Genomic DNA, 57,671 nt, shown 5'->3' on the forward strand with positions numbered 1-57,671 from the left:
ACCCAGGCGCCCAGCGGCGTGATGTGCCCCGTCTCCTCGGCGAGAGCGATGAACTGGTCCGGCGGAACAGGATCGTGCTGCGGATGCGGCCAGCGGGCCAGGGCCTCGAATCCGACGACTTCGCCCGCGCTGATGTCGACGACTGGCTGGTAGCGCAGCGTGAACTCGGACCGCGCCACCGCGCCGTCGAGGCGTGCCTGCAGATCGTGGCGTTCCACCATCCGCACCCGAAGCCGCGGCTGGAACCGGCGCCACTGCCGTTTGCCCGCCGCCTTGGCCGCGTAGAGAGCCAGGTCGGCGTGACCGAGGAGTTCCTCGGCGTCCGTGCTGTCCCTGGCGGTGGCCACGCCCACGCTCGCGGACACGCTCACCGAGCCCTCCTGAAGGCTGAACGGCCTGCTCAGCGCCTGGATCACCTGCGCCGCCAGCAGTTCGGCGTCCAGCGGCTTCTTCGCGTCCTCCATGAGCACCGCGAACTCGTCGCCCCCGAGGCGGGCCGCCGTGTCCGTGCGGCGCAGGGCTCCCGACAGCCGCTCGCCCACGGCGGTCAGCAGGTGGTCGCCCGTCGAGTGCCCCATGGTGTCGTTGACCATCTTGAAGTCGTCGAGGTCGATGAAGAGCAGGCAGGTGAGCGTCGATCCCCGGCGGCTGCGCAACAGGGCGCGCTCGATCCGCTCGAGGAGCAGGGTCCGGTTGGGCAGACCGGTCAGCGGATCGTGGAACGCCCGCTCCGTCAGCTCGTGTTCCAGGCGTCGTTGCTCGGTCACGTCCCGCAGCGTGACGACCAGACCGCCCACTGTATGGTCCTTACGCAGGTCGCTGCACCGCACCTCGACCTCGATGCGGCCGCCGTCGCGCAGGACCCACCAGTGGTCGTGGGTCTCGGGCGCCCCCCCGGTCCGCATGGCCGCGAGCCCTTTGACGACCCTATGCCGGTCGCTGTAGTCCACCAGATCGGGCAGCGGTGCGCCGGTCAGCTCGGCCCCGCCGAAGACGGCTTGCGCGGACGGACTCGCGTACCGCACCGTGTTGTCCTCTTCGACGATGAGGATGACGTCCGAGGCGTTGCGCACCAGTGTGCGGAAGTACGCCTCGCTCTCCTTGCGGATGATCTCCAGGCGGAGCGCGATGCGCTCGACGGCCAGGCCGGCGTGCGAGGCCAGGATGTCCAACGAGCTCTGGATCTCGCTGAGTTGCTGCTCCGGACCCGCCGCCAGCAGCACGCCCGGCAGCTCTCCGGCGGGCTCGTCGGGCGGGATCATGGGGCACACCAGCGTGGTCGGCAGGCTGTCGAGCCTGCTCGCGATGTCCTCTCCGAGCGTGGCCGTGGACACGAGGTGGGAGCGGCGGGTCGCCAGTCCGCTCGCGTACTCGGCCGACAGGACGAGACTCCGGTGGGCGACCTTGGGCCCGAACAGTGCGCTGACCGTCGCGTCGCATGTCTGTGCGACATCCAGGGGCCGGGTCGCCGCGACGAGGGTGATGGCCGCTGTGCGCAGTGCCTGCTCGCGCGCCACGGCGTTGCGGTGGGCCCTGACCATCCCGGACAGCCGGAGGATCACCAGGAGGAAGAGCGCGGCGGAGAAGACCGCGATCACGGCAGCGTTCTCCGTGCTCCCGTGCCGCCCCTCGTACAGCAGAATGGCGGGCGCCACGAGGGTCGCCGCGGCGAGCATGAGCAGTCGACGCCGTGTGGGCCGCAGGGACTCCTGCCGCTCCACGGTCCGTGTCAGTTCCACCATCGAGGGGTGCAGTCCGGCGAGCCCCCAGGCCGTGTAGAAGACGATCCAGCCGGCGTCGAGCGCGGTCCCGGTCTGCCACAGCGTGTTGAGCTGGAGAATCCCGTACGCGATGTCGAAGACGAGCAGCGTCGTGGTTCCCAGCACGAGGAGTTGCAGGGAGCGGTTGCGGCCGGAGCCGGGGCTCGACGCCAGCAGGCGGGCCAGCATCGCCAGCACGAGCACGTCGCCCAGCGGGTAGGAGATGCTGATCGCGCGCTGCTGCCACGTCATGCCCTCCACGTGCGCGAGCGGCTGCACCAGGAAGACCCAGACCGGCAGTGCCAGAGCCAGGGCGAAGATCAGCGCGTCGAGCAGGCTCGGCAGGTCGTGTCCCGGCCAGCGGTACCGCACGAGGCCGTACAGCCCGGCGGCGAAGAGCGGATACACCGCGAGGTAGCAGGCGTCCGCGGGGGACGGGAACGGGTTGGAGAAGTTGAAGTACGACTCCATCACGTTGTAGGACGTGTCGCCCGCGGCGAAGGCCAGCAGCCCAGCCGCCAGCAGCCACCAGGGCCACCGGTGAGCGGGGCGGTGGACGTGGACTCCCGTGACTACGGCCGCGAAGCCGCCGAGTCCGATGAGGGCCCACAGGGGTGTACGGGTTGCCGGAACGGTCATGTAGACGACAGTGGCGACCGACACCAGCAGGGCGTACACGCCTGTGAGGCGAGGTGCCCGCAGCAAGCCGAACCGCCTCCCTACGTCGGACGGCACAGGACCGTTCGCCGGGTTCCGGGGCTGCGTTGATCGTACGGCCGGGCGGTGGCCCGGTGCATCTCCAGGGTGCGACGCGGCACGCGTGGGCGTCGGCGCCCGTGCGGGCCCGGACGGCCCCCTAGGGCTGTGTGAAACGGTCCAGCAGGGCGTCGAGCCCGGCGGCCAGGCCGTCCGGCCCGCCCCGGTCGGCCAGGGTCGCGGCGATCTCGCGGAGCCGGGGCAGTTCCTGGGGCGGCATCCGGTGCAGCCCCAGTCGAAAGGCGGGATCCGCCTCCTCGGGGTTGTCCACCATGGCGCGCAGTTCCACGGAGACATAGCCGAGAACCCAGCCGGTGAAGGCGCGGAAGACGGCCGCTGAGCGGGCCCGGTCGAGCCCGGCGCCCTCGAGCAGGGCGAGCACCCGCTCGTGCTCCTTGAGCACGGCGAGCGGCCGCCGGGCCAGCGGGACCGCGAGCATGCGGGTGGACAGCAGCGGCACGACCTGGGGGTGGGCGAGGCAGACCTCGTACATCGCACGCGCGATCCGGTGCAGTTCCGCGCGCCAGGAGGCCGGCTCGGACTCCCCGGACACGGCATCCGGTTCGGTACGGGCGGACAGGCGCTCCTCCAGTTCGAGGTAGAGGGCCTCGACCAGTCCGTCCAGCAGGGCGTCCTTGCCCTCCGCGTACCGGTAGAGCGCCATGGCCTCGACACCGAGCTGGGCGCCGAGCCGGCGCATGCTCAGCGCGGACAAGCCCTCCTGGTCCACCAGGTCGAGGGCGGCGGCGAGCACACGTTCCCGGCTCAGCCGGCCGTAGTGCCCCCTGTCGCTGGCGCGCCGCGCCGGTTTCGCGGCGGCCTCACTGTCCTTGCCTGGCGCCCGCTCCTTGGCCATGTCCTGCCTCCAGACGGCCCGCGCACTTCACATCCTGCTCGTGTTGACTCTATGCACTTACGGGGGCAGGGTGTATGTATATGGCGTAAATATACGCAATTCGGGCGAGTGGAACGTCGACATTTTCCCCGACAAAGCCGGTACCGGGAAGCACGGCATGACAGTCGATCAGATGCGGCCTCGCAATCAGCCGGGGGAGCCTGCCGGGCCTGCCCTGAACGGCGTGTCACACCTTGGTGCCGGTCCGCCGTCGCGCGCGGCGGAACCGGACGTCCCCTTCGCCGTGACCCGCATCAGCCCGGAAGCCCGGAGCGCGGCACAGCGTGTGCTCGCCTCGGGCTCGGTGACCACCGGCTACGAGACCGAGCGCTTCGAGCAGGAGTTCGCGGAGCACGTCGACGCGGACCACGCCGTCGCCGTCAGCTCCTGCACGGCGGCGCTGGAACTGGCCCTGCGCGCCCTCGGACTGCCGCCCGGCGGGAAGGTGCTGCTCCCGAGCGTGACGTTCTGCGGCGCGGCGCACGCCGTCCTGCACGCGGGACTTCAGCCCGTGCTGGTCGACGTCGATCCGCGCACCGCGATGCCGGACCCGGACACCGTCGCCCGCGCGGCGAGAGCCTGCGGATGTCCGCACGCGATGATGGCCCTGCACTACGCGGGTGCCCCGGCCCCGGTGGCCGAACTGGCCGAAGCCGCGCAGCTCCCGCTGACGCACGTGATCGAGGACGCCGCCCATGCCCTGGGCGCATCGGTGGGTGATCGGTCCGTGGGAAGTCTGTCGCGCGGGACCTGCTTCAGCTTCCACGCGACCAAGAACCTCCCCATCGGCGAAGGCGGCATGGTCACCACCGACGACCCGTCGTTCGCCGAGCGGATCCGGCGCGCGCGGTTCCACGGGATGTCCGCGGACGCCCGGCGCCGCGACATGCCGGGAGGCAACTGGCGGTACACCGTCGAGGGAGCCGGGCTGAAGGCCAACATGACGGATGTCCAGGCCGCCGTGGGACGCGCCCAGCTCCGCCACCTCGACGACTGGCAGCGCCGCCGCCACGCCCTCGCGCGGCGCTACGCGGAAGCGCTGGAAGCCGTCCCCGGTATCGAGCCCCTGGACGTCACGACCCCCGGCCAACACGCCCGCCACCTCTACGTGGTGCGGGTGTCGGAGGAGTACGGGAGGGGCCGGGACGAGCTGGTCGAGCTGCTCGCCGATCAGGGGATCGGCACTTCCGTCCACTTCATCCCGCTGCACCACATGCCGTACTTCCGGGGCACCACGACGACTCCGCCCGGCGGACTGCCGGGAGCCGACGCGCTCTTCCCCCGGCTGCTGTCCCTCCCCCTGCATCTCGACCTCACCAACAGCGCGGTCGACCGGGTCTGCGAGGGACTGGCCCGGTCGAGAGCCGGGAGTCCGCCGGCGTGACGGGCGGCCGGCCGGTCACCCGAGCCGACGGCAGGCCGGGCCGGGAAGCCCGTCTCCCGGCTCACCGCCCGCGGGATCGGAGTCCTCGCGGCGGACCGACGGCGGCTGGACGGCACCGACGGAACGGACGTGCGCGACGCGCACGTCCGGTACCGCCCGGTGGCCGTGGCCGACTGAGCGGCCCGGACCGACGTCGACGGGGCCGAGTCCCGCGAGGCGCGGGCGCTCCCCGTGAAACGGCCAAGGTCCGGCCGGCCCGGCCGAGGCCTCCCGGGCCCGCGCCACGATCCCGCCCTCGGCCTTCAGCCGCTTCGTACACACCGCGTTCCGCTGCGCTCGGAGTCCTGGCCCGGACCGCTAAGGACCAGGTCATAATGCGCATGCCGGCGCCGCGGTCGTATGCTGGAGAGGCGGCAACGTACACGACGGCGTAGTTCCGATCATGAATGCACCCATCGAGGACTACGCCCTCATCAGTGACCTGGAAACCGCTGCCATGGTCGGCAGGAACGGGTCCATCGACTGGCTGTGCCTGCCCCGGTTCGACTCGCCGGCCTGTCTGGCCGCGATGCTGGGCACGGACGACAACGGCTTCTGGCGGATCGCGCCGCTCTCACGCATGGCACGCGCTCCCTGCGCACGCCGTTCCTACCGGCCGGACACGCTCGTCCTGGAATCCGTCTGGGAGACCCCTACGGGCGCCGTGCGGGTCACCGACTTCATGCCCCCGCGCTCTCAACTGCCCTGCATCGTGCGCGTGGTGGACGGACTCCGGGGTGCCGTGACCATGCGCAGCGAACTGCGGCTGCGTTTCCACCAGGGCAGGATCGTGCCGTGGATCCAGGTCGGCGAGAACTGCACCGTCGCGGTCGCCGGGCCTGACGCCGTCTGGCTGAACACCGAGGGCCTGATGCGAGAACTCGACGGTGAGGATTCCACCGTCCACGACTTCACCGTCCGGGCCGGGCGGAGGACGACCCTGACGTTCGTGTGGGCACCGTCGTACGTGCCCGAGCCGCCCGCTCCGTTGTCCGTGCCGGCGGAGACGGTCCTCAAGGAAACCACTGACTTCTGGCTGCGCTGGACCGGTCAGTGCCGCTACGAGGGGCCGTGGCGGGATGCCGTGGTGCGGTCGCTGATCACTCTGAAGGCCCTCACCTACGCGCCCACCGGAGGCATCGTCGCGGCCCCGACCACCTCGCTGCCCGGCTGTATCGGGGGCGAACGCAACTGGGACCATCGTTTCTGCTGGTTGCGTGATTCCACTCTGACGCTGTCCTGTCTGCTGCGCTGTGGCTACCAGGACGAGGCGACGGCATGGCTGGGCTGGCTGGTACGGGCCATCGCGGGGGACCCCGCCGATCTGCAGACCGTGTACGGCGTCGGCGGACAGCGACTGCTCCCGGAGACGGAGGCGCCGTGGCTGCCCGGTTACGAGGGGTCGCGGCCGGTTCGCTTCGGGAACTCCGCGGTGAGCCAGTTCCAGCTGGATGTGTACGGCGAGGTTCTCGACACGCTCCTGCTGTCACTGCGAGCGGGGATCCCCATGCCGAGCCATGTGTGGAGTCTGGTGGAAGCCATGATGGGCCACCTAGGCCGCCACTGGCGTGACCCCGACCAGGGTCTGTGGCAAGTGCGCGGACCGGCACGCCAGTTCGTCCATTCCAAGGTCATGGCGTGGGTGGCGGCGGACCGCGCGCTGCGGATGGGTGAGCTGCTCGGCAGGAACGGGTCCTCGGACGTGTGGCGGGCCATGCGGGACGAGGTGCACCAGCAGGTGTGCCGGGAAGGATGGGACGCGGGGCGGCGGTCCTTCGTCCAGTCCTACGGTTCGTCGGCGCTGGACGCCTCGGCGCTGCTGATTCCCCGGCTGGGTTTCCTGCCCGCCGAGGACGGCAGGGTGCGCGGTACCGTACAGGCGATGCGGGAGCTGACCCATGGCGGGTTCGTGCGGCGGTACGCGCACAACGGCCAGGGCGTGCACAGTGTGGATGGCATGCACGGCAGTGAAGGCGCGTTCGTGGCGTGTTCCCTCTGGTACGCCGACGCGCTCGCCGCCACCGGACAGAGGAAGGCGGCCCGGGAAGCCTTCGAGCGAGTTCTGGCGGTCCGCAACGACGTCGGTCTGCTCTCGGAGCAGTGGGACCCCGACACCGGCCGTCAACTGGGCAACGCACCGCAGGCGTTCAGCCATATCGCGCTGGTGGAGACCGCGTTCATGCTGTCGGAACCGCAGCCGGGTCGCTGATGACATCGAGACCACCGGCCAGGATTCCGCCCCTCGCGCACTCCACGCCATTCGCCCCTCGCGCACTCCACGCCATTCGCCCCTCGCGCACTCCACGCCATTCGCCCCTCGCGCACTCCACTCCATCCGGCTCTCGCGCACCGCGAAGCGTCGTCCTGGCGGGTGGTCGGCGAAGCGGGCCGACAGTCCGTGCGGGCCATCGGTCCTTGGCGTTCGGGCAGTCCGGGCGGGCCGTCAGCCCTTGGAGTTCGGGCGCCGGGCGGAGCCGGCGTAACCGTGGGGATTGAGCTGCTGGAACCGCCACGCGTCCCGGCACATGTCGGACAGGTCCCGGGAAGGGTGCCAGCCCCAGGCACGCGCCACGGCCGTGGCGTCCGCCACGAGTTCGGCCACGTCGCCGGGGCGGCGCGGGACCATCTCGTAGGGAATGGGCATGCCGCACTCCCTGGAGAAGGCGGCGATCACGTCGAGGACCGAGCTTCCTGTGCCTATGCCGAGGTTGTACACCCGCATGCCCCGCTCGTCGGCGAGGTGGTCGAGGGCGACGCGGTGGGCCTCGACGGTGTCCATCACGTGCAGGTAGTCGCGGATCGCGGTCCCGTCCGGTGTCGGGTAGTCGTCGCCGAAGACGCGGAGGCGTTCCCGTCGCCCGACGGCCACCTGGGCCACGTTCGGCAGCAGGTTGTCCGGTGAGCCGCGGGGGTCCTCGCCGAGCAGCCCGCTGGGGTGGGCGCCCGCCGGGTTGAAGTACCGCAGACACAGCACGGTGTACTCGGGGCGCCGCCGGCAGACGTCGGCGAGGATCTGTTCGCAGGCGAGTTTGGAGGCCGCGTACGGATTGGTCGGGCCGGCCGGGGTGGACTCGTCGAGCGGTCCGTGGCCGGCATCGCCGTAGACGGAGCAGGAGGAGGAGAAGACGAGCTGGTGCACCCCGTGCTCGTGCATCGTGTTCAGCAGCGCGGTCGTTCCACCGACGTTGACGTCGTAGTACTCGATGGGCATCCGTGTCGACGTGCCCACGGCCTTGTGCGCGGCAAAGTGCACGACGGCGTCCACAGAGTGTCGGTCGAAGACGGCCGAAAGGGCGCGTCGATCACGGATGTCCAGCTCATAGACGGTGCCGAGGAAGCGGCCCGCGATGCGCTCCACGCGGGCGAAGACCTGCGGACTGCTGTTGGAGTAGTCGTCGACCACGATCAACTCGTAGCCGTGGTCGAGCAGTTCGACACAGGCGTGACTGCCGATGAATCCTGCGCCGCCCGTGACGAGAATGGTTGAGGGGGCGCTCATAGGCCCGGCTCCTTCGTGTGCGCGCGGGCGGCGGTAGGGAGGCGAGCGCCGCATCGGCACGGCAGACCAGGTGCCGGTGCCCGGGGGCGGGCCGGACGGTCTGTGCGTCCGGGACCCCGGCCGAGGTGGACCCGGCCTGTGAAGGTTCCGTGCGACTCGGTTCGCATGGCGCCATGGCGCGATCGCTCCTGAGTGAGAGAAGCAGGTGACGACGTATGTTTACGACGTATATGTACAACTCTGCGCCCGTATGTCTCATGCGTCAAGCGGCAACGCGTCCCGCCCGGGGGCCGCGCCCGTGACAGGGACCCGGTCCTCCGGCGGTGCGGCCGGACCTCGTCAGCCGGCCAGCTCCCGGGCGCGCTGGGCCGCCTCGCGCACCGGGGCGCGGTGCACGGGTCCGTGTCCGGGCAGCAGCACATCGGCGGCGAGGGCCTCGATGCGGTCGAGCGAGGCGAGTGCCCCGGCGCGCTCGGTGTCGAACATCTCGGGCAGCAGCTGCGGACCCTGTATCCGTGACGTGGGGTGGCCGCTCACCAGGGCGTCACCGGAGATGAGCACCCCGGCGTCCGGCAGGTGGTAGACGCAGTGGCCCGGCGTGTGGCCGGGGGTGTGCACCGGGACCGGCCGGCCGGGCAGGTCGAGCGGGCCCTCGTGCGGGAAGGCCTCGGGCTTCGTCATGCGCACGTCCGCCGTGCCGCCGGAGCGGATGGCGTGCACCGCCCAGGGCAGGACGCCGGGACGCCATGCCTGCCGCATCACCTGCCCGACGCTCACCTGGTGGAGGAACTCGCGGCGCGCGTGCGGCACTTCGGCCGTGTGCAGCTGGACCGGAGTGCCGTAGGTGCTGTTCAGGAACTCGGCGGAGCCGAGGTGGTCGGTGTGCGCGTGCGTGATGAGTACGGCGCTCACGGCCTCGGGCTCGTGGCCGAGAGCCTTCAGTGACGCCAGGAGCTCTTGGCGGTCGCCGGGATACCCCGTGTCGATGAGGGTGACGGAGTCGCCCTCGGTCAGCACCACCCAGTTCGTGTTGCTGCCGTGCACCAGATGAACTCCGGCGGCTGCCTCGACGATCGCTTCCTCGCGCATGTCCATCCCGATGGTGAAGGCCTGCTGGTGGCCCCAGGGGGCTCTGACAGGGCGAAGGTATCGCGAGGGCGCGCTTGTCGGCGTACGGCCGCGGCTCCGCGTCCCGTTCGTCCGCTCCCTCCCTCCTCCTTCCGTGACGTGATGCGCGGGCCGCATCACGTCAGGACGGGCCCGCCTCGGTCGAGAGCTGTCCGAGAGTGAACGGCCTTTTGTGGCAGGGGACTTGACGTGGCCCGGCCGAGGCGCTGCCATATGGCGAGTCGCGTTGACTTTTGTTCGAGTCTGCGAACAAATCCCCCAAGGGAGAGCCGCATGTCCCCGATTTCGAACACGCCGTTTCTCGTGCACCTCCTCAGACGCGCGGGCGTCCACTGCGTCGTCCTGCTGCTCGCCGTCGCCGGACTGACCGGTCTCGGCCGTTCGGCCGCGCCGCTCGGAACCGAGCCGACCGCGGTTGCCACCAGCCAGATCGGGGTCACCCCGGCCCCGATGGGCTGGGCGTCCTGGAACAGCTTCGCCAGCGACATCGACTACGCCACCATCAAGGCCCAGGCGGACGCCCTCGTCTCCTCCGGCATGGCCGCCGCCGGATACACATACGTCGACATCGACGAGGGCTGGTGGCAGGGCGCCCGCGACAGCGGCGGCAACATCAGCGTCGACACCACCCAGTGGCCGGGCGGCATGAAGGCCATCGCCGACTACATCCACGGCAAGGGACTCAAGGCCGGCATCTACACCGACGCGGGGAAGAACGGCTGCGGCTACTACTACCCGACGCCCTCCACCACGCCGGCCACCCCCGGCACCGGCCTGGAGGGCCACAACCAGCAGGACCTCCAGACCTTCCAGAACTGGGGCTTCGACTTCGTCAAGGTCGACTGGTGCGGCGGGGACGCCGAGGGCCTCGACCAGGAGACGACGTACAAGGCGATCCGCGACGCGAACGCCGCCGCCACCGCGGTCACCGGACGCCGGCTCGTCCTCTCACTGTGCGAATGGGGCACGGGCAATCCGTGGAACTGGGCCGCCGGCACCGGTGACCTGTGGCGCACCAGCACCGACATCGTCTACTGGCCCGACAACCCCTCGATGACCGCCGTCCTCGCGAACTTCGACAAGTCGCTGCACCCCGCCGCCCAGCACACCGGCTTCTACAACGACCCCGACATGATGACCGTCGGCATGACGGGTCTGAGCGCCGCCCAGAACCGCACCCACATGGGACTGTGGGCCATCTCCGGCGCGCCCCTGCTCGCGGGCAACAACCTGGCCACCATGAGCGCGTCGACCACGTCGGTCCTCACCAACTCCGAGGTCATCGCCATCGACCAGGATCCGCGCGGTCTCCAGGGCGTCGAGGTCGCCGAGGACACGGCGGGTCTTCAGGTCTACAGCAAGGTCCTCGCCGGAACCGGCAAGCGCGCGGTCCTGCTGCTGAACCGCACGTCCGCCGCCGCGAACATCACGGCCCGCTGGGCGGACATGGGCCTGACCACGGCCTCCGCCACGGTCCGCAACGTCTGGTCGGCCACCGACGCGGGTTCCTACGCGACGAGTTACACCACCGGCGTACCCGCGGGGGAGGCCGTCCTGCTCACCGTCGGCGGCACCGAGGGCTCCGGGACGACGTACGAGGACACCACCTCCGCCACCACACCGACCTTCACCGGCGTCAGCGCGGTCGCCGCCGGCACGAAGCTCGTCGACATCAGCTACGCCAACGGCGGCTCCACGGCGCGCAGGGCGACCTTCCGGGTCAACGACCAGTACGCCCAGACCCTCGCCTTCCCGCCCACCGGGTCGTCGGGCACGTACCGCACCGTCTCCGTCCTCGCCTCCCTGGCCAAGGGCTCCAACACACTGACCTTCGCGGCTGCTTCGGGCACCGCCCCCGACGTCGACGCCGTCGCGGTCCGCGCCCTCCCCGGAACCGACGGCACCGCGATCGTCGGCACCGGCTCCGGACGCTGCCTCGACTTCTTCAAGAGCGCCATCACCAACAACACCCAGGCCGAACTCTGGGACTGCGGCGGCGGCCAGAACCAGACGTTCACCGCCACCTCGCGCGGCGAACTCGTCGTCTACGGCAACAAGTGCCTGGACGCCTACAACAGCGGGACCGCCAACGGCACCCGGGTCGTCCTGTGGGACTGCAACGGCGGCACCAACCAGAAGTGGACCGTCAACGCGGCCGGCACGATCACCAACAGGGTCTCCGGTCTGTGCCTCGACGCGTCGGGCAACGGCGCGGCGAACGGAACACCGATCGTCCTGTGGGCGTGCAACGGGGGAACGAACCAGCAGTGGAGCCGCACCTGACGGACCGGTCGGCTGTCTGAACGGACCCCGGAAAACCCGATGCGCGGACCGCGCCCGGTTCCCTACACTCGCCACGGAATCACACGCCGCCCCTTCGGCGCCGTGTGTGTCGTGACGAACGAGGGGAGCCGGGCCGTGCGTTACCGCATCGCTGCCGTCGTTCCCCGGTCACAGTACGAGGTGATCCTCGTGTCTCCGCGGGCCCGGTACCGGCTGCGCGGCCGGAACCGGATGCCCGCGACGACCTTCTGACCTCCCGCCCCGCACGGTGGCGACCGGCACGCCCGGACGCCGCGCACCCTGCCTGCCGGAGGTCCTCCACCGCCTGATCACAGGCGTGTCGTCCGGGAATCGCGCCGACCCGATTCCGGATCGTCCGAAAGGCCCTGGGCCGTGCGTACCGACCTGCACCTCCACCTCACCGACTCCCTCGCCGCCGTCCGCAACCTGGGCATCCTCGCCCATGTCGACGCCGGGAAGACCACCGTCACCGAACGGATCCTCTACCTCACCGGGACCACCCACAAACGGGGCGAGGTCCATGACGGCACCACCGTCACCGACTTCGACTCCCAGGAGCGCGACCGTGGCATCACCATCTTCGCGGCGGCCGTCAGCTGTGCCTGGGACGGCCACCGGATCAACCTGATCGACACCCCGGGCCACGTCGACTTCTCCGACGAGGTGGAACGCTCGCTCCGTGTGCTCGACGGCGCCGTCGCGGTGTTCGACGCCGTGGCGGGCGTCGAGCCGCAGAGCGAGTCGGTGTGGCGGCGGGCCGACCGGCACGGCGTTCCGCGGATCGCCTTCGTGAACAAGATGGACCGTGCCGGTGCCGACCTCGACAGCGCGGTCGCGTCGATCCGGGAACGGCTGCATCCGGCGCCGCTGGTCGTCCAGTTGCCGATCGGCACGGAGGACGCCTTCACAGGAGTGGTCGACCTGCTGCGGATGCGCGCGCTGGTGTGGGCCGACGGCGCCGAGTCGGCCGAGGAGGGCCCGGTGCCGCAGGCGCTGCTGGAGGAGGCCCGACGGCGACGCCGGCTGCTGGAGGAAGCGGTGGCGGAACTCCACCCGGTGGCTCTGGAGGAGTTCTGCGCCCGCTCCACCGTCTCCGCGGCGACTCTTGCGGCAGCGCTGCGCGACCTGACCCGTACCGGTGAGGGAGTGGTGGTGCTGTGCGGCTCGGCCTACCGCAACCGTGGCGTCGAACCGCTGCTGGAGGCCGTGGTGGCCTATCTGCCCTCGCCGCTCGACGTACCGGCCGTGCGCGGCACGCACGCGGGCGCGGAACAGGAACGGGCGGCGGACCCGGCGGCGCCGTTCGCCGGGCTGGTGTTCAAGGTGAACGCCACCGCCACCGGACGGATGACGTATGTGCGGGTCTACGCGGGCACGGTGGAGAAGGGACAGGCGGTGGTGGACGTGGGCACGGGACGCACCGAGCGGATCGCGCGGATCCTGCGGGTCCGCGCCGACCGCCACGCGGAGCTGGAGCGCGCGGTGGCCGGTGACATCGTCGCCGTGATCGGGCCGAAGTCCGCCCGGGCCGGGGCGACCCTGTGCGCCCCAGCGGCGCCGTTGCTCCTCGAACCGCCGGCCGTCGCCGATCCGGTGGTGTCCGTGGCGGTCGAGGCGCGCAGGAGCACCGAGACCGACCGCCTGGTGTCGGCGCTGACGCGTCTGGTCGAGGAGGACCCCTCGCTGGTCGTCCGCACCGACCCCGAGACCGGGCAGACGCTGCTGTCGGGCATGGGAGAACTGCATCTGGAGGTGGCGGTGGAGAAGATCCGGCGCGCCCACGGACTCGACGTCGCCGTCGGGCGGCCGCGGGTGGCCTACCGCGAGACGGTGGCCCGCGGGGTGTCGGGCCTGGTGTACCGGCATGTCAAACAGGACGGCGGTGCAGGGCAGTTCGCCCATGTGGTGCTCGACGTGGAGCCGCTGGGGTCCGGCCCGGGCGGCGCCGACGGGAGTCCGGCGGGCTTCGTGTTCCGTTCGACGGTCGTCGGCGGCCGGGTACCGCAGGAGTACGTCCGTGCCGTGGAGGCGGGCTGCCGTGACGCGCTCGCCGAGGGTCCCCTCGGCGGTCATCCGGTGACCGGGGTGAGCGTCACCCTCACCGACGGGGCGACCCATGCCAAGGACTCCTCGGAGATGGCGTTCCGCACGGCCGGCCGGTTCGGGATGCGTGAGGCGCTGCGCGCCAGTGCCATGCTCCTGCTGGAACCGGTGGTCGAGGTCACCGTCACCGTGCCCGAGGACGCCGTGGGCGGGGTGCTCGGCGACCTCGCGGCCCGGCGTGGCCGGGTCTCGGGCTCGCTCACCCGGGTGGGTACGACGGTGATCACCGCCACCGTGCCGCTGGCCGAACTCTTCGGCTACGCGACCCGGTTGCGCAGCCGGACGCAGGGCCGGGGTGTCTTCACCACCCGGCCCACCGGCCTCGCACCGGCGCCCTCGCAAGGGGCACCGGCCCGGTAGCCGCGTGCGGACCCGCTCCTGAAGACGGCCCCGCCCTCATGGGGGCGGGGCCGTCGTCGTTCCGCGCGGGGCGGGGGTGTCCTCGCCGGGCGGGAAGCCACCGTCCGTGATCTCAACGCCGCCCGCGGGCGCGGGCCTCGCGGGGCGGACGGACGAACTGGAGCTCCAGCGCCGCCGGTGGCGCGGCGACGCCCGGCCCCCCGGCGGCGGCCCACGCCAGCAGCTCGTCCGTGCAGTCGTCGTCCATGGCGAAACCGATCCAGGTCGGCCGGCCGCCGTCGCGCCGGCCCTCGCCCGACGGCTGCACCACGATCACGTTCGCCTGGTCGCAGGGCCCGAGGCAATCCGTCGTCCGTACGGCGAAGCGCCCCCCGGACGACTCGGCGCCGGCCCGCAACCGCTCCAACTGCCAGGCGTGATCGCTGTCCGGGAACTTCCGGGGATCGCCGCAACAGCAGCCTCGGCAGATGACGAGGGTGCACGGCCGCGAACGGGCGGCACCGATCGCCGCCGTACGGACACGGTCGCGCGGGGCGTCGACGGGCACGGGATGAGGCCTTTCACGAGGAGATCGAGCGGCCCCGCGCGCGATTCCTCCCGAGCGGGGTGACCGGCGCGCGCGGACACGATGCCCCGGACGCCAATGATCACCGTACGAGACGCGCCCCGCGCGCGGGCCGCCGCCCTGTGTGTGGAGCGCTCAGCCCATCTGGTCCTCGTCCGAGAGGTGTTCGACCGTCCGGCCGGTCTCGGTGAACGTCCGGGTCACATGGCCCGAGGAGTACACCCACAGGATGCGCAGCGGGCCGTCGCCGATGTTCCGGAAGAGATGAGGGACGGGGGAGGGCACGTAGGTGGTGTCGAACCGCTCCAGTTTCGTCACCTCGCCGTCGACGACCACCTCCGCCTCGCCCTCGAGGATCGTCACGTGCTCGTCGCAGTTGTGCGCGTGCAAAGGCGCGCCGGAGCCGACCGGATACACGCTCATCCCGCTCGTGATCCGGTTCTCCCCGCCCGCGGACCGTGTCGTGATGAGCGGTGTCGTCACGACGGCACCGCCCCGGTCCAGCAGGGGCACGGACGCGGCTTTGATGATCGTGGCCATCCGGAGTTCCTCTCCCGTCAACGCTGTTGCGTCGACCGACGTTAGGTCGCGTCCCGGTGAATGGGTGCCCTCCGGCGTGCAGTTTTACCTTGCACTCCGAGAAGGGTGAGCTTCCCGCACCCGGCTGTACCGTCGGCTGGCATCGCACGGCTTCCCCGTACGTGCCTGAAACACGCCGGAAAGAAAAGGCAGGTATCAGCCACATGAGGCTCCCCGTTCTGACCGATGAGGACATGGATCCGCGCCAGCAGGAACTGGCCGCCCGCATCGCCGGCCGGCGCGGCGCCGTCCGTGGCCCCTTCCGGGTCTGGCTGCACAGCCCGGAGATGTGCGAGCGCGCCGAATCCCTCGGCGCCTTCGCCCGGTTCGACTGCAGTCTGCCCAAGCACCTTCGCGAACTCACCCTGCTCATGGCCGCCCGGAACTGGGACGCCCAGTACTCCTGGAACGCGCATGTGCACCAGGCGATCGAGGCCGGGATCCCGGAGGCTGCCGTCAAGGCCGTCGCCGAGAAGCGCGAGGCCGTCTTCGACGACGCGGCGGACCAGGCCTTCTACCAGTTCTGCCGGGAGATCCTCGAGGAGCACTTCGTCTCCGACGAGACCTTCGCCCGGGCGCTCGGGCACTTCGGCTCCAAGGGCCTGGTGGACACCATCGGCGCGCTCGGCAACTTCACGATGCTCGGGATGTGCCTGAACACCTTCCAGGTGGACCTCCAGGCCGACCGCGAGCCCCCCTTCCCCGACATCCGCGGTTACGGACGCGTCGGCCAGGACACCGACGGACCCCGGCCGTGACCGCTCTCACGGACCGGGACACGCAAGGAGGCGCCGCCGTGACCCCCAGCATTCCGACGCCGCCGGGCGACGGTGCCGGAACCCCGCACGATGCCGTGCTGCGCGTCCGCGGTGTCACCAAGAGCTTCGGCGGGGCGGCCGCGCTCACGAACGTGGACCTCGACCTGTACCCCGGGGAGGTCCACGCGCTGATGGGCATGAACGGTGCCGGAAAGTCGACGCTGGTGCAGATCCTCTCCGGGGTGCACCAGGCGGACGGCGGCACCCTCGAGGTCGGCGGGCACGTCCAGCACGGGCTGACCGTGCGCAGGGCCCGACGGCTCGGCATCGCCTCGGTTCCCCAGCGCCGCGAACTCGCGATGGGACTGACCGTCGCCGAGAACGTCATGCTGGGCGATCTGCCCACCCGGCACGGCGCCGTGCGCTGGAGGACGCTCAAGTCCGAGGCGAGGCACGCTCTTTCGGGGCTCGGCATCGACATCGACGTGGAGCGGACCGCGGGTTCGCTGACCGTCGCCGAGCAGACCATGGTGGAGGTGGCGCGGGAGGTACGGCGCGGCGGCCGGATCCTGATGCTCGACGAGCCGACCGCCTGTCTGAGCGCCGGGGCCGCCCAGCAGATCAGGGACCTGGTGCGCACCCTGCGCGACGAGGGCGTCGCCGTCGTCTACATCTCGCACTACATCGACGAGGTGATGGCCGTCGCCGACCGTCTCACCGTGCTGCGGGACGGAGCCGTGGTGCGCAGCGCACCGGTCGCCGAACTCGACCCGGCCTCGCTGGTGCGCAGCATGGTCGGCCGGGACGTCGTCTCGCGGAGGTCCGAACGCCCTGCCCCCAAGGACGAGATCGGCCTCGCGGTACGCGGTCTGCGCGACGGCCGGGCCGTCCGGGACCTCGACGTGGAGGTGCGCAAGGGGGAGATCGTCGCGGTCCTCGGACCGGCCGGCGACGCGCAGTCCCGCCTCTTCGACCTGCTCTCCGGCCGTCGCCGCCCCGACACCGGTGAACTCCTCGTCGACGGCGCCCCGGTGCCGTTCGGCCGGGTGCGCGCCTCGCTCGCCGGCGGTCTGCGCTGCGTCACCGGTGACCGACGGGCGCTCGGCCTGGTCCCGGGGATGTCCCTGGACGAGAACCTGATGCTCGCCGGTGACCGCTTCGCCCGCAGGCGACTGCACCGCCGTACCGAACTCGCCCGCCGCGCACAGCCGTTGCGGCGGAGCTACGGAGTGGTCTCCCTCGCCGGCAATCCGCCGGTCAGCGCCCTGTCCGGCGGCAACCAGCAGAAGGTGCTGCTGGCCAAGTGGCTGCAGACCGAGCCGGTCGCCTGCTTCCTCGAAGACCCCACGAACGGTGTGGACATCGCGGCCATGGCCGACATCCACACCCTGGTCGACGACCTCGCGTCGCGCGGCGTGGCCGTGCTGCTCGCCTCCTCGTCCGCCGAGGAGGTCATGCGGCTCGCCGACCGGGTGATCGTCGTCAGCGCGGGCCGCACGGTTGCCGAACACGACATCACCGCCATCACCCGCGACGAGCTCGTCGCCACCGCACTCGGAGGTCAACCCCAGTGAGCGTCAAGACACTTCCCGATGCCCCGGGGGTCGGCGGCCCGCACGACCGGAGGCGGCCGGGGAACCGGCTCGGCGCACTGCGCCGCGCTCCGCACACCGGCCTGACAGCCGTTCTCGTCGTCGTCGTGGTCGCCACCGCGCTGCGGACCGACGCGTTCGCCACCGACACCAACGTGATCAACATCCTGCGGCAGGTGAGCGTCACCGCCGTGATCGCCGCCGGTCTCACCCTGCTCATGACCGCGGGCGGCATGGACTTCTCCATGGGCAGCAATGTCTCCGTCACCACCGCCCTCGGGGCGCAGTTGCTGTCGCACGGTCATTCCACCCTCTTCACGGTGGTCGCCTCGATCCTGCTCGCGACGGTGATCGGCCTGGTCAACGGGCTCGTCGTGACATTCACCAACGTGGCCCCGTTCGTCGTCACCCTGGCCACCGCCACCCTGCTCGACGGCGTCGCGCTCCTGGTGCTCGACAGCGTCAGCGTCTCCATCGGCACCAGGATGTTCTCGCTCGGCAACGACAAGATCCTCGGCATTCCCTATCTGCTCGTTCTCGCCGTCCTGGTCCTTGTCGCGACGGCTCTGGTCATGCGGTTCACCGTGTTCGGCCGCGACGCCTACGCCATCGGCGGCAACGAACACGTGGCCCGGCTCAGCGGCATCAACGTCACCGCGCGCAAGCTCACGCTGTACGCCGTCACGGGCGCCCTGTCCGGTCTGGCCGGCCTGATGCTGCTGTCCCGGCTCGGTTCCAGCAGCCCCGGTACGGGCGGCCTCTCCCTTCAGCTGACCGCCGTGGCCGCGGTCGTCATCGGCGGTACCTCGCTGGCGGGCGGCCACGGCACCGTGATCGGCACCGTGCTCGGCGTCGTGCTGCTCGGTGTGGTGGCCAACGCGCTCAACCTCCTTCAGGTCTCCAGCAATTACCAGCAGGTCTCCGTGGGCGGCGTCCTGCTCGTCGCGGCCATCGCCAACGAGGTCCACAAGGCCCGCGTCGCACGGCATTGACGCGGCATCACGCCCGTTCCTCTTCTTCTCCCGCTTTCCGCAGGTGATTCGCCCTGCCCTCGGTCCGTCAAGAAAGGCAGTCCGCCATGAGACTTTCCGCCCGTTCCCGCCGTGCGCTGTTCGCCGCGGTCGCCGGCACCACCCTGGTGCTGAGCGGCTGTGGCAACGACGACAACGCCTCTACCGCCGGGGCGAGTTCCGGCGCCGTCACCCTCGGGTTCGTCAACGGCGCCGACACCGCGTTCCACACCTGTCTGCAGAAGGCCGTCGAGCAGACGGCGAAGTCGGAGGGGGCCAAGGTCTACACGGCCAACTCCCACCAGAATTCCGGAACCGAGCTGTCCAACATCGAGGACATGATCTCCCGCAAGGTGAGCGCGCTGATCGTGCAGACGGTCAACGTCGACGCGCTCGCGGGCGACATAGCCAAGGCCAAGGCCTCCGGCATCCCGATCTACCTGACCTCCGTGGTCCCCACGGACTCGGCCGACATCCTGGGCGCGGCCGTCGTCGACCTCCGCAAGGTGGGCTCCCTGGACGCGGACTGGATCGGGACCGACGCCGCGGGCAGGGACGTGAAGATCGGCGTGGTCGCGGGAGCACCCGGCGCGGCCTCCGACCTGCTCGTGGACGGCTTCACCAAGGAGCTGCCGGCCGGCGCGAAGGTCGTCGCGAACCAGCCCGGCATGTTCAACCCGGTCAAGGCGCAGGAAGTGGCCGAGAACATGATCCAGGCCCACCCCGACCTGGACTACGCCTTCGTCGCCAACGAGGAGATGGCCTTCGCCGTCCGCAAGGCGTTCGACGCGGCCGGTGCCGAGGACGTGAAGATCGTGACCGTCAACGGCACCGACGAGGGTCTGGCCGCCGTGAAGGAGGGCCGCTTCTCCGCCACGGTGGCCAACTCGGCGATGGTCATCGGCGAGACGGCGGTGAAGAGCACCGTCAGCCTGCTGGCCAAACCGAAGGTTGACAAGATTGCCAACATTCCTCTTCTCTTGGTCACCAAGGGCAACCTGACCAAGGCGCCGCAGTACTGCCCCACGTCATAGCCGCCCGCCCGATGAGCGGCGCCTTCCTCGGCGCGTCCTGAGCCACCCGTCCGTCGTCACTGGGATGTCCTGATAGAGCCGCTATGGGGACATTCCGGGCCGGCGCGACCCAGGCCCGCACCGCCGCGAGGCCCGTCCCCGGGACGGACGCCGCCCGCACACCCGAACAACCGGCAACGCCGCCGGGGCCCACCCCTGGCAGCCGTGGGCCTCCGGAGGGAAACATGGACCGCTTGCTCCTCATGCACAGCTTCGTCACCGTCGCGCAGGTCGGCAGCTTCAGCGGCGCGGCCAAGAAGCTGGGCTCCTCCGGCTCCCTGGTGTCGCGCCACGTGGCCGAGCTGGAACGGCAGGTGGGTGTCCGGCTGGTCAACCGCACGGCCCGTTCGGTCAGCCTCACCGAGCCGGGGCAGCGGTACGCCGACTTCGCCGCGCGCATCCTGGAGGAGATCGAGGCCGAGGACGCCGGAATCGCCCAGCTGCACGACCGTGCCGAGGGCACGCTCAGCATCATCTGCCCCAAATGGATCGGGAGTCTGGATCTCGGTGACGCGATAGCGGCCTTTTCCGCCTCCCACCCCAAAATCCAGGTCCGATTCGAACTGGGAGGCATGTCGGACCGGACCTACGATTTCCTCGACAGCGGATTCGACGTGGCATTCCACACCCGGGACCTACGGGACTCCAGCGTCCGCCTCAAGAAGATCGCGTCGCTGCCCTTCGTGCTGTGCGCCTCCGAGGACTACCTCGACCGCAACGGCCCGCTCACCGAGCCGAACGGAATCGCCGCCCACGAGTGCCTCGTGCACGTCAACGACCCGGTCTGGCGCATCGGCCACGGACACGCCTCCACCCTGCACAAGATCCGCAACGTCGCCTTCTCGTCCAACTCCTACATCGCCCTGCAGAAGGCGGCCGTGCACGGCCGCGGGATCGCCCTGCTGCCCCAGCGGTCGGCGTACGACGACCTCATCTCGGGAGCTCTCCAGGTGCTGCTGCCCGAACTGGCGGTTCCTGACCGCCCCTTGTACGCGATCTACGGCCCCGGACAGGGCACCCCGCGCAAGGTCAGCGTATTCCTGGACTTCCTCACCGCGTGGTTCTCCCAGAATCCCATTCCGGCCATCCGGTCGTAGCCGCAAGAAACGATTGCAGATTCCGTCGAGCCCGGACCGTTGAGGTCGCTGCCGCCCGATACCTACGCTCACAGGCGACCCGCGAAACGAGGAACCCATGGGAATCCAGAGAATCGAATCGGTCACCTACAGCATCGACGACCTCGGCCAATGCGTACGGTTCTTCGAGGACTTCGGGCTCTTCCTGCTGGAACGGACCGACGAGCACGCCGTGTTCGAGACCCGCACCGGCCAGACGCTCCACCTCGACACCGAACCCGGCCCGCTGCTCCCGCCACCGGTGGAAGCCGGACCCACCCTGCGCGAAGTGGTGTGGGGCGTCGACACCCCGCGCGAACTGGAGCGCCTCGTGGCCGCGGCCGGCCGTGACCGCTCCGTCCGGCAGGACGCCGCCGGGGTGTTCCACACGGTGGACGAGACGGGTTTCGGGGCCGGACTCACCCTGGCCCGGCCCCGGCCCGCCGACGTCACCCCCCGGCCCGCCAACGCGCTGGGCAGCGTCACCCGCTGGAACACCGCGCTGGAGGCCATCACCCGGGTACGCCCCCTGCGCATGTGCCATGTCGCGCTCAACATCCGCAAGGAGGGCCGCGAGGAGGCCGTCGCGTTCTACGTCGACCGCCTCGGCTTCCGGCCGACCGACGTCGTCGAGCCCATGGGCGTCTTCATGCAGGCACCGGGCGACGACGACCAGCACACCATGCTGCTCTGCCACCGTCCCGACAAGGCGGGGGTCAACCACATCGCCTACGAGGTCCCCGGCTTCGACGACGTCATCGAGGGCGGCAACCACATGATCGACCGGGGCTGGCGCGAGGCCCGCAGGCTCGGCCGCCACACCGTCGGCTCCAACGTCTTCCGCTTCGTGCACGCGCCCTGCGGCGGACGCGTCGAGTACGCCGCCGACATGGACCGGGTCGACGACTCGTACGAGACCCGCGTCCACGAGACCACCCCGCCGCACCACATCTGGGCGCTGCGCACCAACCGCGACCAGCAGGACGCCCCCGCGTCCTGACGGGCGCGCCGCACTCCGCACGCGGCGCCGCGCATTCCGTACCCCCGCGCTGGAATCCCCCCGCGCTTGCCCCACACCCCCGGCCTTCGCGCCGCGGGCCCCATTCGCCTCGTTCGCCGGCCTGAGAGGGCTCCCAGCCATGACCACCGACCACGGCTATCCCGCCGTCCGTATGCACATAGCGGGCGAGTGGTGCCCAGGCGGCACCGGACGTACCGCCCCGATCGTGAACCCGGCCACCGAAGAGGTGATCGGAGAAGTACCCCTCGCCACCACCGCCGACCTGGACCGCGCCCTCGACGCCGCGGCCGCGGGATTCGGGACCTGGCGCGACACCCCCGTCGCCCGCCGCACCGCGATCCTGCACACCGCCGCCGACCTGCTCACCGAGCGGGCCGGCGAGGTCGGCCGGATCATGACCCTCGAACAGGGCAAGCCCCTCGCCGAGGCCACCGGAGAGGCCCGCCGCGTCGCGGACACCCTGCGCTGGCACGCCGACGACGCCCGCCGCGCCTACGGCCGCATCATCCCCTCCGCCCCCGGCACCCTGCTGTCCGTACGCCGTGAACCGATCGGCCCCGTCGCCGCGTTCGTCCCCTGGAACTTCCCGGCCGGCGGACCGATGCGCAAGATCTCCTCGGCCCTCGCCGCGGGTTGCTCCATCGTCATCAAGGCGTCCGAGGAGACCCCGGCCACGGCCGCAGCCCTGGTCGGCTGCTTCGTGGACGCGGGCCTGCCGGCCGGTGTCCTCAACCTCGTCTTCGGCGAACCGGCCGAGGTGTCGGCCCACTTGATCGCCTCGCCGGTCATCCGTCTCGTCGCGTTCACCGGGTCGGTGCCCGTGGGCAAACTGCTGGCCGCGGCCGCCGGTGAGGTCATGAAGCCGTCTCTGATGGAGCTGGGCGGCCACGCCCCCGTGATCGTGTGCGCGGACGCCGACCCGGCCCGCGCCGCCCGGCGTGCCGCCCAGGCCAAGTTCGCCAACGCCGGCCAGGTCTGCACCTCGCCGAGCCGGTTCCTCGTCCACGAGAACCTAGTCGACGACTTCACCGCAGAGTTCGTGAAAGCGGCGGAGGCGGTCGTCGTCGGCGACGGCATGGCCGAGGGCACGACCATGGGGCCGCTCGCCAACGAACGCCGGCTCCGGGCGATGGAACGGCTGACCGCCGACGCCGTGCGCCGCGGCGCCACGGTGCGCACCGGCGGCGAACGGCTCGACCGCGCGGGCTACTTCTTCGCGCCGACCGTCCTCACCGACGTACCGCCGAACGCGGACCTGATGCGCGAGGAGCCGTTCGGGCCGCTCGCGCCCGTCACCGCGTTCAGCGACCTCGACGCGGCGCTGCGCACCGCGAACGAACTGCCCTACGGTCTCGCCGCGTACGCCTTCACCGAGTCCGCGGCCACCGCCGAGCACCTGGTGCGCGAACTGGAGGCGGGCATCCTCTCCGTCAACCACTGCGGTGGCTCGGTGAGCGAGGCACCCTCGGGGGGCGTCAAGGAGAGCGGCTACGGCAGGGAGGGCGGGCCCGAGGCGCTGGACGCCTACCTGGTCACCAAGCGCGTCTCCCATCTGCTGGCCGGCTGACGCCATGCGATACACCCGGGTGTCGGTCGGCGGACGAGCGGTGTGGGGCCGCGTGGGGGAGCGGGACGTCGAGCTGTTGTCCGGCTCGCCCCTGGACGCCACGCGGCGCGAGCCGCACGGCGAACGCGGTCCCACCGTCATCGGCGCCGTGCCGCGCGGCGAGGCGGTCTGGCTGCCGGTCGTCGTCCCGCCCGTGTTCTACGCCGTCGGCATGAACTACCCGCGGCACATCCAGCACGCCGGAGCCGAGGCCCCCACCCGTCCCGAAGTGGGCTACCGGGCCAACAACGCTCTGACCGGCCACGGCTCGCCGATCGTCAAACCGGCCGGGGTGACGGGGCGGTTCGAGGCCGAGCCGGAGCTCGTCGCGGTCATCGGCCGTACGCTGCGGCACGCGACGTACGAGGAAGCCCGCGAGGGCGTGTTCGGCTGGACGATCGGCAACGACGTCAGCGCCCGTGCCTGGCAGCACCAGGACCGCACGTTCTGGCGCAGCAAGAACAGCGACACGTTCAAGCCGATGGGTCCCTGGATCGAGACCGACGTCGACGCGCTGGCGCAGACGACCACGCTCCGGGTCAACGGCGAGGTCCGTGCCGCTTTCCGGACCGGCGACATGGTCTTCGACCCCTTCGACCACATCGTCGAGATCACCCGGCACATCACCATGCGTCCCGGTGACGTGCTGTGGATGGGCGCCGAGTCGACGTGCCAGATCGAGCCGGGGGACACCGTCGACGTCGAGATCAGCGGCATCGGCGTGCTCTCCAACCCCGTACACCCAGAAGGGAATTCCGCATGAGCAAGGCACCGCGCTACATCCACCACGTCAACTTCCCCACCACCGACCCCGACCGGACCGCCGAGTGGTACACGAAGGTCTTCGGGATGAAGCGCATCATGCCCAAGTCCAACACCCGGGTCGTTCTCATGACCCGCGGCAACTTCGACCTCCACTTCACCCCGGTCGAGGAGATGGAGCGCATGGCGCCCTACCACTTCGCCGTAGAGGTCGACGACTGGGACGAGTTCCTCGCCCACCTCAAGGACCTGGGCATCCGGCACACCCGCCCGATCGAACGCCCGGAGAACCAGTCCAAGTTCTGCTACATCCACGACCCCGACCACACCATGATCGAGCTGGTCTTCCACGGCAGGCGCCCCAACTGAGCGCGCGCGGACCGGAGTTCATTCCCCTGTACTGCTAGGAGTACCCTCCCATGCCCCTCGCCGACTCCGACGGCACCTCCATCTACTACGAACGTCACGGCAGCGGTCCGGCGATCCTCCTCGTGCACGGCAGCGGCGGCAACCACGCCGCCTGGTGGCAGCAAGTGGCCGCGCTGCGCGACGAGTTCACCGTCGTCACCATGGACCTCCGCGGCTTCGGCAACTCCGTCGCACCGGTCCCTCCGAACTCGTCCAGGCCCGAGTTCGACGGACAGGACTTCCCCGGCGACGTCCTCGCCGTCCTGGACGCCGAGGACCTCACCGACGTGATGCTGGTGGGCCAGTCCATCGGCTCGGTGGCCGCCCTGCGCGCCGGCCTGCTCCGCCCCGACCGGGTCGGCTCCGTCGTCCTCGGTCACTCCCTCGGCGGCATCAGCCACCCCGAACTGCGCGAACTGGCCGCCGCCGACCGCGCCGAGGCCGTCAAACTGCCCGTCATCGACCGGCTCCTCACCCGCCGCTTCCAGCAGGAGAGCGCCGACCGCACCTTCCTCTTCCAGCAGATGGGCACCTTCAACGTCGCGAGGATGGCCGACCTGCGCAACCTCGACACCGACGGGCCCTCCCTGCGGGACATCCAGGACTCGGGTGTCGAGATCGCCTTCCTGCTCGGCGAGAAGGACGCGGTGCTCAGCGTGAAGACCGTGACCCGCGCCCACGAACTGCTCCCCGGCTCCCGCCTGGAGATCGTGCCGGACGCCCCGCACTCCATGTACTGGGAGACGCCGGGCCCGTACAACCACGCCATCGCGCACCTGCGCCGCACTCTCGGACAGAAGGAAGCAGCATGAGCACCCTCACCCTCGACGCCGCCGAAGAGATCGTCGGCGCCGCCCTGAAGCGCGCCCAGGCGCTGGGAAAGGCGGTGAGCGTCGCCGTGGTGGACGCGGGCGGGTTCGTCATCAGCGTCCGCCGGTCCGACGGCGCGCGTCCCCTCACCCCGGACATCGCCCGCGCCAAGGCGTACACCGCGGCCGTGATGCAGCGCCCCGGCAAGATGCTGAAGAAGTGGCAGGAGAGCCAGCCGGTCTTCTTCGCGCAGCTCTCCCAACTGCCCGGCGCGGCCCTGCCCATCATGGCCACCGAGGGCAGCGTCACGATCAAGAAGGACGGCGAGATCATCGGCGGACTCGGCATCGCGGGCGGCACCGCGGACGAGGACCAGCAGGTCGCCGACGACGTCCTCGAATCCCTCGGTTACGAACTGGAGTTCGCTGCCTGGGGTGTCGCCGGCACCGCGGCTAGCGACGCCGCGAAGACCGAGAACTCCGAGAACTCCGAGAAGGTCGAGCAGACCGAGCAGACCGAGAAGGGTGCCTGAACCATGGCGGACACGTTCAACTACCGCATCGACCACCACGGCAGCCTGGTTCGCCCCGTCACCCTCACCGCCCCGGGCGACGACCCGGGTGCGCTGGACGACGCCGTCGCCGAGGCGGTGGCCTTCCAGCGGAAGGTGCGCTCGACCGTCGTCACCGACGGCGACTTCCCCCGCGAGGACTTCCGCGGAGCCGTCCTCGGCGCCGTCTCCGGCTTCCGCCGTACAGAGGACGCGGGGCCCGACGGGCTGTCCCGCTGGGTGGCCGAGTCCCTGCCCAAGGCCAACGGCCCGCTGCTGGCCGACCGGGCGGCCCGGCTCGCCGAGCTGACGGTGATCGCTCCGAAGGTGTCCCTGCCCTCTCCGGCCTACCTCGCCGCGACCACCTTCGACCCCGGCCTCGCGGCCTCCGGCGGCCCGGCCTCGGCCCGTGAACTCGGCGAGACCCTGGCGGAGATCATCCACGCGGAGATCGAGCTGCTCGTCTCCCGCGGCGTCCGCCTGATCCAGCTGAACAACCCGCTGCTCCTCGGCCACCTCGCCGCCGACCCGGCCGCGCCCGGCGCGCTGTCCTTCGCGGACACGCTCGCCGTGGAGGCCATGGCGGTGCGCCTGGAGGAACGGCCCGAGGGTGTACGGATCGGTGTCAGCCCCGGCTGGGAGGCACCGGGCGCGGTGGACGGGGCCAGGGCCGAGCGGCTGTACGGCGAGGTCCCCGCCGACCGCTGGATCCTCCCGTACGACCGGGGGACGGCGGGCGAGACCGCCCTGCTCAGGGCGCTGCCCGAGGACCGGGACGCGTGCCTCGGCGTCGTGGACGCGACCACGCCCGAGCTGGAGGAGATCGACACGGTGCTGGCGCGCATCGACGCCGCCGCCGAGATCAAGGACATCGAGGACATGGCCCTCGCGCCGTCCCGCGGCTTCGCCGACGTGGCGGCCCGGCCGCTGCTCGGCGCGGAGGACCAGCGCCGCAAACTGGTCCTGGTGGAGACGCTCGCCCGCTACTGCTGGGGCAACGAGTTCTGACCGCCGGCCGACGCCGGCCGGGAGACGCTGACCGCCTCCCGGCCGACGGCTCGGAGTACTTCGGCCGGCACGTCGGGCGCTCTCCCGGCCGACGGCTCGGAGCAGGCCGGCGAGCGCGCCGCACCTGCTTCCGGCCGACGGCTCGGCGCACGCCGGTGAACGCGCCCGGTCTCCCCGCCGACCGCTCAGAGCACCTCGGCGAACGTCACCGTGCGTTCCGTCAGCAGGGGAAGCACACACCCCACGATGAACTCCGTGAAGTGGTCCGCCGCCCGGTGCGCCTCGAAACCCGCGCGATCCGTGTACCGCTCGTAGAGCACGAACGACCCCGGCCGGCCGGCCTCCGCGTGGACCTCGTAGGCGAGGTTCGCGGGCTCGGTGGGCGTCAGTTCGCGCATCTTCAGCAGCGCGGCGCGCACGGTGGCCTCGTCGGCGGGTGCGCACCGGTAGTGGGCGACGACTGCGAAAGCCATGTCTTTCCTCCGGGTGGGGCGTGCTGTCGGGCCCGCCGATTCCAGCACGAATCCCCTGATGGGCGACCCGCGCGGAGCGAAAGCAATGTCTGCCGCCGCGGGGCTGGTCCGCCCGGCCCCCACTCGTGTGTTGTCGTTGCGGCCCCAGGGCCGTCCCATCGGTTGACCGCGGCCCCGCACCGCGGCGGACGAGAGAAGTGATCTTGATGCGTACCCTGGAAACCCTCTCCGGTGGGGAGTGGGTGGCGACCGGCGAGTGGATCGACGTCCACGACCCCGCGGATCTGCGTACCCCCGTGGCCCGCGTACCCGCACTGAGCGCCGCCGACGTCACCGACGCCTACGACCACGCCGAACAGGGCTTCGCCGTCTGGAAGCGCACCAGCCCCTTCGAACGCGCCCGGATCATGACCGACGCGGCCCGGCTGCTGCGCGAGCGCGTCGCCGGGATCGCCGAGGACCTCAGCACCGAGATGGGCAAGACCCTCGCCGAGGCGACCGGCGAGACTGTCAAGGCTGCCGACTTCCTGGAGTACTACGCGGGCATCGCCCGCCAGGGCTACGGCACGCTGGTGCACGACGTACGCCCCGACACCCGCACTCACCACCAGCGCGAGCCGATCGGCGTCGTCCTCGCCATCACCCCCTGGAACGACCCGCTGATCACCCCGGCCCGCAAGCTCGCCCCGTGCCTCGCGGCGGGCAACTCGGCGATCCTCAAGCCGGCCACCGACACCCCGCAGGCCGCCCTGCACTTCGCCCGCGCCCTGCACGACGCCGGCCTGCCCGCCGGCGTCCTCAACGTGGTCACCGGACGCGGCTCCCAGATCTCCGACGCCCTGCTCCGTGACCCACGTCTTTCCGCCCTCACCTTCACCGGAAGCAACGAGGTCGGCGAGGGCCTGCGGGCCGCGCTCGCCCACACGGGCGTCCGCTTCCAGGGCGAACTCGGCGGCAAGAACGCCACGGTGGTCCTCGCCGACGCCGATCTGCACGCCGCCGCCCAGGCCGTGGCCGCCGCGGGCTTCGCCCAGGCGGGACAGCGCTGCACCGCCACCAGCCGGGTGATCGTCGAGCGGCCCGTGTACGAGGAGTTCACCGCGCTGCTGCTCGCCGAGACCGCCGCCCTGCGCGTCGGACCGGGACTCGCCGCGGGCACCACCATGGGACCGCTGGTCAGCGCCCGGCAGCGCGACAGCGTCCTCTCCGACATCGAGCGCGCCGTGAAGCAGGGCGCGACGGTGCTCGCCGGCGGCGACCGGCCCACGGACGAGGCGCTGAGCCACGGCTGCTACGTCAACCCGACCGTGCTCGGCGAGGTGACCCCGGAGCTCGACATCTGGCGCGAGGAGGTGTTCGGGCCGGTCGTCGCGCTCTGCGCGGTGGACTCCTTCGACGAGGCGGTCGAGGCGGTCAACGACTCCGTCTTCGGTCTCGCCGCCGCCGTGTTCACCCAGGACCTCGGCGCCGCCCACCGGTTCGCGGACCAGGCCGAGTGCGGCCAGATCGCGGTGAACACCACCACCTCGGGCTGGGACGTCCACCACCCCTTCGGCGGCTTCCGGGACTCAGGTTCGCCGTTCAAGGAGCAGGGCGAGGAAGGGCTGCGCTTCTATACCCGGGTCAAGACCGTCGCCATTCACTTCGGTGTCTGACGGCGCCCCGAACGACAAAAGGAGGAAGCCGATGGCTGACGAGACGATCGGCATCGTCGGCGCCGGCATCGTGGGCCTCGCCACGGGCCGCGAGATCGCCCAGCGCCGCCCCGGCACAAGGGTCGTCGTGCTGGAGAAGGAACAGGAGGTCGCCGTCCACCAGACCGGGCACAACTCCGGCGTGGTGCACGCCGGCATCTACTACACGCCCGGCAGCCTCAAGGCCCGGCTGTGCACCAAGGGCATGGCGATGATCCGTGACTACTGCCGTGACCGGCGACTGCCCTACGACGAGTGCGGCAAGCTCGTCGTCGCCGTCACGGACGACGAAGTGCCGCGCCTGGAGGCCCTGTACGCCAAGTCCCTGGAGAACAAGGTGCCCGGCCTGCGCCGGGTCGACGCGAGCGAGATCCATGAGATCGAGCCGTACGCCGTGGGCCTGGCGGCCCTGCACTCACCGCGCACCGCCATCACCGACTACACCGCCGTCGCCCGGTCCTTCGCCCGGGACATCGTGGAGTCCGGCGGAGAGATACGGCTCGGCTTCCCGGTCACCCGCGTCGCGCGGCTGACCGGCGGCGGCATCGAGGTGGCGTCCGGCGCCGAGACCCTGCGGGTCGACCGCCTCGTACTCTGCGCGGGACTCCAGAGCGACCGCGTGGCCCGGCTCGCCGACGACGGGGACGAGCCGCGCATCATCCCCTTCCGCGGCGAGTACATGAAGGTCTCGCCGAGCAGGGCCCACATGGTCCGGGGCCTCATCTACCCCGTTCCCGACCCGCGTTACCCCTTCCTCGGCGTCCACTACACCCGGCGCGTGAACGGCGACGTCGAGGTCGGCCCCAACGCCGTCCTCGCCCTCTCCCGCGAGGGCTACCGCCGCTCGGACATCGACCTGCGCGAACTCGCCCGCATCGCCCGCTTCCCCGGCATGTGGCGGCTGGCCGGGCGACACTGGCGCACCGGCATCAAGGAGATGCACGGCTCCCTGTCGGTGGACGCCTACATGAAGGCCGCCAAGGCGTACGTCCCCGCCATCCACGCCGGTGACGTGGTGCGCGGCGGAGCCGGCGTACGCGCCCAGGCACTCGGCAGGGACGGCTCGTTGGTGGACGACTTCGTCATCAGTCAAGTCGGTGCGGTCACCGCCGTACGCAACGCGCCCTCGCCCGCCGCGACGTCCTCGATGGCGATCGCGGAACACATCGCGGACACCGTCTTCGGCGACAGCCGCGCAACCTGAACATGCCCTGCGCGCAGGGGACTTTCGCGCAAGAACTGCTTGCACTCCCAGCGCTCGGCAAAGGCCTTTCGCCGACCTAGCGTTCCATCCGCACCACCTCACCACCCCCTTCGCAGAGAAACGGCAGATGACATGTTCGTTGTCGACACCCAGATCCACATCTGGAAGGAAGAGACCCCGGACCGCCCCTGGGTCCCGGGCGCACGGGAGCGCATCCGCCTCAACGGACACCGAGAGGACCCCTTCTCCTACGACGAGGCCCTCGAGCTGATGGACGAGGCCGGCGTCAACCGGGCGCTGATCCTGCCCCCGTCGTGGGAGGGCAACCGCATCGACTACGCCCTCGAAGCCTGCGAGGCCCACCCGGACCGCTTCGGCATCATGGCCCGCGTCCCCCAGGACAACGCCGTCGAAGGCACCGCGATGCTGAAGGACTTCGCCCGGAACCCGCACATCAAGGGCACCCGGCTCACCTTCCACCGCCCGCAGGACCGTAACTGGATGATCGACGGCACCAACGACTGGTACTGGCCGATCGCCGAGGAACTCGGCATCCCCACCATGGTCCACGCCCCGATCTGGAAGCGCGAGCTCGGCGAGATCGCCGCCAAGCACCCCGGCCTGAAGATCATCATCGACCACATGGGCATCATGGCCCGCTGCGTGGACGACGCGATCGGCTACTGGGTCCAGGAGACCGCCGACCTGGCCGTCCACCCGAACATCTACGTCAAGGTCTCCGCGCTCCCCGGCTACTCGACGCAGCCCTTCCCGAACAAGAACATCGAGAAGTACGTGCGCGAGATGGTCGACAAGCTGGGCCCCCAGCGGTGCTTCTACGGCACCGACATCACCCGCCTGCTCGGCCACGGCATCACCTACACCGACACCATCGAGCAGTTCACCCAGCACTGGGACTTCACGCCCGACGAGCTGGAGTGGATCCTGGGCCGCGGCATCTCCGAGGTCCTCGACTGGCCGATCGAGGGCTGAGGACACACGAGAGATGACGGACACCGAGAACACACCGGGTGCCGACGGCGGTGAAGCCCTCGTATCGGCCTTCAACGCCGTCGGCGCCGACTACGTCTTCTGCTCGTCGGGCTCGGAATGGGCCCCGGTCTGGGAGTCCCTGGCCCGGCGCCACCGCGACGGCGAGCCCGCCCCCGAGTACCTGGACCTCACCCACGAGACCGTGGCGGTCGGCATGGCCACCGGCTACGGCCTGATCGCCCGGCGTCCGCAGGCCGTGCTCCTGCACGCGGCCCCCGGCCTGCTCCAGGGCTCCATGGCGATCCACGGAGCCCTGCTCGCCGGCGTCCCCATGGTGGTCGCCTCCTCCGAGTCGACCAGCTACGGCGACGGCCCCGGGCAGGACCCCGGCGGCCAGTGGTACCGCAACCTGTCCGTCGTGGGCGGACCGCACGGCATCGCCCAGCCGTTCACCAAGTGGTCCAACGAGGCCGCCGGGGTGCACACACTCCCCGCCATGGTCACGCGGGCGGCGGAGCTGGCCTGGCGGGCACCGGCCGGACCGGCCTACCTCAACATCCCGCTGGAGATCCTGCTGGAGGACTGGGACGGCCGCGAGGCCAAACCGATCGTCCCGCCGGGCTCGACCCACAGTTCGCCCGAAGAGGTCGACCGGGTCGCACAGATGATCCGCGAGGCGGCCGACCCGGTGATCGTCACCGAGACCGCGGGCCGTGAAGCGGGCGGCTTCGAAGCCCTGGTCGCCTTCGCCGAGGCCTGGAACCTCCCGGTCGTCGAACCCGACTCGGCGGTCTGCGGCAACTTCCCGCGCACCCACCCGCTGCACGCGGGCTCGGACATCGGCCCCTGGATGGACGAGGCCGACCTCATCCTCCTCGTCAACTGCCGTGCCCCCTTCTACCCGCCCTCCCGGCGCCCGTCGAAGGCACGCGTCGTCGTCATCGACGAGGTACCGCAACGCCCGCACATCGCCTACCAAGTCCTCTTCGCCGACCGCTACCTGGAAGGGAACGTCGCCAACACCCTGCGCCAGTTGGCCAAGCGTGCGGACGGGACACCGTCCGACCCGGCCGCACTGGCCGCCGTCACCGCGCGGCGCGCGGCGCACGAGGAGCGGCACGCGGACGAACAGGCCGCGATCGCGGCGGCCGAGGCGAAGGCGGCGCAGGCCGAGGGCGTCGACCCGGTGCTCGTCGCCGCCACCTTGCGGCGGCTGCTCGACGGGCAGGGCGCCATCGTCGTCGACGAGACCATCACGCACAGCCGCGTCGTCAAACGCCATACGCAGACCACCGACCCCGACTCGTACTTCTACGTGCAGGGTGGACTCGGCCAGGGCATCGCGGTCGCGCTCGGCGTCAAACTCGCCGCGCGGGAGCGACCGGTGGTGCTCACGATCGGCGACGGGGCCTTCACCTACAACCCGGTCATCCCGTCGTACGACGCCTCGAGCGCGTACGGACTGCCGCTGCTGATCGTGGTCTTCAACAACCGCGTCTACAAGTCGATGAACCTCAACCACCGCAGGTTCTACCCCGAGGGCGCGGCGGCCGACACCGGCGAGTGGCTCGGCACCGACCTGCGCCGGCTGCCCCGGCTCGCGCAGTTCGCCGAGCCGTTCGGCATGCACACCGAGACCGTCGACGCGCCGGACGCGCTCGCCCCCGCCCTGGAGCGCGCGCTCAAGGCCGTGGCGGAGGGCACCACCGCCGTCGTCGACGTTCTCGTCACCCGCTGATCCAGGAGGCATCCGCCACCATGACCGACACCCCAACGCCCAAGCCGGGCAAGGTACTCGTCCCCGCCGAGGAACTGCGCGGCTTCGCCGCGGCCCTCCTGGAGAAGGGCGGCCTGCGCCCCGAGCACGCCCGTACCACCGCCGACGTGTTCGTCTGGGCCGCGCTGCGCGGCGTCGACTCCCACGGCACCGCGCGCGTTCCCGCCTATCTGGAGCTGCTCGCCAAGGGGGTGGCCAACGCCCGTCCCGAGATCACGGTCGAGTCGGGCGCCGGGGCCGTCGCCGTCCTCGACGCCGACCGCGCGCCCGGCCCCGTGGCCCTCACCGCGGCCGCCGAGGAGGCGGTGACCCGGGCCAGGGCGAGCGGCATCGCGGCCGTCGGGGTGCGCCGCACCGTGCACACCGGTGCCATCGGCTACTACGTCTCGAGGATCGCCGAACAGGGCCTGATCGGCATCGCGTTCGTCGCCGGCATGCCCAACATGGGCTACACCGGGGTCAAGGGCGCCGCCGTCGCCACCAGCCCGCTCGCCGTCGCCGTACCGGCCGAGAGCCATGCCCCACTGCTCCTCGACATGGCCACCGCCACCATCGCCCTGGGGAAGATCCGGCAGGCCAGGGCGAGCGGAACCCCGTTGCCCGAGGGGGCCGCCGCCACCGACGACGGCACGCCCACCACGGACCCGGACAAGGCCGTCATGCCACTGCCGCTGGGCGGCGCCAAGGGGTCCGGCATGTCGCTCGCGTTCGAGCTGCTGACCAGCGTGCTCGTCGGAGCGCCCATCTTCGCCGCCTTCCACTCCGACGATCCCGCGGGACGCAAGCACCGCCAGAACGCCCTGCTGATCGCCATCGACCCGGCGGCCTTCGGCGACCCGGCCGCGTTCACGGCGGCGGTCGACGCCACGCTCGCCACCCTCAAGGCACTGACTCCGGCGGACGGCGCGCGGGGCGTGTTCTATCCGGGCGAGCGCAGCGCGTCGGTGGCGGAGCGGCGCGCGGGGGAGGGGGTGCCCGTGGCGGCCAAGGTGTGGCGCGAACTCACGGAGAGCGCGAGCAGGTTCGGCATCTCACCGCCCGAGATCCAGGTGTAGGACCTGGCACGGGCTCCACGAAGGGGAATGGAGGACCGGACGGCCGGGGTTCCCGCCTAGCCGAGAAGCCCGGTCCTCGTCACGTGGCGTCCGTGAGCCGCCTGGACCCGTGGTGTCACGCCGCCGTCGACACTCCACCGAGTCGATGAAGCCCCGCGAGCCGGATCTTCTGACCGGCCGCGAGGCACCCTGCGGTCAATCGGCCGCGCTCGCCACGGTGCCGACGGCCTGCCGCACATGCCGTGCGATCAGCGCGTAGATCTCCCGGGCCCGGCCGTCGTCCGTGCCGTCGTACCCGTGGTCCGCCTTCGGCACGTCGACGTGGTCCACCAGCGCGCCCGCCTTCCGCAGCCGTCCCGCGTAGCGTTCGCCCTCCGGTTTGAGGAGGTCGAACTCCGCGGTGACGAGGAGGGCGGGCGCGATGCCGTTCAGGTCACCGGTGTCGGACGGATGGGCCGGCGACACCAGCGGGTCGGAGCGCTCGCGCGGGTTGGGCACGTACGAGGAGTCGAAGATCTCGCCCATCCAGGGACGCAGCACCGGCCGGGGTATCGGGGCCGGTTTGTCCTTGACGCCGGTCACCAGGTCGAGCGGCGGGTAGTGCAGGACCTGAAGGGCGACAGCGGGTCCGCCCTCCGCCAGTGCCTGGCGGGCCACGGCCGCGGCGAGGCCGCCGCCCGCGCTCTGCCCGCCGATCGTGAGGCGGCTGCCGTCCCAGCCCTGTTCGGCACCGTGCTCGGCGATCCACCGCACGACCTCGAAGGCCTGCCGGGTCGGCGCCGGGAACGGGTGCTGCGGTGCGACGACATAGTCCACATTGACCACGACCACACCCGCCGAGGCGGCCAGGCAGCGGCACAGCGGGTCGTCCAGCTCGGTCAGCGGCATCACATAGCCCCCGCCGTGGAAGTTGACGTGCACCGGCGGCGGCCCCACGGACTCCGGCAGATACACCGTGGCGCGGGCCGGGGCGACCGTGGTCGGGATCGTCAACTCTCTTGTACGGCGCGGGAATTCAGGCAGCCGGGCGTGCGCGGCGGCGGCGGAACCACGTCCGGCCGGCCGCCGGTCCGCGAACAGGGCGAGACGCTGCAGGGACCTGGCGGCGAGGGCGGCCACCGCCGGACGGGCGAGGAGAGACATACGGGTCCGTTCGTCGGGCGTCCCCGGACATTACTGGAAGTCGCATCCGGGATCGGGGGCGTCCTCGGAGAGGGGTGCGCCGTGCGGCAGTACATAGAGGACGTCCAGGACCAGCGGCTTCGTGCCGAGGTTCCGTCCGATGTGGACGTTCGTGGGGCCGGGCGGCTCGGTGAGGGAGTCTCCGGCCCGGTAGCGGCCGTCGCGCGCGCACGTCGAGTCGAAGTGGCTGAGGGTGCCCTGCCGGACGTATCCGTACAGGGCGCCGTCGTGGTAGTGCCAGCCGGTCGCCTGGCCGGGCGGAACGGTGATCTCCCGGAGGATGTAGTCGGTGCCGCCGACGGTCCTCTGCGCAATGACCCTGCCACTCACCCCGGGGCCCGGGGGAGTCGCGTGAGCGGGAACGGCGACGAGGGACAGACACAGGGCCGCGGCCCCTGCCGACCCGGTGCGGAGCGAGGAGCGCATTCGGTAAGTCCCTTCACTCGAAGGTGAGTTGGCGTTCCGTTTTGGAGTGTGGCGCAGCCGCGCCCGGGGAGTCCCGGGGCTCGCGAGATCGGTGCACGGAGAGGTGCCGGCGACCGCCGGCCCTTCGGGCCACGGCGGTCGCAGTTCATGGTGAGGCCGCCACCCGTGCACCACAACCCGGTGACCGGATAGGCGTCACCCGTGCACCACACCCCGAAGGCCGGGGAGGTGTCACTCGCACACACCCCAGTGGCCGGAGCGTCCGCTGTGGCCGGAGAGACCGGAGAGAAGGGGAGCGCTCACCCGACGCGGCGAACACGCGCGTAGCGGCCGAAGCATGTCGGCAACATGCCGAACAAAATTGTTGACAATCTTGTTGGTCTAGATTTACGTTCGACAGGCACTCACTCAGGGAGGGCAGCAATGCAGAAGGAAGCCCGTCCAGGCACCGGCGAGCAGGCCAAGCAGCACGCGTTGGTGCAGCTGCGGCAGGCGATTCTGCGCGGAGAGATGGCACCGGCCCAGCGGCTGGTGGAGAACGAACTCGCCGAGCAGTTCGGTGTCACCCGGGCCAGCGCCCGCGCGGCGCTGATCGAGCTGGAGTCGGAGGGACTGGTCGAGCGGATCCGTAACCGCGGGTCGCGCGTCCGGGTGGTGACCGTGGAGGAAGCGGTCGCCATCACCGAGTGCCGTATGGCACTCGAAGGCCTCTGCGCCGCCAAGGCGGCCGCCCTGGCCACCGACGACCAGCTCGCCGAACTGGCGGACCTGGGCGCGGCCATGTCCAAGGCGGTCGCCGACGGCGAACCGGTGACCTACTCCGAGCTCAACCACGAAGTACACGCCCGGATCAGGGAGTTCTCCGGCCAGCAGACGGCCGTGGGACTCCTGGAGCGGCTCAACGCCCAACTGGTGCGCCACCGGTTCCAGTTGGCACTGCGCCCCGGTCGTGCGCAGCACTCCCTGAGTGAACACCTGGCCATGATCGAAGCGATCAGGGCCAGGGACCCGCAGGCGGCCGAAGCGGCCGTCCGCGCTCACCTCGGCAGTGTGATCGAAGCGCTGCGCGACTGACGTGTCGCGCGGCGACGCGCGGTACGACGGACAGCCGAGGCGGGCGCGCACCTGTCCACCAAGGAGATTGCTGCAATGACGCACGGCAACGCGCCCGCCGCCCCCGAACCCTCGGACCCGCCCGAGCCAGGGGGGCGCCCAGCACGGTCGACACTGGTCGTCACCGCGCACGCCGGAGACTTCGTGTGGCGAGCCGGGGGAGCCATCGCCCTGGCCGCCTCCCGGGGCGAGAAGGTCACCATCGCGTGCCTGACCTTCGGCGAGCGCGGCGAGTCCGCCAAGGCCTGGCGCGAGGGCAAGAAGCTCGACGAGATCAAGGCCATACGCCGCGAGGAGGCCGAGAAGGCCGCCGCCACGCTCGGCGCCGAGGTCCGCTTCTTCGACGCGGGCGACTACCCGCTGACCGCCACCGCCGAACTCACCGACCGCCTGGTGACGGTCTACCGCGAGACCCAGCCGGACGTCGTGCTCACCCACCCGACCGAGGACCCGTACAACGGCGACCACCCGGCCGCCAACCGCATGGCGCTGGAGGCCCGGGTCCTCGCCCAGGCCATCGGCTACCCCGGCGAGGGCGAGATCATCGGCGCCCCGCCCGTCTTCTACTTCGAGCCCCACCAGCCCGAGATGAGCGGCTTCCGGCCCGAGGTGCTGCTCGACATCACCGGGGTGTGGGAGACCAAGCGCAAGGCCATGGAATGCCTCGGCGCCCAGCAGCACCTGTGGGACTACTACACCGACCTCGCCGTGCGCCGCGGGGTCCAGCTCAAGCGCAACGCCGGCCCCAATCTGGGCCTGGCCCACAAGACCATGGCCGAGGCGTTCATGCGTCCCTACCCGCAGATCGCGAAGGAGCTGGCATGAGCGGCGTGATCGTCACCGGCCCGCCGAAGGCGGACGCGAAGGACGTCGAGGCGATCGCCGGATACGGCACCGCGACCGTGCACGAGGCGATGGGCCGCACCGGCCTGCTCGGCACGCGCCTGCGCCCCATCCAGCAGGGCACCCGTGTCGCGGGCACCGCGGTCACCGTCCTGTCCTGGCCCGGCGACAACCTCATGATCCACGCCGCCGTCGAGCAGTGCGGCGAGGGCGACATTCTGGTGGTCACCACCACCTCGCCCTCCACCGACGGCATGTTCGGTGAGCTGTTCGCCACCGCGCTGCACCGGCGCGGCGTGCGCGGTCTGGTCATCGACGCCGGCATCCGGGACACCGCCGAACTGCGGAAGATGGGCTTTCCCGCCTGGTCCGCCGCGGTCAGCCCGCAGGGCACCGTGAAGGCGACCGGCGGTTCCGTCAACGTACCGGTGGTCCTCGGCGGCCAGATCGTCCAGCCCGGCGACGTGATCCTCGCCGACGACGACGGCGTGGTGTGCGTGCCGCGCGAGGACGCCCGCCGGGTCGCCGAGGCGTCCGAGGCCCGCGAGCGGAAGGAGGCGCTGGCCCGCGCCGCCTTCCTCGAAGGCGAACTCGGCCTGGACCGCTACGGGTTGCGCGAGACCCTCGTACGCCTCGGTGTGACGTACACGTCCTACGACGAGTACGTGCGGGACGGAGCCGCGCCGTGAGCGGGCCGGAGGAGGTGCGCTGCATGCTCCTGCGCGGCGGTACCTCCAAGGGTGCCTACTTCCTGGCCGGGGACCTGCCCGCCGACGCCGTCGAACGCGACGACCTGCTGCTGCGCGTGATGGGCAGCCCCGACCCGCGTCAGATCGACGGCCTGGGCGGCGCCCACCCGCTGACCAGCAAGGTGGCCGTGGTCTCGGTCTCCGCCGACCCCGTGGCCGACGTCGACTACCTGTTCCTCCAAGTCGCCGTCGACCGGGCGGAGGTGTCGGATCGTCAGAACTGCGGCAACATCCTCGCCGGGGTCGGTCCGTTCGCCGTCGAACGCGGACTGGTCGAGCCGGGGGAGGGACGCACCTCGGTGCGCGTCCGCATGGTCAACTCCGGGGACCTCGCGGTCGCGAGCTTCCCCACCGAGGGCGGGTGCGTCATCTACACGGGCTCCGCCGAGATCTCCGGGGTGCCGGGGACGGCCGCCCCGGTGGTGATCGAATTCCCGCAGGGGAGCAGCCCGTTGCTGCCCACCGGCCACGCCCGGGACATCGTCGCCGACACCCCGGTGACCTGCGTGGACAACGGCATGCCGACCGTGCTGATCGCCGCTTCCTCGCTGGGCGTCACCGGGTACGAGGCACCCAAGGACCTCGAGGAGGATCTGGCGCTGGCCGACCGGCTCCGTGAGATCCGCCTGGAGGCGGGCAAGCTGATGGGCCTCGGGGACGTCGAGAACGCCACCGTGCCGAAGCTGACCCTGCTCGCTCCGCCACGCGACGGCGGTGCCGTGATGACCCGCACCTTCATCCCGGTGCGCTGCCACACCTCCATCGGCGTCCTCGGCGCGGCGAGCGTCGCCGCCGGGCTCCGCGTGGAGGGCGGCGTCGGACACGCCGTGGCGCGCCTGCCCGAACGGGGCGACCGGCTGCGTATCGAACACCCCACCGGATTCCTCGACATCGAAGCAGGTGTCGAGTACGGCCCCGGGGGCGCCGCGCCCGTGGCCCGGCGCACCGCCGTCGTCCGCACCGCACGCAAGATCTTCGACGGCACGGTCTTCCCCCGGCCGGCCGGAGCCGCACTTCAACCCTGAGGAGGCCCCCATGGCCCCGCCGCTCGGCGACATCGCCCACCTCGGGCACGTCGAACTGCTCACCCCCGACCTGGACGCCAGCGTCCGGTTCTTCACGGACTACCTCGGCCTGACCGAGAACGGCCGCTCCGGAGACTCCGTCTATCTGCGGACCTGGGACGACTACGAACACCACAGCCTGACCCTCACCGCCCACACGACCTCGGGCATCCGCCGCACCGCCCTGCGCGCCTCCAGCGAGGAGGCCCTCCAGCGCCGGGTCAAGGAGATCGAGAGCGCCGGCCGCGAGGGCCGCTGGGTGAACGACGAGCCGGGCCTCGGCCCGGTCTACGTCACCACCGACCCCGACGGCCATGAACTCGCCCTGTACTGGGAGAGCGAGTGGTATCAGGCGCCCGACCACCTCAAGCCCGGTCTGAAGAACCAGCCGCAGGCCAAGCCCGGCCACGGGGTCGGCGTGCGACGCCTGGACCACGTGAACTTCCTCGCCTCCGACGTCGCCTCCAACGGAGACTTCGTCCGTGACGCGCTCGGGGCCCGCCCGACCGAGCAGATCCAGCTTGACAGCGGCAGGATCGCCGCCCAGTGGCTGACCTTCAGCAGCAAGTCGTACGACATCGTGTACACGGAGGACTGGACGGGTTCGAGCGGGCGCCTGCACCACATCGCGTTCGCCACGGACACCCGTGAGGACATCCTGCGCGCGGCCGACCTCGCCATCGACACCGGTGTGTTCATCGAGACGGGCCCGCACAAGCACGCCATCCAGCAGACGTTCTTCCTGTACGTCTACGAACCCGGCGGCAACCGCATCGAGCTGTGCAACCCGCTCACCCGCCTCGTCCTCGCCCCCGACTGGCCCCTGGTCACGTGGACCGAGAACGAGCGGAAGAAGGGCCAGGCCTGGGGTCTGAAGACCATCGAGTCCTTCCACACCCATGGCACGCCGCCCATCGGCTGACCGGTCCCCTCGGCGGTCGTCCGTCGGCTGACCGGTCCCCTTGGCGGTCGCCTGTCGGCTGATCAACGCCTGCGGCGGCCGTGGGCCGGTGGGCCCGCGTCCGTGCCGGGTGCTCTCGGCTTGTCCCACCCCAGGCGGCTCCCCATCGGCCGGAGGCGCGGGTCACCGCTGCCCGTCGACCGATCGACCGAGCGGCCAGTTCCAGCCAGCACGGGCGCGGGCGGCACCGGACCGGGTGCCGCCCGCGCCCCTTTCACCTGCTTCTCAGCTGTCTGTGGGACGGTCCCGGAGGGTGGCCTGATTGTTTCCTGGATTGTTGACAAAAGCGTTGACACTCCGGGAGTTCACTCCTTAGCGTCTGTCGCATAATCGGGTCAGCCGCACGAGCCGCGTCGACCCGCATCCCCGATCCCCTTCCAGGGCCCACGCCTCCTGGACGAGAGGAAACAACGATGTCCTCCTCCCTCGCCCTGCCCGCTCGCGGCGGCAGCAGACTGGCCGCGATCGTCGTCGGCCTCTGCTGGCTGGTCGTCCTCTTCGACGGCCTCGACATGTTCATCTACGGCTCCGTGCTGCCGCACATGCTGGAGGCGAAGGCCCTCGGCATCGACCCCGGCAAGGCCGGCGACGTCGGCTCCTACGCCACCTTCGGCATGCTGATCGGCGCCCTGTCCTCCGGCACCGTCAGTGACTGGGTCGGCCGCAAGAAGACCATCGTCTGGTCGACCGCCGTGTTCTCGCTGGCCTCCGCGGTCTGCGCCTCCGCCTCGAGCCTGGGCGTCTTCAGCCTCGGCCGCTTCCTGGCCGGCCTCGGCCTCGGCGGCCTGCTGCCGAGCGCGATCACCATGGTCACCGAGTACGCCCCGCGAGGCCGCCGCGCCCTGATCGTGGGCTCGCTGATGACCGCCCACCAGGCCGGCGGCATCGTCGCCGGATTCGTGGCGCTCGGGACGGGCGACTGGCGGGTCTCCTTCTGGATCTGCGTGATACCGCTGTTCATCGGGGTGCCGCTGGCGGCCAGGTTCCTGCCGGAGTCGATGGCCTTCCTGCAGGCCAAGGGCCGCACCGACGAGGCCCAGGAGCTCGCCGACCGCTACGGCGTCGACCTGGCCGCCCGCGCCGAGAAGCGCCAGGCCCCGGCAGACCGCTTCAGCGCCCTCACCGCCCTGTTCCGCGGTGGCCGGTGGGCCCAGACCCTGCTGTTCTGGATCGCGTCCTTCGGCGGTCTCCTGCTCGTCTACGGCGTCTCGCAGTGGCTGCCCTCGCTGATGAAGGCGAACGGCTACAACCTCGGGTCCTCGATCGGCTTCGTCATCGTCATCAACCTCGGCGGCATCGTGGGCATGCTGGTCGGCGGCCGCCTCACCGACAAGTTCGGCGGCTCGCGCATCTCCGCCATCTGGTTCGGCGCCACCGCCATCGGGATCTACTCCCTCAGCTTCAAGATGCCGCTGCCCCTCACCTACACCGTCGTCTTCCTGACCGGCATGTTCCTCTTCAGCGCCCAGGCGATGATCTACGCCACCGTGGCGCACCGCTCCGAGGACGACAACCGCGCCACCGCGGTCGGCTGGACCTCCGGCATGGGCCGCTTCGGCGCCGTCTTCGGTCCCTGGCTCGGCGGCCAGCTGCTCGCCACCGGCTCGACCACCGCGGGCTTCACCGCCTTCGCCCTCGCGGGCGTCTTCTCCCTGGTGTTCGTCAGCCTGACCGGCCTGCGCCGCGTCCAGGTGACGCCCCCGAGTTCCGTGCGGCACCAGGAACTGACCGCCACCGGCTGATCGGGGCGGCGTGGAACCGGCGCCCGGGCGGGGCCTGACGAAGGGTCCGCCCGGGCGCTCTCGTGTCCGGGGGCCGCGGCGGCGGGGCGGGGGCACCCGTCACGGCAGGTGCCGGCTGCCGGGTCCCGGTGACCTTCCCGACCGCCGGAGGACCACTTATTCCCGTTGCCCCGTTCGTCCCGGGGTGCTGGAGTGAGCCCATGGATCACGTTGCGGTACTGGCCCTGTTCGACCGGGACATGCGGGAAAGCGCGCGACCCGACGCGCCGGGCGCCCGGGTGGAGCGCGTCGACAAGGTGGTGCGCCAGGTCGGCGCCGACAAGGGCTGGAACGGCGTGCTCTGGTCCGACCTGGACGAGACGAACGCCGACGCCGCCATCGCCGCGCAGGTGCGGTTCTTCTCCGGGCTCGGGGGAGGCTTCGAATGGAAGCTGTACGGCCACGACCGGCCGGAGGACCTGGGGCAGCGCCTGCGAGCGGCCGGCTTCACGGCCCAGCCCGAGGAGACGCTGATGATCGCCGAGCTGGGTGATCTGACCCTCGACGCCGAACCTCCCGAGGGCGTACGGCTGCTGCCGGTCACCGACCGCGCGGGCGTCGACCTCGTGGCCGACGTCCACGAGCAGGCCTTCGGCGGGGACAGCACCCGGCTGCGCCACCAACTGCTCGCCCAGCTCACGGGCGACACGGTCGTCGCCGTCGTGGCCCTCGCCGGCGACGTCCCCGTCAGCGCGGCCCGCATGGAACTCCCGCCGGGCGCCCGGTTCGCCGGACTGTGGGGCGGCGGCACCGTCGAGGCCTGGCGCGGCCGCGGCATCTACCGCGCCCTCGTCGCCCACCGCGCCCGTGTCGCCGCCGACCGCGGCTACCGCTACGTCCAGGTCGACGCCTCCAGCCAGAGCCGCCCCGTCCTCGCCCGGCTGGGCTTCCAGCCCCTCACCACGACGACACCGTACTTCTACGAGGAGTGACGCCGGTCCCCGGCCGCGCGCGGAGGCCGGGGCAGATGTCACATCCCCGCACGCGCGATCCGTCGCATCGGCATGACGACGAACCAGAGCATTCTCCTGGCCGGCGCGAGCGGTGTTCTCGGCCGGCACATCACCCGGGCCCTGACGGAAGCGGGCCACCGGGTCACCGGCCTCGGCCGGGGCCCCGCCAACGCAGTCCAGGCCGATCTGATGGACCGCGACGCGCTGCTCCGGGCCGTCGACGGACAGCGCTACGACACGGTCGTCCTGGCCGCGACCGCCCTGCGCAAGGCGCCCCTGCGCCACCGCGACATGCACGCGACCGACGCCCTGCGCACCGACGGCACCGCCCACCTCGTCGAGGCCGCGCGGGCCACCGGCGCACGCCGGCTGGTCGCCGAGTCGATGGTCTTCGGGTACGGATTCGGGGACCACGGGGACCATGTCGTCACCGAGGCCGACGCCTTCGGGCCGGAAGGGGCCACACCCGAACTGGAACGGCACATCGCCGCCATGCGCATCAAGGAGCGGCTCACCTTCGAGGCCCCTGGCCTGGAGGGGATCGCGCTCCGCTTCGGGCTCTTCTACGGCGCGGGCGGCACCGACGCCCTGCTGCCGATGCTGCGCAGGCGGCAGCTCCCCGTCGCCGACGACCACGGGCGGGTCCTGCCCTGGGTGGACCTCGCCGACGCGGCGCGCGCGGTGGCCGCCGCCGTGGAGCACGGCCGTCCCGGGGAGGCGTACAACGTGACCGACCGCACCCCGCTGGGCTTCGCGGCCCATGTCCGGGCCGTTGCCGGGGAGTTCGGCCTGCCGAAGCCGATGACCGTACCGCTGTGGATGATGAAGCCCCTGTCGTACGCGCACGTGATGATGCGGACGACGCTGCGGGTCTCCTCGGCGAAGGCGGAACGGGAGCTGGGCTGGACACCCGCGCACCCGTCCGCCTACGACGGTCTCGCCGCGCTCAAGGCGGCCGCCTGACCCTGACGGCCGCTCGGCGGCGGCACTCCGCTGAACGCGACCTCTCGCCGACGATGGCGAGAGGCGGAAGTCCGGCACCCCGCCGCGTCCCGGTTCCGGTTCCGGCTCCGGGCCAGCCCCGGGCACGCCGTGCCGCCCGGACTCCTCGCCTCGTCGTACATCTGCCCCGGACCCGGACCCGGACCCGGACCCGGACCTCAGAGGTCCAGTCGGTACTCCACCTCCCGATGGGTGGGCCGGTAGCCGAGCGTGTCGTTGATGGCGATCATGGGCGCGTTGCTCTCGGCCGTGTCCGTCAACAGGCCTTCGAGCTCCGGATACCGCAGTCGGGCCAGGCGGATCGACTCGGCCTTCATCCACAGCCCGAGGCCGTGGCCGCGGTGCTCGGGCAGGACTCCCGTTCCGTAGTGCTGGGCGTCGCCCCGGCCGTCGCCCGGCACGACGAGTTCCGAGAAGCCGGCGATCGAGCCGTCCGAGCGGTCCACCACGGCCACGGTGTGGAGCGCGTCGCCCCGCTCGAGAACGACCTCGGCCACCGCCACGACCCGTTCCACGTCCCAGACGTCGATCCCGTGATCGCTGTCTTCCATCGGCATGTCGTCCATGGCCCGCCGGGAGTCGGCGTAGGTGGGCGCCAGATCGGGTGGCACGACACCGTCCCAGTGCGTCAACTCGTAACCCTGGTGCGGGCGTTCGGTGATCTCGGTGACGGCAGGGAGGTCGAGCTCCGTCAGTGGGAGCCGTGCGTACGTCAGGGACAGCACCCGGCGGAACCCGCGCGCCGCGAGGAACCCGTCGCCGGGAGTGCCGACCGTGGCCCGGGACACCAGCGACCGTCGCCCCTCGCTTCGCGCGGCGGCCGCGGTGGCGTCCAGGAGGGCGCCGCCCACTCCCTCGCGCCGTTCGGAGGGATGTACGGCGATCTCCAGCTCGGCGAGGTGATCCAGACCCTCCCTGGCGAACAGCCGGAGGAAAGCCGAGCCGACCGGGACCCCTTCGGTGTCCGAGGCCAGCCAGGCCAGACGTCGGCTCGACGCGGTGGATTCGGGATCGGTCAACGGTGTGATGCGTGGCGGCAAGGTCTCTCCGTGGCGTCGGTCGTACGGGTGCGAAGCCCGCAGAACCTAGCCGCACGCGCCCGTGCCCCGCAACGGAATTCAACGGGCGCCGCCCCGCAAGGCATCCGGCACTCCGCGCCATGAGCCCCGACCTGTCGGCCGAGCTTCGATCCGTCAGCCGAGCCCCGGCCCGTCAGTGCAGGCCGCTCAGCGGCGCACCCTCGACCGGTCCAGTGCCGCGACGCCCAGGGCGGCGAGGCCGATCTGGATGAGCCACTCGATCCAGTCGACGCCCTTGGTGTCCGCGACGCCGAACGCGGCGGCGACCCCCGACCCGATGAACGCGGCCACGATGCCGACCGCGATCGTCCACAGGATGCCGATGCGCTGGCGGCCCGGCACCGCGAGCCGGCCCAGCACACCGATGATGATGCCGATGAGGATGGCACTGATGATGCCCGAGATCTCCATCTCCGCCCCTCTTGGTCGGTCCCCCGCTGCTATGTATCTGCCCCCTCCGGGCGGAGCCAGTCCGCTCCCGCGCGGCCACTCGTGACGGGCTTCTCCGCTCTCCCAGGCGGTGACCATCCCCTCGGGCTGCTCGGTGACCCTGAGCTTCCACCTGCACGTGGACACGGCCGAGACGACCACGAGCACGGCCTACGACACCCTCAAGGCCCAGGTCGTCAGCAGCGGCGGCACCGTGCTCTCGACCCTGGCCACGTACTCGAACCTGAACGCCGCGTCCGGGTACACACAGCGCACGTTCAGCCTCGGCACCACCTACGCCGGGCAGACGGTCACGATCAAGTTCACCGGCGTCGAGGGGTCCACCCTCCAGACGTCCTTCGTCGTCGACGACACCGCGCTCAACGTGAGCTGAGCACGACCCGGACGAGGGGCGGGCCCGGACGGGCCCGCCCCCCGTGCCGTTCCTACCGGGACCGGACCGTCCGTTCCGGCGTGTTCCACCCGGAGATCCGCACCCTGGGCGCGGCCCCGTGCAGATCGGCCGTCCGGTAGGTCGCCGTCAGCGTCACCGACTCGCCCGGCCACAGGCTCACCTGGTTGTCGGACCACCGCACCGGCAGCACCGGCCGGCCCTCGGCGTCGACGAGATGCGCGTCGGTCAGCAGCGCGGGCGTCCGCCCGGTCCCGTCGTTCCGCAGGGTGACCTTCGTCGTGGACGTCCCGCCGGGACCGGAGGATGTCGACACCGAGGCCGAGACCGGCACCCGCGCCATGGAGCCGAGCCCCTTGAGGTCCGCGTAGCTCGTCGTCGGTGTGTAGTACCAGTCGGTGTTCGCCCAGTCGAGGGTGTCCGGCCGGGTCGACAGCCAGTAGACGTTCCGGCTGACCTCCTTGCCCCCGGCGTCGCTCAGGACCAGCCGTGCCAGATACGTCGTCGGGAGACCGCTCACCGAGGAAGGCACCGTGAGCGCGGTGCTGCGCGCCCCGTCGCCGCTCACGCCCACACCGGTCGCCGTCCTGTCGTACTTCTGTGTGCCGTCGGTCCCGAAGAGCGTGACGCGTGCCGTGAGGCCGGACGCGGGCGCGTGCCGGTTGTTCACCACGACGACGGACCGGTTGTCGTACGAGTACTGGATGTGCAGGGGTTCGTTGGCCTTCTTCGCCCCGAAGTAGGCTCCGCCCTGGTCGAGGTACCGGTCCATCAACTGCCAGTGCAGTGAGGTCCATCCACTGTTGAGCATCCAGTACACGACTCCGGTCGAGGGCTCGGAGGAGTCGGTGGCGTTGCGCCCGTACGCCTCGAACTGCGCCCGCACGTTCTCGTACTGGGCGAGCTGCGCCTTGCGCACGTAGTCGGTGAGGCCGGTCGGTGCGCCGTAGCGGCCGGCCAGGGCGGCGTCGTAGATCTTGAGGGTGCCGAAGACCGGGGACGGCGAGCGGTGGTACTGCCTGACGTCCGGGTTCTTCCAGAGGGTGTCCAGCTCGGTGGGCGACATCATGCGGCGCAGGGTGTCGAGGGTGGGGATGTCGGGACCGGCACCGGTCTCGGAGTTGAAGCCGGTGGCGCCGCCCTCGCGCTTGGCGTACCAGTATCCCGGCGGGATCCAGTCGTAGGGCCCGGTCATCTTCATGCCCGAACTGCCGGACACGGGGGAGGACTTGTCGGATGCGGCGGCGACCACCGGGGTCGGCCAGTCGGCCGCCTTCAGTGCGTCGAGGTAGTTCTTCTCGATCGTCGCGTCGGGCGCGAAGTCGCTGCCGATGAGGAAGGAGATGACGCTCGGGTGGTCGCGCAGCCGGGCGGCCTCCGCGGCCATCGACGCCTTGGCGACCGGATAGTCGGAAGCCGTCCACTTGTCGCCGGTCTCCGTGCCGTTGACCTGCCCCTCCCACTTGTCGCAGCACTCCCAGCCGGGCAGGGTGAGAACGCCGTGGCGGTCGGCGAGGTCGAAGAACTCGTCCGGCTCGATGTGTCCTTCGAGGCGGACGGTGTTGAGGCCCAGGTCGAGGACGTACTTCAACCGGTCCTCGACATACTCGCGGTCCCAGCGCAGGAACTCGTCCGGGGACCAGCCGGCGCCCTTGATGAGCAGCCTGCGGCCGTTGATGCGGTACTGCCGGGCGCCGTCGGAGTTCAGGGGCGCCTTCACCTCGCGGACGCCGAAGTCCCGGTGCGCGGTGTCGGAGGGGGCGCCGGCGACGGAGGCGGTCAGATCGAGGCCGTACAGCGGCTGCCCGCCCATGCCCGCGGGCCACCACACCTTCGGTGACGTCAGGTGCAGCCCGGGGACGTCGGACGGTGAGAACGTGACCGTCCTCGTCTCGTGAGCCGCGAGCGGGACGGTCTTCGAGAAGGACACGGCGCCGATGCTGCCGGACACCGTGGCCGTGACGGCCGAGCCGGTCTCGTTGCGGGCCCGCGCCTTGACGGTGAGCTCCGCGGAGCGGAGCGAGGGGACGTCGAGGGCGGTCACCACATGTGCGTCGCGCAGCGCTACCGGGCCGCCGCGGCGGACGAGGACGTCACGGACGATGCCCATGTTCTGGTCGGGCGGCGGCTGGAGCCAGTCGATCCAGCCCATGGTCAGGTTCTTGTTCGGGTCGTTGGGCCGGATGCGGAAGGCGACCGTGTTCGTGCCCGCGCGCACCAGCGAGGTGATGTCCAGTTCGTGGTGCGTGTAGGCGCCGGTCACCTCGGAGGCCTCGGCGACCTGGCGGCCGTTGACGTAGACGTCCGCCGCCGAGATCACCCCGCTGAAGTCCAGATGGCTGCGCCGGGAGGTGTCGGCGACCGTGAAGTCCGAGCGGTACCACCAGGGCACGGCGAAGTCGGCCTTGGGGATCTTCTGCAGGTTGGTGGAGTAGAAGGGATCCGCGTACTTCCCGTTCGCGAGCAGCGCCGCGAGGACGGTGGAGCGGGGGCCGGCCGGGTACCAGCCGCTCGCCGGATAGCCGGGGCTGGAGACTTCGGCCGCCGGGTCGGAGACCTCGGCGGTGGACTGGATCGCGTACCCGGACAGTGCCGTGGTGCTGCCCGGGGCGGAGGCCACCGGCGTGACACGGACGTGCGGTCCGGCGGCCGTTCGGGGGTCGGGCCCGTCGGCCCATGCGCTCGCGGAGAGGGTGCACAGCAGGCCCAGGGCGACGGCGGCCGTGGCGAGACGCCGCCGGGAGGCAGGGCGGTGGAACACGGTGGTCTCCTTGGGAGGTGGGGGAGCATCCGCGCTTCGGCACTGCAAGTTAGGAAACTTTACTAACTGGGTCCACAAGCTAGGCCGCTGAGTAAGTCATGTCAATCACCGGCGGGGCGGGCCACCCCTGTTCGGCTCACGGGACGCGCCGTGCCCGAGCCGCGCCGGACGCCGACGGGGCCGGCGGGTGCCGCCCCCGGTCAGGAAGCCGACGGATCGACGAGTGCCGTCCCCGGCGGTCAGGAAGCCGACCGGCGCTCGAACACCACATCGCGTGCCGTCCCCAGCGCCGTCGCCACCGCGCCGAGCAGCACCGCGTCCTCGCCCAGACGGCCGGGTGCGATCCGCGGGCGCAGGGGTGTGAGGGTGCGCAGGGTCTCGCGGACGGGGCGCAGCAGCAGATCGACGCTGTGGCCGACTCCACCGCCCAGGACCACCAGATCGGGATCGAGCACCGCCGCCGCGGCCGCCACCGTGTGCGCGATCCGCTCGCCCTCCAGCCGGACCGCCTCGACCGCGGGCCCGTGTCCCTCCCGCGCCGCGTCGAAGACGGCCTTCGCGGTGAGCTGCCCGGTCATGCCGAAGTGCCGGGCGGCTTCGACGACGGCCTCGCCGGACACCGCGTCCTCCAGTGTGTCGGGCTTCTGCCGGCCCGGCCACGGCAGGAAACCGATCTCGCCGGCCCCGCCGTGCGCGCCCGTGAACAGCCGTCCCTCGCTGACGACACCCATGCCGAGGCCGGTGCCGATCATGATGTACGCGAAGAGCCGGCTGCCGGCGCCGACGCCGTACGTGTACTCGCCGAGCGCCGCGAGGTTCGCGTCGTTGTGCACCTCCAGCGGGATGCCCAGCTCCTCGCGCATCCGGTCGAACAGACCCGCCCGCCCCCATCCGGGCAGGTGCATCGCGTACCGCACCCGGCGCCGCTCCTCGTCGTACACACCCGGCGTGCCCACCACCGCGTGGGCCACCTCGTGCGCTCCGACACCGGAGTTGGCGACCACCTGGTGGGCGGTGGAGACCACGAGGTCGGCCATGGCCCCGGACGTGCGGGCGCGGTTGCGGACATCGGCGCGCGCCACCACCGCGCCGTCGAGGTCGGCCACCGCGACGCGCAGCCAGCTGCGGCCGATGTCGATGCCGAGCGCGTACCCGGCCGCGGGGTCGGGGGCGTACAGGACGGCGACCCGGCCGCGCTCGGGCGCGTGTGTTCCGACCTCGTGGACGAGCCCCGCCTCCTCCAGCGCGGCGAGCGCGCTGGAGACCGTCGGCTTGGACAGACCCGTCTCGCGGGCGAGCTGGGCCCGGGAGGCGGCGCCACCGGTGCGCAGCCGGTCGAGGAGCAGACGCTCGTTGGTGCTGCGCAGCCGCCGGCGGTTCCAGGGCTGTTCGGGCTGCTCTGCGGCGTCGCTGGCGGGCATCGCACCATTCTCACTCATTCACGACGCCCCCTTGACGCATCTAGTAAGTCTCCTTAACTTTATCGCCCAGTCAGCCTCGCCGGGCGAGCCGAGGGGGGAGCCCCGCGCCCGCCGGTCACCCGCCGCCCCCGCTCCGCCCTGATCCGTCGGCCGCCATCGAGGGCGGCCGTCCCCTCGTACCTCTCCCCGCGTCCTGTTCTGAGGAGGCCCCATGTCCGGTAGCCCGCCACCCACCGGCGGATTCGTCCGCCGCGTCGGCCTGTTCCAGGCCACCGCCATCAACATGAGCCAGATGTGCGGCATCGGGCCGTTCGTGACGATCCCGCTGATGGTCGCCGCGTTCGGCGGTCCGCAGGCGGTCATCGGCTTCGTCGCGGGCGCCCTGCTGGCCCTCGCCGACGGGCTCGTCTGGGCCGAGATGGGCGCGGCCATGCCCGGCTCCGGCGGCAGTTACGTCTATCTGCGCCAGGCCTTCCAGTACCGCACCGGACGTCTGATGCCGTTCCTGTTCGTGTGGACGGCGATGCTCTTCATCCCGCTGATCATGTCCACCGGCGTGGTCGGCTTCGTCCAGTACCTGGGCTATCTGGCCCCCGACATGGGCAAGACCACCGGCGACCTCGTCGGACTCGGCATCGTCGCCCTGGTCGTCCTCCTGCTGTGGCGCGGGATCGAGCACATCGCGCGGATCACCGCCGTCATGTGGGCCGTGATGATCACCTCGGTCCTCCTGGTGATCGTCGCCGCGGCCACCGACTTCAGCGCCGACCTCGCCTTCACCTACCCGGCAGGCGCCTTCGAGCTGTCCGGCAGCCATTTCTGGGTCGGTTTCGCCGCGGGCCTGACCATCGGCATCTACGACTACCTCGGCTACAACACCACCGCGTACATGGGCGCCGAGATCAAGGACCCCGGCCGCACCCTGCCCCGCTCGATCATCTACTCGATCCTCGGCATCATGGCGATCTACCTGCTGCTCCAGATCGGCACGCTCGGCGTCATCGACTGGCACCGGATGACGGACCCCGGCGACATCGCCTCCACCTCGGTGGCCTCGGCTGTCCTGGAGGAGACCTGGGGCAAGGGCGCCGCCGACACGGTCACCGTGCTCATCCTCGTCACCGCGTTCGCCTCGGTCTTCACCGGACTGCTCGGCGGCTCGCGAGTGCCCTACGACGCCGCCCGCGAACGCGTCTTCTTCCGCCCCTACGCCAAACTGCACCCGAGGCACCGCTTCCCGACGCTGGGCCTCGCCACCATGGGCGTCATCACGGCGATCGGCTTCCTGATCGGCCGTCACACCGACCTCGCCACCCTCATCCAGCTCCTGACCACGGTCATGGTGATCGTGCAGGCGCTGGCCCAGATCGTCGCCCTGTCGGTGCTGCGGAAGCGGCAGCCGGGGCTGCGCCGCCCGTACCGGATGTGGCTCTACCCTTTGCCGAGCTTCCTCGCGCTGGCCGGCTGGCTCACCATCTACGGATACGCGGACAAGAACTCCCCGGGCCGTCACCCCATCGAGTGGTCGCTCGCCTGGCTCGCCCTCGGCCTGGTCGCCTTCGTCGTCTGGGCACGTCTGGAGAAGGTGTGGCCGTTCGGCCCGAAGGAGGTCACCGAGGAGTACCTGAGGGCGCCGGCTCCGGAGGCGGAGCGGGCCGGGGCGTGAGAACTCGGGAGCCCCTGGACACCTGACGCCATGGGCGCCCGTCGGGACCCGACGCCGGGGCCGTGCGGGGTGCGGTCCTCGGGACCCGCACGTCCCGGGACCCGCACAGTCCCGGCCCGGCCCCGGGACTGCGCAAGTCCGGCACCCGCACAGTCCCGGCACCCGCGGGTCCCGGCCCGGCACCCGCACGTCCCGGCACGCCCCCTGGACCCGCACGTCCCGGCACGGCCTCCGCCCCGCACGGCCTCCGCCCCACACGGCCCCGGTACGGCCCCCGCACCCCGCGCATGGCCCCGGTACGGCTTCCGCTCCGCCCCCGCACGGCCCCCGCCCCGCCGTCCGGCTCGGCCGGCCGGGCGCTCGGCCCGTCGGGCTCGGCCGCGGCCGGGCGCTCGGCGGCGGGGGGCTCGCGCACCGTTCCGGTCACCGCCGGGCTCGCCGGAGCGTGCCCTCACCTGCGGAGCGGGCCGTCGTCCTCGAGATGGCTCCAGGTCCGCAGGACGACGACCCGGCCTTTCGCCGTACGGACGACGGGCTCGTCGTCGGCGAGTACGAAGCCCGCCGCCTTGGCGACTCCCTCGCTCGCGGTGTTCCCGTCCTCGATGCACAACACGATGCGCCGCCCGCCGACCTGGCGGCGCGCGAAGTCCACGACGAGCCGGACCGCCCGGGTCGCGAGTCCCCGGCCCCGGTACGCGGCCCCCACGCCGTAGGCGAGCTCGACGTCCCGCTCGTCGGCCGAGCCCGGGAACAGCAGGATCTCGCCCTCGGGCCGCTCACCGTCCGTGGTGATGGCCAGTTGCACGGCCCGCCCCTCGGTGCTCTTCTGCTCGGCCGCCGCGAGGTAGGCGAGCGCCGCCTCGGTGTCGAAGGGGGAGGCGACCGGAGTCCACCGGTCGATCTCGGGATCGTCGTAGAGCGCGACGAGGTCCGCGACATCGTCGTCGGACCACTCGCGCAGGTGCAGCCCCAGCCCGTCGATGCGCAGCGGCCCGGGGAAGTCGAACGTCGGTCGGCTGTCCATCGGACGATCCTGACGCGTGGAGCGGGTCGGGGCCAAGGGCGCCTCGCGGGACAGGGAGGCGGACACGCGGTCGAGGCCACTTGGGGCTTGTCCGGATGCGCGGGGGCGTGGCCAGGATAGAACTTGGACATCGTCCGATCGTCGGGAGGCCGTGATGTTCGTCCCCTTCGGGGCCCGTGATTTCCTGGACCGCGCCGTCACCGTGTACGGCGACCGCGTCGGCGTGGTCGACGAACCGGACCAGCCGGCCGAGCCCTGGGAGGGCCTGACGTACCGGCGCGTCGGGGAGCTCGCCAGAGCCCAGGCCGCAGGGCTCGACGCGCTGGGTGTCCCGCACGGCGCCCGCGTCGCCGTCGTCTCGCCCAACAGCGCCAGGCTGCTCACCTCGTTCTTCGGTGTCAGCGGGCACGGCCGCGTCCTCGTACCGGTCAACTTCCGTCTCGCGGCGGACGAGGTGAGTTACATCGTCGGCCACTCGGGCGCGAGCGTCCTGCTCGTCGACCCCGAACTGACCGACCGCTTCGCCGGGATCAGCTGCGAGCACCGGTTCACGCTCGGCGCCGCCGCCGACGCCGAGCTGTACCGCTTCGGCACCGAACCCCGTCCCTGGCGGGCGGACGAGAACGCCACCGCCACGATCAACTACACCAGCGGCACGACCGCCCGCCCCAAGGGCGTCCAGATCACCCACCGCAACATCTGGGTCAACGCCGCGACCTTCGCCCTGCACGCGGGCGTCACCGACCGCGATGTGTATCTGCACACCCTGCCCATGTTCCACGCCAACGGCTGGGGAATGCCGTTCGCCATGGCGGGCCTGGGTGTTCGGCAGATCGCGCTGCGCAAGGTCGACGGGGCGGAGATCCTGCGCCGGGTGGCCGAGCACGGCGTGACCGTGATGTGCGCGGCGCCCGCCGTCGTCAACGCCGTGCTGGCCGCCGCCGAGTCGTGGGAGGGCGAGATCCCCGGCCGGGACCGGGTGCGCATCATCGTCGCCGGAGCGCCGCCGCCCACCAGGACCGTCGCACGAGTCGAGTCCCTGCTGGGCTGGGAGTTCATCCAGATCTACGGCCTCACCGAGACATCACCCCTGCTCACCGTCAACCGCACACGGTCCGAATGGGACGACCTCGACCCGCAGGCCCGGGCCGAGAAACTGGTGCGCGCCGGCGCCCCCGCACTGGGCGTGACCCTGCGGACCTCCGGCGACGGCGAGATCCTCGCGCGCTCGAATGTCGTCCTCGAGGGGTACTGGGAGCAGCCGGCGGAGACCGAACGGGCGCTGGCCGACGGCTGGTTCCACACCGGCGACGGTGGATCGATCGGCGAGGACGGCTATCTGACGATCAGCGACCGCAAGAAGGACGTGATCATCACGGGCGGCGAGAACGTGTCCTCGATCGAGGTGGAGGACGCGCTCTTCAGCCATCCCGAGGTCGCCGAGGTCGCGGTGATCGGCGTCCCGCACGAGAAGTGGGGCGAGACCGTCAAGGCCTTGGTGGTCCTCGCGCCGGACGCGAAGACGACGGAGCAGGAGCTGATCCAGTACTGCAAGGAGCGCCTCGCCGGGTACAAGGCGCCGACCTCGGTCGAGTTCCGGAGTCAGCTGGCGCGGACGGCCACCGGCAAGCTCCAGAAGTACAAGCTGCGCGAGCCGTACTGGGAGGGCCACGACCGGGGCGTCAACTGACGTTCCGCCCGGCTCCGTCCACCGTTACGTCCACCTCTACGTCCACGTCTTCATCACTGTCACTGTCACCGGCCGGGCACCGGCCCCGTAGGCCGTCCCGTCGGGCCGCTCGCCCCTCGGGATGAGTCCATCGGCATGAGGCCGGCCGGGACTCGGATTCCTCGGCGTTTGACATGCAGGCAATTGCCTGCATAACTTTGAGTGTGCGAACAGAGAGCGACTCCGGAATGGACCAGGTCTTCAAGGCGCTCGCGGACGGGACCCGGCGGCGGCTCCTCGACCGACTCCACGGGCACCGCGGCCAGACGCTCGGCGAGCTGTGCGAACACATCGAGATGACCCGTCAGTCGGTGACGCAGCACCTGGCCGTCCTGGAGGCCGCCAACCTCGTCAGCACCGTGCGGCGGGGACGGGAAAAGCTGCACTACCTCAATCCGGTGCCGCTCCACGAGATCCAGGAGCGGTGGATCGACAAGTTCGAGCGCCCGCGGCTGCGCGCGCTCAGCGCTCTGAAGGAACGAGCCGAGGAAGCCATGACCGACAAGCCGAACTTCGTCTACGTCACCTACATCCGGAGCACGCCCGAGAAGGTCTGGGACGCGCTCACCGACGCCGACCTCACGGCCGCCTACTGGGGCCACAGCAATGTCTCGGACTGGCGCGCCGGGTCCCGCTGGGAGCACCGGCGTACGGACGGCTCCGGCGTCGCTGACGTGATCGGGACCGTCGTGGAGAGCGAGCGGCCGACCCGCCTGGTGACCACCTGGGCCTCTCCCGAGGACGAGGGCGACGCGGACAAGTACTCCCGCGTCACCTTCGGCATCCAGCCGCACGCCGACATCGTCCGGCTGACGGTGACGCACGAGGATCTGCCCGACGAGGGTGCGCTGCGCGACGCCGGCTCCGGCTGGGCCGCGGTGCTGTCCAACCTGAAGTCCCTGCTGGAGACGGGGAGTCCGCTGCCTCAGGAGCCGTGGCTGATGCCGAGTCGCTGAAGCGGGCGCAGGCACCCTGAGCGAGCTATTGGTTCAGGGGAACCACTCCCTCGCCGCTCTCGGCCGCCGGGAAGCCTCTCCAGGCACTCGGCTCGGGAAACTGAGTGCATCCAGGGCTTGCTCCGGGGCCTGAGCTGCGGCAGGGGATACGGACGGGCAAATGCCGGCTCCCCCGACATCGTTCGGTGGCGTTCTCCAGGCCTTCGGCCGAGGGGTGCCACAAGAGTTCTCATGTGCGGTCGGGTGACGGGCTCGCCGAGTCTCGCGCACCGTCACCCACGCTCCGATTGGGCCGTCCGAGGCTCCGAGAGGCGCCGACATATCGCTTGCCAGATAGTGGATCGCGTCGAAACCTCCCGGATTGGACGCTCATGGACCGCTATCCCCCGATCGCCAACCACGGTCTGGTGGGCGATCTGCAGACCGCCGCCCTGGTGTCCTCCCAGGGCGTGGTGAACTGGTTCTGCTCGCCGAGGTTCGACTCGCCCAGTGTCTTCGCCTCGCTGCTCGATCACGACGGCGGCGGCTACTTCCGGCTGGCTCCGGAGCACGCGGACGTGTCGTGCAAACAGCTGTACTACCCGGACACCGGCGTGCTGGTCACGCGGTTCATGTCACCGGAGGGTGTCGGCGAGGTCATCGACTGGATGCCGGCGATCACCAGCCGGACCCCCACCGACCGGCACAGCCTGATGCGGGTCATTCGGGTGGTGCGCGGCACCGTGCGGTTCGTTCTGGAGTGCAGGCCGCGGTTCGACTACGGCCGGGCCGACCACGAGCTCGATCTGCGGCCCCAGGAGGCAGTGTTCCGGGGCCCTGGGATCGCGGGCCACCTGCAGGCGTCCTTCCCGCTGGTGCGGGACGGGCAGGACGTGAGGGGCTCGGTCAGTCTCGGAGTCGGCGAGTCGGCCGTCGCCGTGTTCACGACGTGCGCCGTCGACGGAGAGGCGCCGCCTCCGCTCTCGGTCGAGGGCGTGACGGACGCGTTGTGGCGTGAGGTGGACTTCTGGCAGAAGTGGTTGCACACCTCCCACTACCGGGGGCGCTGGGCCGAGATGGTGAACCGCTCCGCCATCACGCTCAAGCTCCTGACCTACCACCCGACCGGTGCGCCGGTCGCCGCCGCCACCATGGGCCTGCCGGAGCAGGTCGGCGGTGAGCGAAATTGGGACTACCGGTACTCGTGGGTGCGGGACGGGTCGCTCTCGGTGCGGGCCCTGCTCGACCTCGGGTTTGCCGAGGAGGCGTCGGCGTTCACCAAGTGGCTGGGGGAGCGGATGCGCGACCGGGCGGACCTGCCCGGTGAGCGCCTGCAGATCATGTACCGGGTCGACGGGGACCCCCACCTCACCGAGGAGATCCTCGACCATTGGGAGGGCTACCGCGGCTCGTATCCGGTACGCGCCGGGAACGCCGCCGCCGACCAGCTGCAGCTCGACATCTACGGCGAGGCCATCTACGGGATGGCCGAAGGCATGGACGTCAGCGAGGAGCTGGGCTACCACGGCTGGAAGGGGCTCGCCCGGACGCTGGACTGGCTGTCCGACAACTGGGACCGTCCGGACGAGGGAGTCTGGGAGACGCGCGGGGGCCGCAACGATTTCACGTTCAGCCGGGTGATGTGCTGGGTCGCCTTCGACCGGGGCCTGCGTCTGGCGACCGAACTCAGCCGGCCCGCCGACATCCCGCGCTGGCGCAACGCCCGTGACAGCATCCTCGAACAGGTGATGGACAAGGGCTGGAGTCAGTCCGAGCAGGCTCTGGTGCAGCACTACGGCGGGGACGTTCTGGACGCCTCACTCCTGCTGATCCCGCGCGTGGGATTTCTTTCCGCGAAGA

The 57,671-nt window shown here is 71.2% G+C and carries 47 protein-coding genes and 1 pseudogene (2 of these 48 running past the window's edge); 34 read left to right on the forward strand and 14 right to left on the reverse strand.

The window, feature by feature from the left end; genetic code table 11:
* Together OOK38_RS30230 and OOK38_RS30235 are read right to left on the reverse strand one after the other, a co-directional pair.
* Positions 1 to 2,399, reverse strand: partial view of an aminotransferase class I/II-fold pyridoxal phosphate-dependent enzyme gene (locus OOK38_RS30230; RefSeq protein ID WP_266849390.1) — the 5' portion only. It extends 2,017 nt beyond the left edge of the window; 2,399 of the gene's 4,416 nt are visible here — the first part of the coding sequence; the start codon lies at positions 2,397 to 2,399; its stop codon lies beyond the left edge, outside the window.
* A 217-nt stretch (positions 2,400 to 2,616) separates the two neighbouring features.
* Positions 2,617 to 3,372: a TetR/AcrR family transcriptional regulator gene (locus OOK38_RS30235; protein WP_266755382.1), complete on the reverse strand. Its 756-nt coding sequence runs from the start codon at positions 3,370 to 3,372 to the stop codon at positions 2,617 to 2,619.
* Positions 3,373 to 3,595: 223 nt separating this feature from the next.
* Between OOK38_RS30235 and OOK38_RS30240 the strand changes: the two genes are divergently transcribed.
* Together OOK38_RS30240 and OOK38_RS30245 are read left to right on the forward strand one after the other, a co-directional pair.
* Positions 3,596 to 4,795: a DegT/DnrJ/EryC1/StrS aminotransferase family protein gene (locus tag OOK38_RS30240; protein ID WP_266755380.1), complete on the forward strand. Its 1,200-nt coding sequence runs from the start codon at positions 3,596 to 3,598 to the stop codon at positions 4,793 to 4,795.
* A 442-nt stretch (positions 4,796 to 5,237) separates the two neighbouring features.
* A complete protein-coding gene (locus OOK38_RS30245) occupies positions 5,238 to 7,043 on the forward strand; it encodes a glycoside hydrolase family 15 protein (RefSeq protein WP_266755378.1) in 1,806 nt (601 codons plus the stop codon).
* Positions 7,044 to 7,277: 234 nt separating this feature from the next.
* Here the strand turns inward: OOK38_RS30245 and galE are convergent, their stop codons facing one another.
* Both galE and OOK38_RS30255 read right to left on the reverse strand, forming a co-directional pair.
* Entirely contained in the window at positions 7,278 to 8,333 is a 1,056-nt protein-coding gene (galE, locus tag OOK38_RS30250) for a UDP-glucose 4-epimerase GalE (protein WP_266755377.1), read from the reverse strand.
* Between the two features lie 339 nt (positions 8,334 to 8,672).
* A complete protein-coding gene (locus OOK38_RS30255) occupies positions 8,673 to 9,422 on the reverse strand; it encodes an MBL fold metallo-hydrolase (protein WP_266755375.1) in 750 nt (249 codons plus the stop codon).
* 312 nt (positions 9,423 to 9,734) lie between these two features.
* Here OOK38_RS30255 and OOK38_RS30260 point away from each other — a divergent pair, with 312 nt between their 5' ends.
* Positions 9,735 to 11,744, forward strand: a complete 2,010-nt coding sequence (locus OOK38_RS30260) for an RICIN domain-containing protein (RefSeq protein ID WP_266755373.1) — start codon at positions 9,735 to 9,737, stop codon at positions 11,742 to 11,744.
* Between the two features lie 393 nt (positions 11,745 to 12,137).
* The gene (fusA, locus tag OOK38_RS30265) at positions 12,138 to 14,228 is read left to right on the forward strand and encodes an elongation factor G (protein ID WP_266755371.1); all 2,091 of its coding nucleotides are present in this window, start codon (positions 12,138 to 12,140) and stop codon (positions 14,226 to 14,228) included.
* Positions 14,229 to 14,340: 112 nt separating this feature from the next.
* On the opposite strand, the gene OOK38_RS30270 is transcribed toward fusA, so the two are convergent.
* Positions 14,341 to 14,775, reverse strand: coding sequence for a (2Fe-2S) ferredoxin domain-containing protein (locus tag OOK38_RS30270; protein WP_266755369.1), 435 nt, complete (start codon positions 14,773 to 14,775; stop codon positions 14,341 to 14,343).
* A 153-nt stretch (positions 14,776 to 14,928) separates the two neighbouring features.
* Positions 14,929 to 15,333, reverse strand: a complete 405-nt coding sequence (locus OOK38_RS30275) for a cupin domain-containing protein (protein ID WP_266755367.1) — start codon at positions 15,331 to 15,333, stop codon at positions 14,929 to 14,931.
* A gap of 233 nt (positions 15,334 to 15,566) precedes the next feature.
* Between OOK38_RS30275 and OOK38_RS30280 the strand changes: the two genes are divergently transcribed.
* The 12 genes from OOK38_RS30280 to OOK38_RS30335 all read left to right on the forward strand — a co-directional run bounded on the left by OOK38_RS30280 (position 15,567) and on the right by OOK38_RS30335 (position 27,085).
* Positions 15,567 to 16,130 (forward strand): carboxymuconolactone decarboxylase family protein, encoded by a 564-nt coding sequence (locus OOK38_RS30280; RefSeq protein WP_266765548.1) that lies wholly within the window; start codon positions 15,567 to 15,569, stop codon positions 16,128 to 16,130.
* 38 nt (positions 16,131 to 16,168) lie between these two features.
* A complete protein-coding gene (locus OOK38_RS30285) occupies positions 16,169 to 17,704 on the forward strand; it encodes a sugar ABC transporter ATP-binding protein (RefSeq protein ID WP_266755365.1) in 1,536 nt (511 codons plus the stop codon).
* The gene (locus OOK38_RS30290; protein WP_266755364.1) at positions 17,701 to 18,714 is read left to right on the forward strand and encodes an ABC transporter permease; all 1,014 of its coding nucleotides are present in this window, start codon (positions 17,701 to 17,703) and stop codon (positions 18,712 to 18,714) included. Before OOK38_RS30285 ends, OOK38_RS30290 begins: the two co-directional genes overlap by 4 nt.
* Positions 18,715 to 18,800: 86 nt before the next feature.
* Positions 18,801 to 19,766: a sugar ABC transporter substrate-binding protein gene (locus OOK38_RS30295; RefSeq protein ID WP_266755362.1), complete on the forward strand. Its 966-nt coding sequence runs from the start codon at positions 18,801 to 18,803 to the stop codon at positions 19,764 to 19,766.
* Positions 19,767 to 19,990: 224 nt separating this feature from the next.
* Positions 19,991 to 20,902 carry a LysR family transcriptional regulator gene (locus OOK38_RS30300; RefSeq protein ID WP_266755360.1) on the forward strand — a complete coding sequence of 304 codons (912 nt, stop codon included), beginning with the start codon at positions 19,991 to 19,993 and terminating at the stop codon, positions 20,900 to 20,902.
* Between the two features lie 97 nt (positions 20,903 to 20,999).
* A complete protein-coding gene (locus tag OOK38_RS30305; protein WP_266755358.1) occupies positions 21,000 to 21,920 on the forward strand; it encodes a VOC family protein in 921 nt (306 codons plus the stop codon).
* Positions 21,921 to 22,059: 139 nt separating this feature from the next.
* Entirely contained in the window at positions 22,060 to 23,508 is a 1,449-nt protein-coding gene (locus OOK38_RS30310; protein ID WP_266755356.1) for an NAD-dependent succinate-semialdehyde dehydrogenase, read from the forward strand.
* A gap of 4 nt (positions 23,509 to 23,512) precedes the next feature.
* Positions 23,513 to 24,310 (forward strand): fumarylacetoacetate hydrolase family protein, encoded by a 798-nt coding sequence (locus OOK38_RS30315; protein ID WP_266755355.1) that lies wholly within the window; start codon positions 23,513 to 23,515, stop codon positions 24,308 to 24,310.
* Positions 24,307 to 24,678 (forward strand): VOC family protein, encoded by a 372-nt coding sequence (locus tag OOK38_RS30320; protein ID WP_266755354.1) that lies wholly within the window; start codon positions 24,307 to 24,309, stop codon positions 24,676 to 24,678. The genes OOK38_RS30315 and OOK38_RS30320 overlap by 4 nt, the downstream gene beginning before the upstream one ends.
* A 50-nt stretch (positions 24,679 to 24,728) precedes the next feature.
* Entirely contained in the window at positions 24,729 to 25,529 is an 801-nt protein-coding gene (locus OOK38_RS30325; RefSeq protein WP_266755352.1) for an alpha/beta fold hydrolase, read from the forward strand.
* A complete protein-coding gene (locus OOK38_RS30330; protein WP_266848989.1) occupies positions 25,526 to 26,059 on the forward strand; it encodes a heme-binding protein in 534 nt (177 codons plus the stop codon). The genes OOK38_RS30325 and OOK38_RS30330 overlap by 4 nt, the downstream gene beginning before the upstream one ends.
* 3 nt (positions 26,060 to 26,062) lie before the next feature.
* Entirely contained in the window at positions 26,063 to 27,085 is a 1,023-nt protein-coding gene (locus tag OOK38_RS30335) for a methionine synthase II (cobalamin-independent)-like protein (protein WP_266755348.1), read from the forward strand.
* A 185-nt stretch (positions 27,086 to 27,270) separates the two neighbouring features.
* Here OOK38_RS30335 and OOK38_RS30340 read toward each other — a convergent pair whose 3' ends face one another.
* The gene (locus tag OOK38_RS30340) at positions 27,271 to 27,558 is read right to left on the reverse strand and encodes a putative quinol monooxygenase (RefSeq protein WP_266755347.1); all 288 of its coding nucleotides are present in this window, start codon (positions 27,556 to 27,558) and stop codon (positions 27,271 to 27,273) included.
* Between the two features lie 206 nt (positions 27,559 to 27,764).
* On the opposite strand from OOK38_RS30340, the gene OOK38_RS30345 reads away from it, so the two are divergent.
* The 5 genes from OOK38_RS30345 to OOK38_RS30365 all read left to right on the forward strand — a co-directional run bounded on the left by OOK38_RS30345 (position 27,765) and on the right by OOK38_RS30365 (position 34,281).
* Positions 27,765 to 29,213: an aldehyde dehydrogenase gene (locus tag OOK38_RS30345; protein WP_266755346.1), complete on the forward strand. Its 1,449-nt coding sequence runs from the start codon at positions 27,765 to 27,767 to the stop codon at positions 29,211 to 29,213.
* A gap of 31 nt (positions 29,214 to 29,244) precedes the next feature.
* Positions 29,245 to 30,456, forward strand: coding sequence for an L-2-hydroxyglutarate oxidase (lhgO, locus tag OOK38_RS30350; RefSeq protein ID WP_266755345.1), 1,212 nt, complete (start codon positions 29,245 to 29,247; stop codon positions 30,454 to 30,456).
* Positions 30,457 to 30,588: 132 nt separating this feature from the next.
* The gene (locus OOK38_RS30355; RefSeq protein ID WP_266755344.1) at positions 30,589 to 31,449 is read left to right on the forward strand and encodes an amidohydrolase; all 861 of its coding nucleotides are present in this window, start codon (positions 30,589 to 30,591) and stop codon (positions 31,447 to 31,449) included.
* Between the two features lie 13 nt (positions 31,450 to 31,462).
* A complete protein-coding gene (locus OOK38_RS30360; protein WP_266755342.1) occupies positions 31,463 to 33,187 on the forward strand; it encodes a thiamine pyrophosphate-dependent enzyme in 1,725 nt (574 codons plus the stop codon).
* 20 nt (positions 33,188 to 33,207) lie between these two features.
* On the forward strand, positions 33,208 to 34,281 hold the full coding sequence (locus tag OOK38_RS30365; protein WP_266755341.1) for an Ldh family oxidoreductase: 1,074 nt from the start codon (positions 33,208 to 33,210) through the stop codon (positions 34,279 to 34,281).
* Between the two features lie 195 nt (positions 34,282 to 34,476).
* On the opposite strand, the gene OOK38_RS30370 is transcribed toward OOK38_RS30365, so the two are convergent.
* Together OOK38_RS30370 and OOK38_RS30375 are read right to left on the reverse strand one after the other, a co-directional pair.
* The gene (locus OOK38_RS30370; RefSeq protein WP_266755339.1) at positions 34,477 to 35,424 is read right to left on the reverse strand and encodes an alpha/beta hydrolase fold domain-containing protein; all 948 of its coding nucleotides are present in this window, start codon (positions 35,422 to 35,424) and stop codon (positions 34,477 to 34,479) included.
* 30 nt (positions 35,425 to 35,454) lie between these two features.
* Positions 35,455 to 35,889, reverse strand: coding sequence for a cupin domain-containing protein (locus OOK38_RS30375; protein ID WP_266755338.1), 435 nt, complete (start codon positions 35,887 to 35,889; stop codon positions 35,455 to 35,457).
* Positions 35,890 to 36,312: 423 nt separating this feature from the next.
* Here OOK38_RS30375 and OOK38_RS30380 point away from each other — a divergent pair, with 423 nt between their 5' ends.
* From OOK38_RS30380 to OOK38_RS30415, 8 genes are all read left to right on the forward strand, one after another.
* Positions 36,313 to 36,963: a GntR family transcriptional regulator gene (locus tag OOK38_RS30380; RefSeq protein ID WP_266755337.1), complete on the forward strand. Its 651-nt coding sequence runs from the start codon at positions 36,313 to 36,315 to the stop codon at positions 36,961 to 36,963.
* Positions 36,964 to 37,038: 75 nt separating this feature from the next.
* Complete coding sequence (locus OOK38_RS30385) at positions 37,039 to 37,827, forward strand: PIG-L deacetylase family protein (protein ID WP_266755335.1); 789 nt, start codon at positions 37,039 to 37,041, stop codon at positions 37,825 to 37,827.
* Entirely contained in the window at positions 37,824 to 38,534 is a 711-nt protein-coding gene (locus tag OOK38_RS30390) for a 4-carboxy-4-hydroxy-2-oxoadipate aldolase/oxaloacetate decarboxylase (RefSeq protein ID WP_266755334.1), read from the forward strand. The genes OOK38_RS30385 and OOK38_RS30390 overlap by 4 nt, the downstream gene beginning before the upstream one ends.
* A complete protein-coding gene (locus OOK38_RS30395) occupies positions 38,531 to 39,619 on the forward strand; it encodes a 4-oxalomesaconate tautomerase (RefSeq protein ID WP_266755332.1) in 1,089 nt (362 codons plus the stop codon). The genes OOK38_RS30390 and OOK38_RS30395 overlap by 4 nt, the downstream gene beginning before the upstream one ends.
* A gap of 10 nt (positions 39,620 to 39,629) precedes the next feature.
* Complete coding sequence (locus OOK38_RS30400) at positions 39,630 to 40,580, forward strand: catechol 2,3-dioxygenase (RefSeq protein ID WP_266755330.1); 951 nt, start codon at positions 39,630 to 39,632, stop codon at positions 40,578 to 40,580.
* A 452-nt stretch (positions 40,581 to 41,032) separates the two neighbouring features.
* Positions 41,033 to 42,361, forward strand: a complete 1,329-nt coding sequence (locus tag OOK38_RS30405) for an MFS transporter (RefSeq protein ID WP_266755328.1) — start codon at positions 41,033 to 41,035, stop codon at positions 42,359 to 42,361.
* A gap of 200 nt (positions 42,362 to 42,561) precedes the next feature.
* On the forward strand, positions 42,562 to 43,332 hold the full coding sequence (locus OOK38_RS30410; protein WP_266755326.1) for a GNAT family N-acetyltransferase: 771 nt from the start codon (positions 42,562 to 42,564) through the stop codon (positions 43,330 to 43,332).
* Positions 43,333 to 43,404: 72 nt separating this feature from the next.
* Positions 43,405 to 44,316 carry an NAD(P)-dependent oxidoreductase gene (locus tag OOK38_RS30415; protein WP_266755325.1) on the forward strand — a complete coding sequence of 304 codons (912 nt, stop codon included), beginning with the start codon at positions 43,405 to 43,407 and terminating at the stop codon, positions 44,314 to 44,316.
* Positions 44,317 to 44,513: 197 nt separating this feature from the next.
* Here OOK38_RS30415 and OOK38_RS30420 read toward each other — a convergent pair whose 3' ends face one another.
* Both OOK38_RS30420 and OOK38_RS30425 read right to left on the reverse strand, forming a co-directional pair.
* Positions 44,514 to 45,395 (reverse strand): GNAT family N-acetyltransferase, encoded by an 882-nt coding sequence (locus tag OOK38_RS30420; RefSeq protein ID WP_266755324.1) that lies wholly within the window; start codon positions 45,393 to 45,395, stop codon positions 44,514 to 44,516.
* A gap of 186 nt (positions 45,396 to 45,581) precedes the next feature.
* Positions 45,582 to 45,845, reverse strand: coding sequence for a GlsB/YeaQ/YmgE family stress response membrane protein (locus OOK38_RS30425; RefSeq protein ID WP_266755322.1), 264 nt, complete (start codon positions 45,843 to 45,845; stop codon positions 45,582 to 45,584).
* 97 nt (positions 45,846 to 45,942) lie between these two features.
* On the opposite strand from OOK38_RS30425, the pseudogene OOK38_RS30430 reads away from it, so the two are divergent.
* Positions 45,943 to 46,257, forward strand: a pseudogene (locus tag OOK38_RS30430) (hydrolase); the annotation flags it as partial.
* A 52-nt stretch (positions 46,258 to 46,309) separates the two neighbouring features.
* Here OOK38_RS30430 and OOK38_RS30435 read toward each other — a convergent pair.
* The gene (locus OOK38_RS30435; protein ID WP_266755321.1) at positions 46,310 to 49,036 is read right to left on the reverse strand and encodes a sugar-binding domain-containing protein; all 2,727 of its coding nucleotides are present in this window, start codon (positions 49,034 to 49,036) and stop codon (positions 46,310 to 46,312) included.
* Positions 49,037 to 49,275: 239 nt separating this feature from the next.
* Positions 49,276 to 50,457: an ROK family transcriptional regulator gene (locus OOK38_RS30440; protein WP_266755319.1), complete on the reverse strand. Its 1,182-nt coding sequence runs from the start codon at positions 50,455 to 50,457 to the stop codon at positions 49,276 to 49,278.
* A 211-nt stretch (positions 50,458 to 50,668) separates the two neighbouring features.
* Here OOK38_RS30440 and OOK38_RS30445 point away from each other — a divergent pair, with 211 nt between their 5' ends.
* On the forward strand, positions 50,669 to 52,123 hold the full coding sequence (locus OOK38_RS30445) for an APC family permease (RefSeq protein WP_266755317.1): 1,455 nt from the start codon (positions 50,669 to 50,671) through the stop codon (positions 52,121 to 52,123).
* 451 nt (positions 52,124 to 52,574) lie between these two features.
* On the opposite strand, the gene OOK38_RS30450 is transcribed toward OOK38_RS30445, so the two are convergent.
* Positions 52,575 to 53,147 carry a GNAT family N-acetyltransferase gene (locus OOK38_RS30450; RefSeq protein ID WP_266755315.1) on the reverse strand — a complete coding sequence of 191 codons (573 nt, stop codon included), beginning with the start codon at positions 53,145 to 53,147 and terminating at the stop codon, positions 52,575 to 52,577.
* A 154-nt stretch (positions 53,148 to 53,301) separates the two neighbouring features.
* Between OOK38_RS30450 and OOK38_RS30455 the strand changes: the two genes are divergently transcribed.
* From OOK38_RS30455 to OOK38_RS30465, 3 genes are all read left to right on the forward strand, one after another.
* A complete protein-coding gene (locus tag OOK38_RS30455) occupies positions 53,302 to 54,837 on the forward strand; it encodes an AMP-binding protein (protein WP_266755313.1) in 1,536 nt (511 codons plus the stop codon).
* A 227-nt stretch (positions 54,838 to 55,064) separates the two neighbouring features.
* Positions 55,065 to 55,832 (forward strand): metalloregulator ArsR/SmtB family transcription factor, encoded by a 768-nt coding sequence (locus OOK38_RS30460; protein ID WP_266765547.1) that lies wholly within the window; start codon positions 55,065 to 55,067, stop codon positions 55,830 to 55,832.
* Positions 55,833 to 56,203: 371 nt separating this feature from the next.
* A protein-coding gene (locus OOK38_RS30465) for a glycoside hydrolase family 15 protein (RefSeq protein ID WP_266755312.1) crosses the window boundary here: on the forward strand, positions 56,204 to 57,671 show its 5' portion. The gene runs 356 nt beyond the window's last position; the window shows 1,468 of its 1,824 coding nt (coding positions 1-1,468); the start codon lies at positions 56,204 to 56,206; its stop codon lies beyond the right edge, outside the window.

The organism is Streptomyces sp. NBC_00568, from assembly GCF_026341855.1.
In the GTDB taxonomy this organism is placed as follows: Bacteria; Actinomycetota; Actinomycetes; order Streptomycetales; family Streptomycetaceae; genus Streptomyces.

Bases quoted from the DNA above. Each gene is read 5' to 3' on its own strand.
- OOK38_RS30235 (WP_266755382.1), bottom strand. From the start codon at position 3,372: ATGGCCAAGGAGCGGGCGCCAGGCAAGGACAGTGAGGCCGCCGCGAAA.
- OOK38_RS30245 (WP_266755378.1), top strand. From the start codon at position 5,238: ATGAATGCACCCATCGAGGACTACGCCCTCATCAGTGACCTGGAAACC.
- galE (WP_266755377.1), bottom strand. From the start codon at position 8,333: ATGAGCGCCCCCTCAACCATTCTCGTCACGGGCGGCGCAGGATTCATC.
- OOK38_RS30255 (WP_266755375.1), bottom strand. From the start codon at position 9,422: ATGCGCGAGGAAGCGATCGTCGAGGCAGCCGCCGGAGTTCATCTGGTG.
- OOK38_RS30260 (WP_266755373.1), top strand. From the start codon at position 9,735: ATGTCCCCGATTTCGAACACGCCGTTTCTCGTGCACCTCCTCAGACGC.
- OOK38_RS30275 (WP_266755367.1), bottom strand. From the start codon at position 15,333: ATGGCCACGATCATCAAAGCCGCGTCCGTGCCCCTGCTGGACCGGGGC.
- OOK38_RS30280 (WP_266765548.1), top strand. From the start codon at position 15,567: ATGGATCCGCGCCAGCAGGAACTGGCCGCCCGCATCGCCGGCCGGCGC.
- OOK38_RS30295 (WP_266755362.1), top strand. From the start codon at position 18,801: ATGAGACTTTCCGCCCGTTCCCGCCGTGCGCTGTTCGCCGCGGTCGCC.
- OOK38_RS30300 (WP_266755360.1), top strand. From the start codon at position 19,991: ATGGACCGCTTGCTCCTCATGCACAGCTTCGTCACCGTCGCGCAGGTC.
- OOK38_RS30305 (WP_266755358.1), top strand. From the start codon at position 21,000: ATGGGAATCCAGAGAATCGAATCGGTCACCTACAGCATCGACGACCTC.
- OOK38_RS30310 (WP_266755356.1), top strand. From the start codon at position 22,060: ATGACCACCGACCACGGCTATCCCGCCGTCCGTATGCACATAGCGGGC.
- OOK38_RS30315 (WP_266755355.1), top strand. From the start codon at position 23,513: ATGCGATACACCCGGGTGTCGGTCGGCGGACGAGCGGTGTGGGGCCGC.
- OOK38_RS30320 (WP_266755354.1), top strand. From the start codon at position 24,307: ATGAGCAAGGCACCGCGCTACATCCACCACGTCAACTTCCCCACCACC.
- OOK38_RS30325 (WP_266755352.1), top strand. From the start codon at position 24,729: ATGCCCCTCGCCGACTCCGACGGCACCTCCATCTACTACGAACGTCAC.
- OOK38_RS30330 (WP_266848989.1), top strand. From the start codon at position 25,526: ATGAGCACCCTCACCCTCGACGCCGCCGAAGAGATCGTCGGCGCCGCC.
- OOK38_RS30335 (WP_266755348.1), top strand. From the start codon at position 26,063: ATGGCGGACACGTTCAACTACCGCATCGACCACCACGGCAGCCTGGTT.
- OOK38_RS30340 (WP_266755347.1), bottom strand. From the start codon at position 27,558: ATGGCTTTCGCAGTCGTCGCCCACTACCGGTGCGCACCCGCCGACGAG.
- OOK38_RS30345 (WP_266755346.1), top strand. From the start codon at position 27,765: ATGCGTACCCTGGAAACCCTCTCCGGTGGGGAGTGGGTGGCGACCGGC.
- lhgO (WP_266755345.1), top strand. From the start codon at position 29,245: ATGGCTGACGAGACGATCGGCATCGTCGGCGCCGGCATCGTGGGCCTC.
- OOK38_RS30355 (WP_266755344.1), top strand. From the start codon at position 30,589: ATGTTCGTTGTCGACACCCAGATCCACATCTGGAAGGAAGAGACCCCG.
- OOK38_RS30360 (WP_266755342.1), top strand. From the start codon at position 31,463: ATGACGGACACCGAGAACACACCGGGTGCCGACGGCGGTGAAGCCCTC.
- OOK38_RS30365 (WP_266755341.1), top strand. From the start codon at position 33,208: ATGACCGACACCCCAACGCCCAAGCCGGGCAAGGTACTCGTCCCCGCC.
- OOK38_RS30370 (WP_266755339.1), bottom strand. From the start codon at position 35,424: ATGTCTCTCCTCGCCCGTCCGGCGGTGGCCGCCCTCGCCGCCAGGTCC.
- OOK38_RS30375 (WP_266755338.1), bottom strand. From the start codon at position 35,889: ATGCGCTCCTCGCTCCGCACCGGGTCGGCAGGGGCCGCGGCCCTGTGT.
- OOK38_RS30380 (WP_266755337.1), top strand. From the start codon at position 36,313: ATGCAGAAGGAAGCCCGTCCAGGCACCGGCGAGCAGGCCAAGCAGCAC.
- OOK38_RS30385 (WP_266755335.1), top strand. From the start codon at position 37,039: ATGACGCACGGCAACGCGCCCGCCGCCCCCGAACCCTCGGACCCGCCC.
- OOK38_RS30390 (WP_266755334.1), top strand. From the start codon at position 37,824: ATGAGCGGCGTGATCGTCACCGGCCCGCCGAAGGCGGACGCGAAGGAC.
- OOK38_RS30400 (WP_266755330.1), top strand. From the start codon at position 39,630: ATGGCCCCGCCGCTCGGCGACATCGCCCACCTCGGGCACGTCGAACTG.
- OOK38_RS30405 (WP_266755328.1), top strand. From the start codon at position 41,033: ATGTCCTCCTCCCTCGCCCTGCCCGCTCGCGGCGGCAGCAGACTGGCC.
- OOK38_RS30410 (WP_266755326.1), top strand. From the start codon at position 42,562: ATGGATCACGTTGCGGTACTGGCCCTGTTCGACCGGGACATGCGGGAA.
- OOK38_RS30415 (WP_266755325.1), top strand. From the start codon at position 43,405: ATGACGACGAACCAGAGCATTCTCCTGGCCGGCGCGAGCGGTGTTCTC.
- OOK38_RS30425 (WP_266755322.1), bottom strand. From the start codon at position 45,845: ATGGAGATCTCGGGCATCATCAGTGCCATCCTCATCGGCATCATCATC.
- OOK38_RS30440 (WP_266755319.1), bottom strand. From the start codon at position 50,457: ATGCCCGCCAGCGACGCCGCAGAGCAGCCCGAACAGCCCTGGAACCGC.
- OOK38_RS30445 (WP_266755317.1), top strand. From the start codon at position 50,669: ATGTCCGGTAGCCCGCCACCCACCGGCGGATTCGTCCGCCGCGTCGGC.
- OOK38_RS30450 (WP_266755315.1), bottom strand. From the start codon at position 53,147: ATGGACAGCCGACCGACGTTCGACTTCCCCGGGCCGCTGCGCATCGAC.
- OOK38_RS30455 (WP_266755313.1), top strand. From the start codon at position 53,302: ATGTTCGTCCCCTTCGGGGCCCGTGATTTCCTGGACCGCGCCGTCACC.
- OOK38_RS30460 (WP_266765547.1), top strand. From the start codon at position 55,065: ATGGACCAGGTCTTCAAGGCGCTCGCGGACGGGACCCGGCGGCGGCTC.